General features: G+C 59.2%; 44 protein-coding genes and 3 pseudogenes. 37 read left to right on the top strand and 10 right to left on the bottom strand.

The window, feature by feature from the left end; translation table 11 throughout:
* A partial coding sequence (locus IVA91_RS12080) for a hypothetical protein (RefSeq protein ID WP_247276181.1) occupies window positions 1-217 on the top strand: 217 nt, incomplete at its 5' end.
* Window positions 218-672: 455 nt separating this feature from the next.
* Here the strand turns inward: IVA91_RS12080 and IVA91_RS12075 are convergent.
* Both IVA91_RS12075 and IVA91_RS12070 read right to left on the bottom strand, forming a co-directional pair.
* Window positions 673-1,179, bottom strand: coding sequence for a cupin domain-containing protein (locus IVA91_RS12075; protein WP_247276185.1), 507 nt, complete (start codon window positions 1,177-1,179; stop codon window positions 673-675).
* A 38-nt stretch (window positions 1,180-1,217) separates the two neighbouring features.
* Window positions 1,218-2,096 carry an SDR family NAD(P)-dependent oxidoreductase gene (locus IVA91_RS12070; protein WP_247276180.1) on the bottom strand — a complete coding sequence of 293 codons (879 nt, stop codon included), beginning with the start codon at window positions 2,094-2,096 and terminating at the stop codon, window positions 1,218-1,220.
* Here IVA91_RS12070 and IVA91_RS12065 point away from each other — a divergent pair.
* The 3 genes from IVA91_RS12065 to IVA91_RS36535 all read left to right on the top strand — a co-directional run bounded on the left by IVA91_RS12065 (window position 2,082) and on the right by IVA91_RS36535 (window position 5,056).
* A complete protein-coding gene (locus IVA91_RS12065; RefSeq protein ID WP_247276179.1) occupies window positions 2,082-3,422 on the top strand; it encodes a Rieske 2Fe-2S domain-containing protein in 1,341 nt (446 codons plus the stop codon). The genes IVA91_RS12070 and IVA91_RS12065 overlap by 15 nt on opposite strands.
* A gap of 66 nt (window positions 3,423-3,488) precedes the next feature.
* The gene (locus IVA91_RS12060) at window positions 3,489-3,845 is read left to right on the top strand and encodes a non-heme iron oxygenase ferredoxin subunit (RefSeq protein ID WP_247276178.1); all 357 of its coding nucleotides are present in this window, start codon (window positions 3,489-3,491) and stop codon (window positions 3,843-3,845) included.
* A complete protein-coding gene (locus tag IVA91_RS36535; protein ID WP_247458774.1) occupies window positions 3,842-5,056 on the top strand; it encodes an FAD-dependent oxidoreductase in 1,215 nt (404 codons plus the stop codon). Before IVA91_RS12060 ends, IVA91_RS36535 begins: the two co-directional genes overlap by 4 nt.
* 41 nt (window positions 5,057-5,097) lie before the next feature.
* Here the strand turns inward: IVA91_RS36535 and IVA91_RS12050 are convergent, their stop codons facing one another.
* Complete coding sequence (locus tag IVA91_RS12050; protein ID WP_247458773.1) at window positions 5,098-5,673, bottom strand: MarR family transcriptional regulator; 576 nt, start codon at window positions 5,671-5,673, stop codon at window positions 5,098-5,100.
* A gap of 237 nt (window positions 5,674-5,910) precedes the next feature.
* Between IVA91_RS12050 and IVA91_RS12045 the strand changes: the two genes are divergently transcribed.
* Entirely contained in the window at window positions 5,911-7,095 is a 1,185-nt protein-coding gene (locus IVA91_RS12045; RefSeq protein WP_247276175.1) for an ABC transporter substrate-binding protein, read from the top strand.
* 16 nt (window positions 7,096-7,111) lie between these two features.
* Here the strand turns inward: IVA91_RS12045 and IVA91_RS12040 are convergent, their stop codons facing one another.
* Window positions 7,112-8,089, bottom strand: coding sequence for a LysR family transcriptional regulator (locus IVA91_RS12040; RefSeq protein ID WP_247276174.1), 978 nt, complete (start codon window positions 8,087-8,089; stop codon window positions 7,112-7,114).
* A gap of 218 nt (window positions 8,090-8,307) precedes the next feature.
* Between IVA91_RS12040 and IVA91_RS12035 the strand changes: the two genes are divergently transcribed.
* The 11 genes and pseudogenes from IVA91_RS12035 to IVA91_RS11985 all read left to right on the top strand — a co-directional run bounded on the left by IVA91_RS12035 (window position 8,308) and on the right by IVA91_RS11985 (window position 18,866).
* Complete coding sequence (locus tag IVA91_RS12035) at window positions 8,308-9,531, top strand: ABC transporter substrate-binding protein (RefSeq protein ID WP_247458772.1); 1,224 nt, start codon at window positions 8,308-8,310, stop codon at window positions 9,529-9,531.
* Window positions 9,507-10,232: a nitroreductase gene (locus IVA91_RS12030; protein ID WP_247276172.1), complete on the top strand. Its 726-nt coding sequence runs from the start codon at window positions 9,507-9,509 to the stop codon at window positions 10,230-10,232. Before IVA91_RS12035 ends, IVA91_RS12030 begins: the two co-directional genes overlap by 25 nt.
* A 27-nt stretch (window positions 10,233-10,259) precedes the next feature.
* Window positions 10,260-10,799, top strand: coding sequence for a DUF4863 family protein (locus tag IVA91_RS12025; protein ID WP_247276171.1), 540 nt, complete (start codon window positions 10,260-10,262; stop codon window positions 10,797-10,799).
* A gap of 431 nt (window positions 10,800-11,230) precedes the next feature.
* Entirely contained in the window at window positions 11,231-12,166 is a 936-nt protein-coding gene (locus IVA91_RS12020) for an NADP-dependent oxidoreductase (protein WP_247276184.1), read from the top strand.
* A gap of 72 nt (window positions 12,167-12,238) precedes the next feature.
* Window positions 12,239-12,889, top strand: a complete 651-nt coding sequence (locus tag IVA91_RS12015) for an HD domain-containing protein (protein ID WP_247276170.1) — start codon at window positions 12,239-12,241, stop codon at window positions 12,887-12,889.
* Between the two features lie 168 nt (window positions 12,890-13,057).
* Window positions 13,058-13,480 (top strand): cupin domain-containing protein, encoded by a 423-nt coding sequence (locus tag IVA91_RS12010; RefSeq protein ID WP_247276183.1) that lies wholly within the window; start codon window positions 13,058-13,060, stop codon window positions 13,478-13,480.
* A gap of 96 nt (window positions 13,481-13,576) precedes the next feature.
* Entirely contained in the window at window positions 13,577-14,551 is a 975-nt protein-coding gene (locus IVA91_RS12005; RefSeq protein ID WP_247276169.1) for a GlxA family transcriptional regulator, read from the top strand.
* Window positions 14,552-14,753: 202 nt separating this feature from the next.
* Window positions 14,754-16,220: a catalase gene (locus IVA91_RS12000; RefSeq protein WP_247276168.1), complete on the top strand. Its 1,467-nt coding sequence runs from the start codon at window positions 14,754-14,756 to the stop codon at window positions 16,218-16,220.
* Window positions 16,221-16,300: 80 nt separating this feature from the next.
* Complete coding sequence (locus IVA91_RS11995; protein WP_247276167.1) at window positions 16,301-16,942, top strand: HD domain-containing protein; 642 nt, start codon at window positions 16,301-16,303, stop codon at window positions 16,940-16,942.
* A 693-nt stretch (window positions 16,943-17,635) separates the two neighbouring features.
* Window positions 17,636-17,894 (top strand): annotated as a pseudogene (locus IVA91_RS11990) (carboxymuconolactone decarboxylase family protein); the annotation flags it as partial.
* A 52-nt stretch (window positions 17,895-17,946) separates the two neighbouring features.
* A pseudogene (locus IVA91_RS11985) lies at window positions 17,947-18,866 on the top strand (NADP-dependent oxidoreductase).
* Window positions 18,867-19,638: 772 nt separating this feature from the next.
* Here IVA91_RS11985 and IVA91_RS37100 read toward each other — a convergent pair.
* Entirely contained in the window at window positions 19,639-20,496 is an 858-nt protein-coding gene (locus tag IVA91_RS37100) for an AraC family transcriptional regulator (RefSeq protein ID WP_247276166.1), read from the bottom strand.
* A gap of 216 nt (window positions 20,497-20,712) precedes the next feature.
* Entirely contained in the window at window positions 20,713-21,243 is a 531-nt protein-coding gene (locus IVA91_RS11975) for a hypothetical protein (protein WP_247276165.1), read from the bottom strand.
* A 642-nt stretch (window positions 21,244-21,885) separates the two neighbouring features.
* Here IVA91_RS11975 and IVA91_RS11970 point away from each other — a divergent pair.
* Both IVA91_RS11970 and IVA91_RS11965 read left to right on the top strand, forming a co-directional pair.
* A complete protein-coding gene (locus IVA91_RS11970; protein WP_247276164.1) occupies window positions 21,886-22,566 on the top strand; it encodes an isochorismatase family protein in 681 nt (226 codons plus the stop codon).
* Window positions 22,567-22,886: 320 nt separating this feature from the next.
* A complete protein-coding gene (locus tag IVA91_RS11965) occupies window positions 22,887-23,930 on the top strand; it encodes a LysR family transcriptional regulator (protein WP_247276163.1) in 1,044 nt (347 codons plus the stop codon).
* 650 nt (window positions 23,931-24,580) lie between these two features.
* Here the strand turns inward: IVA91_RS11965 and IVA91_RS11960 are convergent.
* The gene (locus IVA91_RS11960) at window positions 24,581-24,997 is read right to left on the bottom strand and encodes a helix-turn-helix domain-containing protein (RefSeq protein WP_247458771.1); all 417 of its coding nucleotides are present in this window, start codon (window positions 24,995-24,997) and stop codon (window positions 24,581-24,583) included.
* A 727-nt stretch (window positions 24,998-25,724) separates the two neighbouring features.
* On the opposite strand from IVA91_RS11960, the gene IVA91_RS11955 reads away from it, so the two are divergent.
* Window positions 25,725-25,964, top strand: a complete 240-nt coding sequence (locus tag IVA91_RS11955; RefSeq protein WP_247276162.1) for a hypothetical protein — start codon at window positions 25,725-25,727, stop codon at window positions 25,962-25,964.
* Window positions 25,965-26,541: 577 nt separating this feature from the next.
* On the top strand, window positions 26,542-28,098 hold the full coding sequence (locus tag IVA91_RS11950; RefSeq protein WP_346015480.1) for a PAS domain-containing protein: 1,557 nt from the start codon (window positions 26,542-26,544) through the stop codon (window positions 28,096-28,098).
* A 97-nt stretch (window positions 28,099-28,195) separates the two neighbouring features.
* Here IVA91_RS11950 and IVA91_RS11945 read toward each other — a convergent pair whose 3' ends face one another.
* A complete protein-coding gene (locus IVA91_RS11945) occupies window positions 28,196-28,852 on the bottom strand; it encodes a response regulator transcription factor (RefSeq protein WP_247276160.1) in 657 nt (218 codons plus the stop codon).
* 181 nt (window positions 28,853-29,033) lie between these two features.
* Complete coding sequence (locus IVA91_RS11940) at window positions 29,034-29,411, bottom strand: response regulator (RefSeq protein WP_247276159.1); 378 nt, start codon at window positions 29,409-29,411, stop codon at window positions 29,034-29,036.
* A 547-nt stretch (window positions 29,412-29,958) separates the two neighbouring features.
* Here IVA91_RS11940 and IVA91_RS11935 point away from each other — a divergent pair.
* The 11 genes from IVA91_RS11935 to IVA91_RS11885 all read left to right on the top strand — a co-directional run bounded on the left by IVA91_RS11935 (window position 29,959) and on the right by IVA91_RS11885 (window position 40,396).
* The gene (locus tag IVA91_RS11935) at window positions 29,959-30,603 is read left to right on the top strand and encodes a hydrolase (RefSeq protein WP_247276158.1); all 645 of its coding nucleotides are present in this window, start codon (window positions 29,959-29,961) and stop codon (window positions 30,601-30,603) included.
* 29 nt (window positions 30,604-30,632) lie between these two features.
* A complete protein-coding gene (locus IVA91_RS11930; RefSeq protein WP_247276157.1) occupies window positions 30,633-30,917 on the top strand; it encodes a XapX domain-containing protein in 285 nt (94 codons plus the stop codon).
* Window positions 30,914-32,797 carry an amidohydrolase gene (locus tag IVA91_RS11925; RefSeq protein WP_247276156.1) on the top strand — a complete coding sequence of 628 codons (1,884 nt, stop codon included), beginning with the start codon at window positions 30,914-30,916 and terminating at the stop codon, window positions 32,795-32,797. The genes IVA91_RS11930 and IVA91_RS11925 overlap by 4 nt, the downstream gene beginning before the upstream one ends.
* A 1-nt stretch (window position 32,798) precedes the next feature.
* Window positions 32,799-33,218, top strand: a complete 420-nt coding sequence (locus IVA91_RS11920) for a DoxX family protein (RefSeq protein ID WP_247276155.1) — start codon at window positions 32,799-32,801, stop codon at window positions 33,216-33,218.
* A 28-nt stretch (window positions 33,219-33,246) separates the two neighbouring features.
* The gene (locus tag IVA91_RS11915; RefSeq protein WP_247458770.1) at window positions 33,247-34,155 is read left to right on the top strand and encodes a glyoxalase; all 909 of its coding nucleotides are present in this window, start codon (window positions 33,247-33,249) and stop codon (window positions 34,153-34,155) included.
* A gap of 84 nt (window positions 34,156-34,239) precedes the next feature.
* The gene (locus IVA91_RS11910; protein WP_247276153.1) at window positions 34,240-35,595 is read left to right on the top strand and encodes an alginate export family protein; all 1,356 of its coding nucleotides are present in this window, start codon (window positions 34,240-34,242) and stop codon (window positions 35,593-35,595) included.
* An 8-nt stretch (window positions 35,596-35,603) separates the two neighbouring features.
* Window positions 35,604-36,308 (top strand): DUF1275 family protein, encoded by a 705-nt coding sequence (locus IVA91_RS11905; protein ID WP_247276152.1) that lies wholly within the window; start codon window positions 35,604-35,606, stop codon window positions 36,306-36,308.
* 39 nt (window positions 36,309-36,347) lie between these two features.
* Window positions 36,348-37,850, top strand: a complete 1,503-nt coding sequence (locus IVA91_RS11900) for an alginate export family protein (protein WP_247276151.1) — start codon at window positions 36,348-36,350, stop codon at window positions 37,848-37,850.
* 52 nt (window positions 37,851-37,902) lie between these two features.
* The gene (locus IVA91_RS11895; protein ID WP_247276150.1) at window positions 37,903-39,123 is read left to right on the top strand and encodes an ABC transporter substrate-binding protein; all 1,221 of its coding nucleotides are present in this window, start codon (window positions 37,903-37,905) and stop codon (window positions 39,121-39,123) included.
* 394 nt (window positions 39,124-39,517) lie between these two features.
* A complete protein-coding gene (locus tag IVA91_RS11890; RefSeq protein ID WP_247276149.1) occupies window positions 39,518-40,003 on the top strand; it encodes a heme-binding protein in 486 nt (161 codons plus the stop codon).
* Between the two features lie 60 nt (window positions 40,004-40,063).
* Window positions 40,064-40,396 carry a hypothetical protein gene (locus IVA91_RS11885; protein ID WP_247276148.1) on the top strand — a complete coding sequence of 111 codons (333 nt, stop codon included), beginning with the start codon at window positions 40,064-40,066 and terminating at the stop codon, window positions 40,394-40,396.
* Window positions 40,397-40,674: 278 nt separating this feature from the next.
* Here IVA91_RS11885 and IVA91_RS11880 read toward each other — a convergent pair whose 3' ends face one another.
* The gene (locus IVA91_RS11880; RefSeq protein ID WP_346015481.1) at window positions 40,675-41,127 is read right to left on the bottom strand and encodes an acyl-CoA thioesterase domain-containing protein; all 453 of its coding nucleotides are present in this window, start codon (window positions 41,125-41,127) and stop codon (window positions 40,675-40,677) included.
* Between the two features lie 354 nt (window positions 41,128-41,481).
* Here IVA91_RS11880 and IVA91_RS11875 point away from each other — a divergent pair.
* From IVA91_RS11875 to IVA91_RS11850, 6 genes and pseudogenes are all read left to right on the top strand, one after another.
* A pseudogene (locus IVA91_RS11875) lies at window positions 41,482-41,808 on the top strand (transposase); the annotation flags it as partial.
* Between the two features lie 239 nt (window positions 41,809-42,047).
* Window positions 42,048-42,620, top strand: coding sequence for an ABC transporter substrate-binding protein (locus IVA91_RS11870; RefSeq protein ID WP_247276147.1), 573 nt, complete (start codon window positions 42,048-42,050; stop codon window positions 42,618-42,620).
* Window positions 42,617-43,369: a gluconate 2-dehydrogenase subunit 3 family protein gene (locus IVA91_RS11865; protein ID WP_247276146.1), complete on the top strand. Its 753-nt coding sequence runs from the start codon at window positions 42,617-42,619 to the stop codon at window positions 43,367-43,369. The genes IVA91_RS11870 and IVA91_RS11865 overlap by 4 nt, the downstream gene beginning before the upstream one ends.
* A 23-nt stretch (window positions 43,370-43,392) precedes the next feature.
* Window positions 43,393-45,159 carry a GMC family oxidoreductase gene (locus IVA91_RS11860; RefSeq protein WP_247276145.1) on the top strand — a complete coding sequence of 589 codons (1,767 nt, stop codon included), beginning with the start codon at window positions 43,393-43,395 and terminating at the stop codon, window positions 45,157-45,159.
* Between the two features lie 270 nt (window positions 45,160-45,429).
* Window positions 45,430-45,735: a hypothetical protein gene (locus IVA91_RS11855; RefSeq protein WP_247276144.1), complete on the top strand. Its 306-nt coding sequence runs from the start codon at window positions 45,430-45,432 to the stop codon at window positions 45,733-45,735.
* Between the two features lie 194 nt (window positions 45,736-45,929).
* Window positions 45,930-46,604 (top strand): porin (locus IVA91_RS11850; RefSeq protein WP_247276143.1); only part of this gene is annotated, 675 nt, incomplete at its 3' end.

Here is a 46,604-nt window from a genome sequence, read left to right as displayed (position 1 = left end):
ATCACCGCGCGCCGGCGGCGTCAATCATCCCGACCGCGCTATCCAGAGCATTCCGCGCAAGTCAAGCCCGGGCACCGGTGATCCTATCGTGACGCTCACGACGCGGATCGCGCCGTCGCGATCGAAGCGTCGCGACAGCATGTCCGCGATCTCAATTTGCGGGGATGGCTTATTGCGGCCAATCATCGGCTATGGCTCGCGATATCACATGTGCTAAACATTCGTGACGGTACTTCGCTGAAGCTGCTTGAGCGCCGTGCATTTCGAGCGCGATCGAGTTTTTCGCCTGATCGATTTCGATAGTTCTCGATACTATACAGAAAAATTTTCGAGCGATTTTTCTTTTAAAATCAGCACCGTAGCTTTTTGACGGCTCGAGTGTCGGCTTCTCGCTCTACGCGAAGGAAAAACATCAGCCAGATCAGCTCTCTAACCTGATCTAGAACAATTGAGTGGGAGCAGTGCGACCGACTGCAGTGGCGCAGTTTGGCGTAGTTTTGGTGAGGTTGTCGCGCTTACTTTCATTTGCAGGAGGCCGACACAAACTTATGGCCTCCACTTAACGCGATCGAGGTCGGCATTCCACCGCGTTTTCGCGAGCGGAGTATTGCTGCGCATCTCGTCGCGTAAAAGGGCCCCTGGGGTGGTCCAAAGCCTCAGTGGAAGGAGCCGTTATTGGCGCAAAGGGGCCTGCCCGAGGAGAGTGGTCAATTCCGCCCCCTCGTCAGCTACGAAAACGGCGATCAGTTCGGCCGGCTCCGTGTTGCTTTCATTGGCGGAAACCAAATGCGTCGCGCCCGGCGGTTCAAAGAACGATTGGCCAACCGCGAATGTTTCCAGCGGGCCGCCCTGGAGCTGCGAGCGGACCTGGCCCTTGGTGATGTAGGCCGTGACCGAGCCGCCATGGCGGTGCGGCGGCGTGAATCCTCCGGGACCGTAACTCACACGGACCACAGTTAGTCTCTTGCCTGGGACATTCGGCAAAGCGCGCGAATCGATCACTTCGACCTTATTGAGCGATGAGCCCGAGGCATTGTCGGCGCATAGCGGCGCCGGGATTGCCGATATCGCGTCCGTTGCAATCGGCAGCGTTCGCGTGATCGCCACCGCGCAGGCCAAACCGGTCACGACGACGAAGGACAGGCGCCGCCAATTCTGCTCTGCGAGCGGTGATATCATTTCCAATTTAGCGGTCATCCAGCATCTCCTGTTCGATCTCAAGTAGCTGCGGCGGGGCTGAACACCGAAAGCGGCGCGGGATCGCGGCTCGGCGGAGGGGGGATTTTCCCGTCGACATCGGTGAAGCCATATTCCGTGGCAAGTTCCGAGGCGAGCAGGATCTGTCCAGTCTTGGTGATCACGCCGGGATCGGCGGCCAGCGCCGCAATCGCGCGCCCGACAAAAAGCGGCGTTTCGCCTCGTTCGGCAATCAGCTTGGCGAGCGCCGCCGGCACCCGATCGGGCTGCGCCGCAAGCTTCTCGCTCTTGATGTAACCGGGCCAGATCGAGACGGCGGAAATGCCGAACGGCTTCAGTTCATGCGCCATATCGCGGGCCATCCGGTCGACGCCGGATTTCTGCACGCCGAACGGAACGTTGAAGGTGTAGCGGACGCCCCCGCCTGACGACGTATTGACGATCAGGCCGCGTCGCTGCGGCAGCATCAATGGGACTGCTAATTGGCTGGCGACGAAGTGCGAGCGCAGGCCGACGCGGTGCAGCGTATCCCACAGTGAGGTCGGCACCTGCCAAAAGGGCACGTTGACCGGCATGGTGTTGGGGGCCGCAAAGACGTTGTTCACGAGCACGTCGAGGCGTCCGTAGTTGCGCCGGATCAGGTCGAAGACGTCCCTGACTGAACGGTCGTCGGAATGGTCGCAGAGAAGACCAACACCCTGGCCGCCGGCCTCGTCGATCGCGGCCACTGTCTCGTCGAGAGAGCCGGGCCATTCGGCGCCGCTGCCACTGTTGCGTGTGCGCGCGGTCACGATCACGGTCGTTCCGCACTCGCCGAGGCCGATCGCCACGCCCTTGCCGACCCCGCGGCTTCCTCCCGTCACCAACGCAATAGAATCCTTCAGATGTCTCCCGGACATACAACCATCCCAGTTATCTTCTGTGGAAGCTATGTTGACAACAATCTTCCAAGGAAGATAATGCGCGGATATTGCGAAACGGTCAACCAGGGATGGATCGCTATGATCACGAGGGAAGAGAATGAACTGTTGTGCCGCGTCACAGGGGACGCGCCGATGGGACGAATGCTGCGTCAGCACTACTGGCTGCCGGCCATCCTCTCGGTTCGAGTGCGCAAAGGTGAAGCGCCTGTGCGCGTCAAGCTGTTCGGCCGCAATTTCGTGGCCTTCCGCGGCAGGGACGGGACTGTCGGCTTCCTTGATGAAGCCTGTCCGCACCGGGGCGCCTCGCTCGCACTTGCGCGGGTCGACGATTGCTCGGTGACCTGCCTGTTTCATGGTTGGAAAATCAACGCCGGTGGCGAGGTGCTCGATGTTCCCAATGAGCCGAACAATCCGAGCGAGTTCGCCAAGACCGTCAGGGCGAAGGGCTACCCGACGCGTGAAGGCGCAGGCCTGATCTGGGTCTGGCTTGGCGAAGGCAAGGCGCCTCCCGCGCCGGACTTCGAATGGATGGATTTACCGCCGGACCAGGTCTACGCAGCCGGGATTGAGCTCAATGCGAACTGGTTGCAGGGGGTCGAGGCAACCATCGACTCTTCCCACGTCGCCCTGCTGCACCAGAGCTGGACCACGAGCTCAGCAACGGATTTTGGGGCAACTCGGGTCAACACCGAGGTCAGTTACCAGCTCGACAAGAAGCCGTATGGATTCCGCGCAGCCGCGCTTCGCTCCGCCGCAGATGGATCTTGTCTCGCCCGTGTGACGGAGTTCGTGATGCCTTATTATGGATTGATCGCACCAATTTACTCCGGACCGCAGCAGGATCGTACCGCTATCATCGCCGTCCCGATCGACGATGAGAACCTGATCCAGTGGTACATCTATTACAATCCCGAGAAGCCGGTGGATTCCTGGCGCAAGGTGCAGCGGGCCAATCAGTGGCCGATGGCCGGCGGCCTACCGGGTGATCAAACCAATAGTTGGGGACAGAACCGCCAGATCATGGACGCCGGCAACAGCACCGGATTCCACGAGATCGTCATCGAGGACTTCGTTGTGATGGTCAGCATGGGCCCTATTGTCGACCGTACGCAGGAATATCTCTGTTCTGCGGACCAGGCGATCGTCAGGGTACGGCGCCAATTGCTTGAGGAAGTGCGCGGCTTCATGGAAGGCAAACCGCCGAGGAGCGGCCAGAGCGAGTCCATGTCATACAAGGACATCCGTGCGGTCGGTGGTCGGCTGGCGTCCGCCGCCGAGGACTGGCGGCAAATTCCCCGCTGATAGGAAGTGAAGCATCGGCGCGGATATGGTCCGCGCCCATTTCCCGATTCAGGAGATATCGTGGCCATGACCTGGAAGCATCTGTGTGCCGCCTCGAAACTGCCCGACGGGGAGCCGTTAGGCTTCGAGGTTGGCGACCAGAGGGTCGCACTCTACAAGGTCGACAACCACATCCATGCAACCGACGACGTCTGCTCGCATGCGTTCGCGTTGCTCTCGACAGGCTTTCTCGAAGGCCATGTCGTTGAATGTCCGCTGCATGGTGCGATGTTCGATGTGCGCGACGGCAAGTGTCAGTCCGGCGCCTATAAAGACATCAGGTCGTTCGAGGTCGAGATCCGCGATGGCGAGGTTTACGTGGATATCGACGAGGGCGCTGCGAATGAGAAAGGTCCCGATCACACGCTGGGTGCTGAAGCGTGAGCGGGCTCGTCGTCATCGGAGCCTCCTATGCCGGTGTTCAGGCGGCGCTAGGTGCCCGCGGGGTCGGTTATTCCGAGCCGGTCACTATTGTCGCCGACGAGCAATCGCTCCCTTATGAGCGGCCGCCGCTATCCAAGGAGTTTTTGCTCGGAGAAGCCGGCGAGCAGAAGCTCGTCCTGCGCGATGACGCGTTCTTTGCGCGCGAGCGAATCGACATGCTGCTCGGCCAACGCGTGACCGAGGTTGATCTGGCGGCCAGGCAGCTCGCAGTGCAGGGCGGTGGGCGGCTGAATTTCGACAAGCTCGTGATTGCCACGGGATCGCGGGCGCGGCGGATTGCAATCCCAGGTGCCGAGCTCGACGGCGTCTGCTATCTCAGAACAGTTGCCGATGCCGTCGATCTCAGGGCACGTCTGCCGCTGGCGGCCGAGATCGTCATTGTCGGTGGCGGGTTCGTTGGACTCGAGGTCGCATCATCGGCGGCGAAGCTTGGCAAGAAGGTCACGGTCATCGAAGCAGCCTCGCGGCTGCTTGAGCGGGCGGTGTCGCCCGCAGTCTCGCGCTTCCTGTTCGATGCCCATGCGCAAGCGGGTGTCGATGTGAGGCTCGGCGAGACGGTCGTTGCGATCTCCGGCAGCGCCGGGCGAGTCGCTGGAGTCGAGCTTCGCAGCGGCGGCCGGTTGCGCACGGATCTCGTCGTCGTCGGCGTCGGCGGAATCGCAAATGATGAGCTCGCCAATGCCGCCGGGCTCCGGTGCTCGAATGGAATCGTTGTCGATGAACATGGCCGTACAGCGGTGCCCGAGGTCTGCGCCGCCGGCGATTGCGCTAAGCACTACAATCGATTTGCGGACGACTGGATCAGGCTGGAATCGGTCCAGAACGCCCAGGACCAGGGCAAGGCGGCCGGGTTGGCGATCGCGGATCGTCATGCGCCCTACGATAGCGTCCCCAGATTCTGGTCGGACCAGTATGACCTGAAGATCCAGATTGTAGGGCTCTCCGGACGTTCCGACCAGATGGTGACCCGCGGCTCGATCGAGGAGGGCAGGTTCTCAGTATTCCACTACAGGCAGGGGAGAATGGTCGCGGTCGACAGCATCAACAGGCCGGGTGACCAGATGGTGGCGCGGCGCCTGATCGCTGCGGGGATTTCGCTGACGCCGGCGCAGGCCGCAGATGACCTGTTCGATATCAAAGCGCCCCTGTAGGCGATCGAGAGGGTGGTTGGCCAGTCGCGCGACATCGCGTCTTAGCCCGCCACCGGACGGCCGGCTTTCTTCGTCGTCTTCACAGCCTTCACGGTCAAGAGCTTGCGCAAGCACTTGTCGAGCGTTGCGAGCTCGGCCTTCGTCAGTCCGCTTGCCTCGATCACGCTTTCGACGCCCCCGGCGATCTCTGTGATGCCGCGGTCGGCAGTGGCAAGGCCCTTCGCGGTCAGGCGAACCAGCTCCGACCGGCCATCGTCATTCGCCGAGACACGAAGAACGAATCCGCCTTCCTGCAGCCGTGCCACGCGCTTGGTCATAGCTCCGGACGTCACCAGCAGGGCACGGAACAGGTCGGTCGGGCGCAGTTCGTACGGCTTTCCGGACCGGCGCAGTGCCAACAGGACGTACAGTTCGCCCGTCTGCAGGCCTACAGTCTTCGATATTTCCTGCAGCCGAATTTCGTGAAGCAGGCTGACGCGTTCCAGCCGCAGCAAGGTGCAGGCCGCGGCGAGATCGAGATCGGGGCGCTGCTCGAGCCAGGCGGCTTCGATATCGTCGTACAGGCCGCTTTCGGTGTTGGATGCCGGTTTGCCGACGGACATTGTCACACGCGACATTCTCTGCTTCCGCATTCCTTCTCACCCTGGTTCTGCCCGCCTTGGTCCTGCGCCGAAGGCACCTGCATCACACATTCGTGCAATCTAACACCCCCGTCGCCGCGTGTCGCGCGGCAGGTTCCGGCGATTGGTCGAGTCGGTGGTAAAATCCGGTGGGTGGTCATTGCCCCGAAGTCCGATATTGACAATTATCTTCCTAGGAAGAATAATTCCGATAAGAGATATATGGGAGGTTACATGCGGGGACTTGGCGCAGCATTCCTGTTCGCGGCATCATTGGTTACCTCGGGAGCGGTCATGGCGGGCGAGGGCGAACTGATCCTCGGGCAGACGATGCCCTATAGCGGTCCGGCCTCGGCGCTGAGCTCCGTCGGCAAGGTGCAGGCCCGCTACTTCCAGATGATCAACGAGCGCGGCGGAATCAACGGCCGCAAGATCAAGCTGATCTCGCTCGATGATGGCTACAGCCCGCCAAAGGCGGTGGAGCAAACCCGCAGGCTGGTCGAGAGCGACGAGGCCGTTGCGATCTTCGGCAGCATGGGGACTGCACAGAACGCGGCGGTCCAGAGGTACCTCAATAGCCGGAAAGTGCCGCAGCTTTTCGTCTTTGCTGCGAGCGATCGTTTTGCTGATCCGAAGACCAGCCCCTACACCATCTCGGGAATGACGCTGTTCAGTACCGAGGCCGCGATCTACGCGCGGCTTGTGTCCGAGAGCATTCCGCAGGCTCGTGTCGCGGTGCTGTACCAGAACGACGATTATGGACGCGAATATCTCCGCAGCTTCAAGGCCGAGCTGGCGCGGCTCGATCCGCAGGCGGGGGTCGTTGCCGTCTCGCCCTATGAGGTGACATCTCCGACAGTCGAGTCCCAGGTCGTCACGTTAGCCAGCAGCGATGCCAACGTGTTTCTGAACGCGTCAACTGGCAAGTTCACTTCTCAGGCGATCCGGAAGGCCGGTGAACTTGGCTGGCACGCGCAACAGTTTCTGCCGATCGGAAGCAATTTTGTCTCGACGATCCTCAAGCCGGCGGGGCTCGCAAACGCCAAGGGTGCGATTTCGGCTACGCCCACCAAGACGGTGGGCGACCCCGAGTGGATCAATGATCCATCCTATCTGGAATGGCTGGCCTTCATGAAGAAGTATTATCCGGAAGGCGACATTGAGGACCAGCTCAACTTCACCGGATGGAACGTGGCGGTCCTCATGACGCTGGTGATCGAAGCCTGCGACAACGACCTCTCACCGCAGAATCTGATGAAGCAAGCCACGACGCTGAAGAATGTGACGCTTCCGGGCCTGATTCCCGGTATCACCGTCAGCTCAAGCCCTGACGACTATCGGCTGATCAAGGCGCTGCGGCCGCAACGTTTCGACGGGGAGCGCTGGGTTCCGATATCAGGTACGATGGCCGCTCGATAGGGAAGCCGCAATCCGCCTAACGCCCGCGTCTGAGGTCCTCGGCCGCGCGTCGGAGGATCTCATGAAGCCAGTCGTGCGATGGTTCGCCCTCGATACGTTCATGCCATAACAGGCGGACTTCGACGGCCGTAGTGGTGTAGGGCAGCTCGTAGGTCGCAATCGCATGATGTTGCGCGAGCGCCCTCGCCAGCGGACGCGGGACAATGGCCGCCAGTTCGGAATCCTGGAGCAGCGCGGGCAGGGCAAGAAAATGCGGCAAAGAAACCGCGATCCGCGGCGGTCGGTCGCTTTCGGAGAGCGCCCGCTCGAGCGCCGCGCGGTCATACATCTCAGAGCGCCGGGCGAGACCTCTCTCCGAAATGAAGCCGTCGATGGCGCCCTCCTGCTCGCCGCCAAAGGAGACGACGACCAGCGACAGGCGCGCAAGTCTTGGTTTGTCCAGCCGCCCGAGTTTACGATTTCCGCCGACAATCAGCACGTCGTCATATTCGAATAACGGCGACGTGCGGAAGCGGCTCGGCGGGGCCGAGAAGACCCCGATAGCGACGTCGATGCGACCGAGATCGATCTGCTCGGCAAGGTCGATCCGGGTCACGGGCTTGATGGTCAGGTCAATGGAGGGCGCCTCCCGGCCGAGTAGTTTCAGGAGCGGAGATGCCAGGACCATCGTCGTGAAGTCGTTGGCGGCGAGCGTGAACTGCTTGGTGGACGTTGCCGGGACGAAGGTCGGCAGTTCAACCGCGGCCTCCAGGGTTCGCAGAGCCTCACGAACCTGCGGCGCCATCGTCAGCGCGCGCGCCGTGGGTTGCATGCCCGTGGCCGTGCGCACGAACAGTTCGTCCTCCAGCATCTCGCGAAGCCGGGCAAGCGAATGACTCACGGCGGACTGGGTCAGCGCAACCTTCTGGCTGGCGCGCAGCACGCTACGTTCGTCCATAACGGCGTCGAACACCTTGAGCAGATTCAAGTCCAATGTCTTGAAGGAAACGGGCACGACGAGGATCCTGTTGGCAGCCAGCCGCGTGCGCACAAATTGCCGCGATGGAATCCAGTTAAAACCAGGCTCGCGCTGGACGCAACCGCGGGATATGGGGACATGCTGCCGCCGGTGCGCCAATCTGAAGGCGGTTCAGGACAGATCTGCGAAGGTTTCACTTCCGTCGCTCTCCGATCCCGTCATTATTCCCGTCGCCTGTCTAGAGGAGGGTCGCAATGAGATCCAGCGAGATATCGGGTGTCAAACGCAAGATGGTCGTTGCGATGGTGGCGTCGGCGCTACTTGGGACATCGGCAGTTGCGCAGGATGCTCCTGTCAAGCTGGGTGTCCTGACCGACATGTCCTCCCTTTACGCCGACAACGGGGGCCAGGGGTCGGCGGTCGCGGCGCAGATGGCTGTTGACGATTTTGGGGGCAAGGTGCTCGGGCGATCGATCCAGATCGTCGCCAGCGACCACCAGAACAAGGCAGACGTCGGTGCGGCGATCGCACGGCGCTGGCTCGACAACGAGGGCGTCGAGGCGATCCTTGACGTGCCGAATTCCGCTGTTGCGCTCGCGGTCCAGGGCATTGCGCGTGACAAGAAGAAGCTGTTTCTCGCCACAGGCGCGGCAACGTCGCGCCTGACAGGTGACGAGTGCTCGCTGACGGGTATTCACTGGACCTACGATACCTATGCTCTGTCGCAGGGCACAGCCAAGGCGATCTCACGTCTTGGCGCAAAGAGCTGGTTCTTTCTCTCTGCAGACTATTCGCTCGGCGCGCAGCTCGAGGCCGACAGCCGCAAGGTGATCGAGGCGACCGGCGGCAAGGTCGTCGGCGCGGTCAAGCATCCGGTCAACACGCCCGATTTCTCTTCCTTCCTGCTGCAGGCGCAGTCCTCAAAAGCGGACGTGATCGCACTCGCCGATGCTGGGGGTGATTTCATCAACGCAGTCAAGCAGGCCGGAGAGTTCGGAATCACGCGTCAACAAAAGCTTGCCGGCCTCATCGTTTTTATTGCCGATATCCATAGTCTTGGATTGCCGAGTGCCAAGGGCCTGATGCTCAGTTCGGCATTCTATTGGGATCTCAATAATGAAACGCGTGAATGGTCGAAGCGCTTTGTCGACAAGACGCAGAAGGTCCCGACAATGATCCATGCCGGCACCTATGGAGCGGTGGCACACTATCTGCGGGCAGTCGAAGCGGCAGGCACGCTGGATGGACCGACGGTGGCCGCCAGGATGCGCGAAATGCCGGTGAACGATTTCATGACGAAGAACGGCCGCATCCGCCAGGACGGACGGCTGATCCGCGACATGTATCTTTTTCGCGTCAAGTCGCCTGAAGAGTCGAAATACAGGTTCGACTACTACGAGCTACTCGCGAACATTCCCGGGGAAGAAGCGTTCAGGCCGATGGAGGAAGGGGGATGCCCGCTCCTGAGGAAGCCGTGACCGGCGAAAGCTTGGCGCCCCTTGCCCCTGGAGGCATCGACGAGATCATGACCGGCCGAACGGCGTGCCGCGAATTCTGCGACGATCCGGTCCCGCGGCGGACCGTCGAGCAGATTCTCAGCGCAGCGCGGTTCGCACCAAGTGGAGCGAACATTCAGCCCTGGCACGTCTATGTGCTCGCGGGCGCGGTCAAGGACAAGGTGTCGGCGGCGCTGCTGGAGGCGCACCAGACGTCGCGCGACGAGCACGTGTCCGAATACAAATACTACGCCAGCGACTTGCCCGAGCCGTACCTAAGGCGGCGACAGCAGTTCGGTCAACTGTTCTACGGCGCGCTCGGGATCGCGCAGGCCGATTCCGAGGCGCGGGCACGGCAGACCGCGAAAAACTATACGTTCTTTGGCGCCCCGGTCGGACTGATCGTAACCATCGACCGCCGCCTGGAAGTCGGAAGCTGGCTCGACCTCGGAATGTTCGTGCAGAACGTGATGCTGGCAGCGGCAGGGCGCGGACTTCAGTCCTGTCCGCAGGAGACGTTCGCGAAATATCACCGGATCCTCCGTCCGCTGCTGTCGATCCCGACGGAGCAAATGGTGGTGTGCGGCATTTCCATCGGCCGTGCCACGGTTGTGGGAGCGGAAAGATTGATGCCGCGGGCGGACGTCAATGAGTTCGCCACGTTCGCGGGCTTTGAAGCGTGAGATCCAATCGAGAAAGAGGAGAGGGCCATGGGAAGCCGGGAAGAACTAATTCAACGCAGTATTCCGTTCTTGCGGGAGGTCAAGGATATGACGCCCGGCGCCGAGATGGAGCGCTGGCTCAACGAGAAATATGGTGAGCAAAGCTCGCTCTACCAGGATCTGAGCCGCCTCATCAAGATCGGAGTTGAGGAGGGCTGGGCGGCGAACCAGGAGGTCGAGGGCCCGAATTACCGGCGCAGCCGTATTCTGGAGCCAACTCCCGAGACGTTCCAGTTCAGCATCACCGCCGTGTACATGAATAGCGCCGATCCGCGTCGCTTCAAGGACGAGGATGATAGCGACGTGCTACGCGGCCAGTATCACGGCCATCCCTATGGCGAGCTTAACCTCGTGGTGCCCCTGAACAAAGGCGCGGAGTTGAAGGGACTGCAGGGTTGGCAAGGACCCGGCTGGACGGCGCCCGATCCTGGCAGTCGGCACTATCCGGAGGTGAGGGGTGGCGCTGTCATTGCTCTGTTCTATCTGCCGGCCGGGCGCATCTCGTACGAATTCAAGGCTCCGGCCTGACGGACGAGCCATCGTGCGTTGCCAAATGCCCGACAAGGATGGCCGCAGTGCCGACACGCTCGGCTAGATTTGCCGGGCGAATGTCCATGGACGCTACATTGATGTCTGGCGACCGGCATCCGAAACCGCTAGATCCGAATTGTGCCGCGAGAAGGCGGCCGGGGATTGTCGGGCAGAGCCGAGCCGATCGACCGCCGTTGTCAGGAAACGACGTACGCCTGTCCTGATCCAAAGGATGCTGTTTGTTGTCCAAGCAGGATCGATTGCGACATATGGGGCAGAGCCATCCGCCAATTCGATTGGCGATAGGCTCCGCCCATTGCACCCTTCAGGAGAGCGCGGGCGGTAGTCATGGCGAACGGAAGGGAGCGAGTGAGATGACCCCCGGCAGCGTCAATCCTAAGGCCAGTCACGAGCGAGCTCGTTCAACAATGATGGCTTGGCGTGTCCACGAGTTTGGGCCACCTGAGGTCATGAAACTGGAGCGCGTCCCGCGGCCGGAACCCGGCCCTGGCGAGGTGCTGGTTAAGGTCGAAGCCGCAGGGGTCGGGCCCTGGGATGGATGGATCAGGGCCGGAAAGAGCGCTCTGCCGCAACCGCTGCCTCTGACGTTGGGCTCCGATCTTTCGGGTGAAGTCGTCGGCGTCGGCCCAGGCGTTTCCGATCTGCGCGTGGGAGATCAGGTTTATGGCGTCACGAATTCGAGGTTTGTCGGGGCCTACGCCGAATACGCTTTGGCTTCTGCCGGAATGGTTTCGAACAAGCCCGTTTCGCTGACCCACGTTGAAGCCGCTTCTGTTCCTGTCATTGCGGTCACCGCATGGCAGGCGCTGTTTGATCAGGCCCAGCTCAAGGAGGGCCAAAAGGTGGTCATCCATGGAGCGGCAGGGAACGTCGGGTCCTATGCGGTTCAATTGGCGCGGCGCGCGGGTCTGCAGACCATGGCGACCGCCGCGGCTCATGATATTCCATTGGTGCGCGGGCTCGGCGCGGATGCCGTGATCGACTACCGCGCTCAACGGTTTGAGGAGCAGGTTCGCGAGGCGGACGCCATCATCGATCTGGTCGGCGGTGAAACGCAAAGCCGTTCGTTCGAGGTACTCCGCCGCGGCGGCAAGCTGATCTCTGCGGTTTCCAACCCGGATCAGGATCTGGCAAAGCGCCACGGTGTTCAAGCCGGCTTCTTCCTCGTCAACATTACCAGCCGGTATCTGATGCAGATCGCCCGTCTTGTCGATGATGGAAAGTTGCGAGCAACGGTAGGCGCTGTCCTGCCCCTCGCGGACGCGCGTGAAGCTCATTTGATGCTGGAGCGCTTGCGGCCCCAGCCGAAAGGAAAAATCGTGCTCGCGGTTACTTCGAGTTGATGACACCAGGCGTTTGGCTCGCGAGCCATTGTGTGTCGCCTGCACATCGGCCGCTCTTGAAGGAAACATCAAATGACCACGCGAAATCTCGTCCGTGCTCCCCTCATTCCCGATTCCGTTCTCGCGAAAGAGGCGACAGATATCCTACGTGAGAATTCAACCGATCTGCTGTTTAATCACTCGATCCGCGTCTACCTGTTCGCGGCTGAGCAGGGGCATCAGAGAAAGCTCCGGTTTGACCCTGAGCTCCTTTACATCGCCGCAGCATTTCACGATCTCGGCCTGATCAAGAAGTTCTCGAGCCCGGACGAGCGCTTCGAAGTCGATGGTGCAAATGCCGCCCGTCAGTTCCTCAGCACCCACAACATCCCGGAAGATCAGGTGCAGACGGTCTGGGAGGCAATCGCGCTGCACACCACGCCCGGCATCCCGAAGTATATGCGTCCCGAAGTCGCGCTCCTCAATTCAGGTGTTCTTCTCGACGTCATCGGGGTGGGGTTCGATCAGTTTCCCGCGGATGTCCTACAAGAAATCATCGCCAGGTACCCGCGAACGAACTTTAAAAATGGCTTCATTCAGGAGTATTTCGCGGGCTTTGCGCATAAGCCGGCGACCACGTACGGCACGGTCAACGCCGCCGTCTGCGAGCGTTTCATGCCGGGGTTCAAGAGCCCAAACGCGTGCGATCTGATTGCTGCATCTCCCTTGCCGGATTCTCCATGACGACGCCCAACATCATAAAGAGGAAGTGCCATGCTCCTAGAACTCAAATACGCGTACGGGCGAATTGCCAGCCGCGAGGCACTTGCCATTCTTCGCGGGCTAATTCTGAACGCGCTTTCTATCGACACAAAGGGTCACAAGATCGCCGGGCTACTGGCCAGAAGCGCAGTGCGAGCCGCCGCCGTTCCGTTGCTAGCATCAGCGATCGCTTTGGCAGCCTCTCCCGCGATCGCTCAGGACCGGGAGCAAGTGAAGGTTGTCTTCGAGCACGCACTGCCAAATGTCGAAGGAAAGCGCTTGGTTTCCGTCCTTGTGAGTTATCCTCCCGGAGCTAAATCGCTGCCTCATCACCACGCGGCGTCGGCATTCATCTACGCTTACGTACTGTCGGGGACGATCTGCAGTCAGGTCGATAATGGCCCGCCGAAGGTCTACCATCAAGGCGAAGCGTTTTACGAGATGCCGGGCTCACATCACCGGATGAGTGAGAACGCGAGCGAAACGGAGCCTTCCAGTTTACTCGCGGTCTTTGTCGTCGATGCCAAGGACGATGTCTTGACGACGCCAGACAGCGCGCCAGGATCGCGATAGGGCGCCTCAGGCGGGGCTGTCCCGGATCGCGCCAGACCCTTTGCAGTGTGCGGACGGCATGCATAATGAGGCTCCAGACTGGAGGGGCAGCAAGGAGTGCCGATACAAGCTGTTGCGATCGTCATCTACGAGGGGGTCCAGGCCTTGGATGTGGCCGGCCCTCTTGATGTGTTCAGTGAGGCGAACACGTTTATTGACAATGCCGACCGCTATGAAACAGTGTTGATCGGGGCTCACCGCAAGCCGTTGCGAGCCTCGAACGGTCTGCGCTTAATGGCGGACCTGACCTTTGACGAAGCGACGGGCGGTTTCGACATCATCCTGGTGGCGGGTGCGCCGACGCCACCAGAAGCGCAACCCGACCCCTCCTTGGTCGAATGGGTCAGCCAGTTGCCGTGGCGCTCGAGCGTGTATGGATCGATCTGCACCGGCGCATTCGTGCTTGGCTATGCCGGCCTGCTCGATGATCGGCGTGTCACGACCCACTGGCAGGATGCGCAGGCGCTGGCGGCGAGATTCCCGAAGGCAAAGGTCGAGCCTGACTTGATCTATGTGCGGGACGGACGGTTGATTACCGCGGCCGGTGTGACTGCCGGGATAGATCTGGGCTTGGCGCTCGTGTTGCAGCGGCATGGCGCGGAGACGGCGCTCAAGGTTGCCAAACGGCTGGTTGTGGTGGCCCAGCGCCAGGGTGGACAATCGCAGTTCAGTCCTTACCTGACAGCACCTGCCGATCCGGAATCGCCGATCGCACGCATCCAGGACCACGTCATGGCCCGGTTGAGCGATCGCCACACGCTGGAGTCGCTTGCCGCTGTGGTCGGCATGAGCCCCCGGAACCTAGCCCGGCATTTCGTGCAGGTGACCGGTATCACGCCGCACGAGTTCATCGAGCGCGCCCGCGTCGATGCGGCTCGCATGATGCTGGAAGGAAGCGACCGGCCGCTGAAGGCGGTCGCCTTCGATTGCGGCTTCGGATCGGCGGACCGGATGAGGATCGTCTTCAGCACCCGTCTTGGCGTCACCCCGGTGCAATATCGCGCCAGCTTCCGGCGAACAGATCCGGAATAGGCTGCGACCTCTCCGAGCAAACCGCGACCGCTGCAAATGATCTGCCCACGTTTTGGCAGCAAACGACGTGCGGCTGTCCTGATCCATTGGATCATGTGTGTGGTCGGCTGCGAGAATACTCTGCAAAATACGCACAACCAGATCAGGTCTCGCATTGAGGCCGGCAGCAGTTCGATGCCGTCGTGAGAACAGGAGGCAGATCATGACAGAGTCCCGTCCACCCATGACACACGCAACCGGGGCGCCGGTGGCTGACAATCTCAACATCATGACTGCAGGGCCGCGTGGTCCGGCGCTGCTCCAGGACATCTGGCTCATCGAAAAGATGGCGCATTTCGACCGCGAGGTGATCCCCGAGCGGCGGATGCACGCGAAAGGGTGGGGCGCCTACGGCACCTTCACGGTCACTCACGACATAAGCCATTACACCAAGGCGAAGATATTCGCGCAGGTCGGCAAGACGACACCGATGTTCGCACGCTTCTCCACGGTGGCTGGCGAGCGGGGTGCGGCCGATGCGGAGCGCGACATCCGCGGCTTTGCGCTGAAGTTCTACACGGAGGAAGGCAACTGGGACATCGTCGGCAACAACACGCCCGTCTTCTTCTTCCGCGATCCGCTGCGCTTTCCCGATCTCAATCACGCCATCAAGCGCGATCCGCGTACCGGCCTGCGTTCGGCCGATAACAATTGGGATTTCTGGTCGCTGCTGCCCGAAGCGCTGCACCAGGTGACGATCGTCATGTCCGACCGGGGTATCCCGAAGAGCTTCCGGTACATGCACGGCTTCGGCAGCCACACCTTTTCAATGGTCAACGCTGCCAACGAACGTGTCTGGGTCAAGTTCCACTTTCGCACGCAGCAGGGCATCCAGAACCTCACCGATTACGAGGCGGCCGCACTCGTGGCCAACGATCGCGAGAGTCACGGGCGCGATCTGCTCAATGCGATTGAGCGCGGCGACTTCCCGCGCTGGACGATGTTCATCCAGGTGATGACCGACGAGCAGGCGAGGGCGCACAAGCATAATCCGTTCGACCTCACGAAGGTGTGGCCGAAGTCAGATTATCCGCTGATCGAGGTCGGCGTGATCGAGCTCAATCGCTGGCCGGACAATTATTTTGCCGAGGTCGAGCAGGCCGCCTTTTCGCCGGCCAATGTCGTGCCGGGCATCGGCTTCTCGCCCGATAAGATGCTGCAGGCACGCCTGTTCTCCTATGGAGACACGCAACGTTACCGGCTGGGCGTGAACTTCAATCACATTCCGGTCAACGCGCCGAAGTGCCCATTCCACAGCTATCACCGTGACGGCGCCATGCGCACCGACGGCAACCTGGGTGCGACACCGACCTATTGGCCGAACAGCAAGGGCGCCTGGATCGACCACGATCCGCAGCGCGCGGAGCCCCCGCTCGAATGGTCGGGCGCAGCGGCCCATTGGGATCATCGCGCTGACGACGATCATTACGAGCAGCCGGGTAATCTCTTCCGCAAAATGACACCGGCGCAGCGCCAGGCGCTCTTCGAGAACACGGCGCGGGCAATGGGCGATGCGCGGCTCGAGGTCAAGCAGCGCCACATAGCCAATTGCATGAGGGCCGATCCTGCCTATGGCGCCGGTGTGGCGCAAGCACTCGGGCTTGCATCGACCGAGATCGCCGCCGAATAGCGGCGGCGTCCGTCCACGATCCCTAATGATCGTGTGGCGATTTGTGCCACCCCATTCCGACCCAACGAAGGAGACGATCAATGTCCGAGATGATTGCCGGCATCCGCGTACCCGACAGCGCCATCGCACGCGCCGCGACCCAGCTCGTGCGCGATACCGAAGACGATCTGCTCTACAATCACAGCCGCCGCGTCTTCTTTTGGGGGGCGCTCACCGGCGAGCGCCGCAGCCTGAAATACGATCCGGAGCTGCTCTACCTGGGCGCCATGTTCCACGACATGGGACTGACCGAGAAGTATTCGAGCGCCGACCTGCGCTTCGAAGTGGACGGCGCCAACGCCGCACGCGACTTCATGAAGAGTTACGGCGTGCCCGAACGCGACGTCGAGGATGTCTGGACCGCGATCGCGCTGCATACGACCCCCGGCATCCCCGAGCACATGCGTCCCACCATTGCGCTGGTGACCGCCGGCGTGGAAATGGACGTGCTCGGTATCGCCTACCACGACTTCACGCACGAGCAGCGGGACCATGTTTGTGCCCATCATCCGCGGGAGGCCAACTTCAAGGAGAACATCATCGATCACTTCGCCAACGGCATTATGAGGAAGCCTCTGACGACGTTCGGAAACGTCAAGGCCGACGTACTGGCGCTGAAGGACATGAACTATGTGCGCGGAAACTTCTGCTCGATCATCCTCGGCTCAGCCTGGCCGAATTGAAGGTCGTTGCTGGAGCGCAGCGAGGTTGCAGATCGCAACTCTCGGCTCCGGCGCCGACAGAATCGACGGCAACCGCCGCCCGAGCCAGCTTCGCGCGCGGCAGAATCCGAGGCGCGGGTCTCGATTCAAAGACGGCGGCCTCTGCCGCAGCCGGGTATTCGGGTTGAGTGTCATTTCCAACGTGCCGGGCGCAGGAGTCGAGGCAGCTCTGGGTGCAAAACGGGACTATCGATACTCAGGTCGACTGGCTACTGACGGTGTCTGGCAAGTAGCGACGGGCCCGGGAGAGGGCGTGCCGACTTACCATACGTCAATCGCGCCGAACGATCTCGAGGGCGTTCAAGCAGCTTGAACATCGGCAGGGGAAGTTGCTGCCGGTGGGAAGGAACCCGGTCGTCATGCAGCGCGCCACCGGACCTCCTGCACGTGTCCTGAGCCCCCATCTCCAAAGTGGGTATTGATGATGACTGAACTCACGGCGATATGGAGACAATCAGCAAGTGAGCGTCCCGGCCTTCATCGCCGCGATCAATGAGGACGGAAAGCCAAGCCTTTCGCCGAATTCGTCGCTAAATTGATAATCCTGCGCTGACGATTCACGTTCTCGAGGTCCCATGTCTCAGGCCGACTGGTTGAGTCATCTCCTGCAAATCATTACCGTTACCGGCCAACTCGAGGTCCGCTGCGCTTACGGCCGATTCGAAACCGACCCTCGATACGTTCACTAGGAACATCGGGTTCACGCCAAACATGATGGCTACCTTCGCGCAAAGCCCGATCGCGTTCAACGCATGGGCCGCTCTGCTCGGGTCCTTGAGCAAGGCGCTCGACGTGAAGACCCGCGATGGAGATCGTCGCGCTTGTGGCCGTGTACTCGCTGATGAACTTCTTCAATAACGTCTTCCATCCCGATCAGGACTTTCCCGCGGTGGCACCCGCCGGCTCGATCTGAGCAAATGGGCCTAGTGATTCAGAAAGACTAAGCACATGAAGGAGAATTCAAGATGAAAGCGATCATCGTGACGGACCAGGCTGCCGGACTTGCCGGCATGAAGTTGGCGGAACGGCCCGAACCTCGCGCGGCCATAAACGACGTCGTCGTGGAGGTTCACGCATCGGGCTTCGTTCCGACGGAATTGGAGTGGCCCTCGACGTAGACCGATCGTCGCGAACAGGACAGAACTCCGGCGGTCCTCGGGCACGAATTTGCCGGCATCGTCGCGGCTGTTGGCTACGGCACGACGGGACTGTCGGTGGGACAGCGCGTGTTCGGCCTTGCCGACTGGTATCGGGACGGCACGCTCGCGGAGTACATTGCCATCGAGGCCCGCAATCTCGCGGCGTTGCCGGGTGACGTCGATTTCACGGTTGGCGCGAGCCTGCCGATCTCCGGCTTGACGGCATGGCAGGGGCTTTTCCAGCACGGCCGTCTTCAGGCAGGCCAGAGCGTGCTTGCGCATGGTGCGGCGGGCGCGGTCGGCTCCATTGTGGTTCAACTCGCACGCGCGACCGGCGCCTATGTCATCGGAATAGGACGCGCGGCCGACCGGCAGAAAGCCCTCGACTTCGGCGCGAATGAATTCGTCGACCTGGAGAACGATTCGCTCAAGGACGTCCGTGGCGTCGATCTCGCCTTCGACGTCATCGGCGGCGACATCCAGAAGCAGTCTGCAGCCCTCGTCAGGGCCGGAGGGACGCTGGTGACTGTCGTCGGCCCGGCGGAGGCCGAGCCGCTGGAGGGTTTGGCACCATCGACTTCGTCGTGGAGGTCGATCGTGGTCAATTGAACGAGATCGTCCAGAGGGTGCGGGACGGCAGGCTGCGGACGAACATCGGAAAGGTATCGTCCCTCGACGATGCTGTCGGCACCTTCAACTCGACCGAGCGACGCCAAGGCAAGACGATCATTCAGGTCCGGTCGTAAGAGCTTGGGTAGGAGGAGGGTTCAGCTCTCTCCAACGACTATCGTTCCGCTTCCGGATCGTGCCGAGTGTCTTGGCACGATCCGCGCGAAGTATGCGATGCGGTAGTCAGTCCGCTCCGGGTCAAACTGCGACGTAGCGTAGAGGCAGACCATTCTGAGTCGCGCACAGGCGAGCGAAGAGGAAGTACCAGCGTGTTGCTGATCTACGACCGTTTTGAAGGGACATCGCATCGGAGCGGCTTTAGCAGTCTTGTCTACGCAGGCAACGGTAATCAGTCGATTGATTTCGATTGTTGGCGGAGCCGCCAACACTGCCGGCGGCTGAAATTTTCCTGTAGATTCCTGACCGACAAAATGGGGCGGGCATGCCGGCGGGATTTGTCCGTCAGACAGGGAGATTTGTTTTTTAAAATCAAGGAGGAAACAGCGTTCGAAATGATCTCCGAAGGTTATCGGCTAGATTCGCGCAGGGTCGATACGTGCTCCCCGACGGATCTGATCTGTTGCCCATTCGATTAAACTGGGTGGAGCGGATATCCGACAGATGTTAAACCGATAGAGCAGGGCGGCGTACCAAAGCGCGCGAAAAGGCGGAAGCCGGATTTGGGCTAAGCCGGCGGCTGCTTTAGCCACTGAAGATCACAAACCCCGGGGTCAGGGGAGCGCTCCCGCGCTACGCCGCGCCACGACCTCGTGCGCCAAACTAAATTTGGTGGTGTTCAGTGCCTTAACGAAAGGCGAGACCTGGTGTAAATCGGTGGTTATTGCGTGATCAAATTTCGCTCTGGCGCCTATATTCCGTCGGGGTCGTTCCGACCATGCGGCGGAACGCGGTAGCTAGGTGCTGCGACGACGCAAAGCCACAAGCGTGCGCGACCTGTGTAACGCTAAGGCGGCCTGCTACCAGAAATTCCTTTGCGAGTTCTATTCGAAGCATCATTACATACCGATGGGGCGGAACTCCCGTGCTGGTCTTGAAGGCACGAGCGAAATGATATGGAGAGCGAGAAACAAGTGCAGCAAGCTCGGCGAGCGACAAGTCACTCGCGAGTTGACCCTTCATGTACTCAATGAGGAGCGTCAATTCTTTCGGTGCTAGTCCGCCTTTCGCCGGTTTCACCCCAAGCGCGGGTTGCGAGGCTCGCGCGAGCAAAGTTGCTAGCGCCATGCCAAAGCTGTCCGCCTCCAATTGCGTCAATCCATGCGCGCTTAGTTCCCAAAGTTGCTCGGCGAGTTGCAGCGGCAACGTGTCATAGCGTGCTCCATGATGCAGGGGGCCGCAGTCTTGGAGGCGCCAGGGATCGTCCCAAAACACCTTGGACGAAAATTCAATGACGAGAAGATCGATGTTGGAGTTAAGGTCGTACGTGCAAGGATGATCGGGAGGCGCGACGAAATAGTTTGGTGCGGACAGATCCGCTTTGAAACGGCCCGCGCCGAGATCGACGACAGACCGACCCGCGCGAGGCGTGCGGCTAATCTGAAGAGATACTCCGTGGGCGGACTCGACGTACTCACCGGCTTGGTGCCGCGGTGAACGAAACAAGTTAAGTCCGCCAACAGATCGGTGCTGTTGTTCGAACGGATATATTGAGCGGTAGTAGTCGGCGTAGCTCAGGGGGTGACTCACGGGGCGGGCATCCACGATGCCGCCTTCTACTAGGACAGTGGGAGAGGTGTCGATTACTTTATGGGTGTTTGTTGCGATCGCGGCAAAGCCGTTGGCGTACTCGTCTTCGATGCAGATCAGGTCGTTCTTTGCAAGTGGCTCCTTCGTAAGCCCGATGCTGAGTCTGGGTTGGTATTGTTACGTCAGCTGTTCAGCATTGTGGCGGATCAGCCATACTCACGGCCTGCGGCCTCGTCTCAGGATGCCGCGGATCTCGTCCGGCGTAGCGCAGAAGGTTTCATGGAAGGCCAATCTGGCTTCCGTCCAACTCCTGTCCAGCTCGCGGGCGAGTTGGTCGAGGCCGGGGTCATGAGCGTCGCCAAGAAGCGACAACAGGCGCTGGCCCTCTTGTCTGGAAAGCGATCGGGGCCGCGGGCGGCGAGGGGGCTTTGTCGTTGCGTAGGTGCGAATGAGATGGCATCCGACGTTCAAAGAAATATCGTCTAGCTCAAGGCGGCTAGGCACATCGCCGCGCCGCAGTCGCTGCTCGAGCCTGCGTCCGATCCGACCAAGCACGGGCTCTCGGGCAAAATCGGGTAGGGTGAAGGTTAGCCCCAGCGCGTCTATCGCCGAGAGTCCAAGGTCCTCGCCGAGTTGCCAGAGGTCGCTGGATGGAAAGTAAATGTGGATGACGCGCCAGTCGCCCGTCAGCATGGCCGCAGGTGCTTGACCTGCCTGAACCAATTGAACCGCGCCAGCCTCAAACATTCCCTCATGTACTTCGCGGCCATCCACGGCATAGGTGGCATGGTGGCCGCAAGTCGATACCGCGAGAATGTGTGTTGTCGGATCTGAAGGCGATGCAACTTCGAGTCTCTGAGCGTTCTGGCCCGCGAACACACCGGCCGATAGGCCAGCTGTCCGCCCCGGCCATGCAATTGCAATTAGATCGATGCCCCAATCAGCCGATACACTCTCAGGGGTTGTCGATCCTCGTTCGCCCACAGCGGTACCCACCGGTCAATTATCGCTTCGCATCGTGGCGTACGCGTGCCCGGGATAGATCTTCTTTTTCGCCAACGAAGCACCGGGTTACATTTCTACCATAGGCGTTGATCAAGTGCTGCCAGTTTCAACCTGTGTTCGACACCAAAGACGGTGGTTTTGCGCAAGAACGTGAACATTCACCAATTCCGTGAACGACGACTGTCGCTTTGTGCTCCACATCCATCCTCGAGATCGCTGGCGAGATCTGCACAGCGTTCTTTTTGCATGAAGGGCTAAAGGCGTGCGCCATCTCGGGTTGCACTGGCATTCCGCGAGACGGCCCTCAATCGAACCTATGAGTAGACCCCGGCGAGCCAGGATGCTTGTCCGGTGGGACACCATTGCCGCAGCTAAGGAGAAGTTATGGCGAATACATCGAAGAGCAAGTCAAGCGTTCTGCCGACTGGTGGCGGGCAAGCCTTGATCGACCCGGCCGACACAGTGATCCTATTGTTGGATCACCAGTCCGGTCTGTTCCAAACAGTAAAGGATATCGCCGTCGCCGACCTCCGGCGGAACGTCGAAATGATTGCGAAATTGGCGTCGTTGCTAAAGATCCCGGTCATTACGACGGCATCTGAGCCGAAGGGACCGAACGGCCCGCTTATGCCGGAAATCCATAAGCACGCGCCGCATGCCGTGTTTGTGCCTCGTAAGGGTGAAGTGAATGCCTGGGATAACGCGGACTTCGTCGAAGAGGTGCGCTCGACCGGCCGAAAGACGTTGGTGATGGCGGGTGTCTGGACGAACGTTTGCGTGATGTTCCCGGCGCTGGACGCCCGGGCAGCTGGGTTCGACGTGTATGTGGTTATTGACGCCTCCGGCGACCCGAGCGAACTGGCGTCACGCACGACCCTTGCCCGCTTCGTGCAAGGCCATGTTATCCCGACGTCGACGAATGCACTTTTGTCCGAGCTTCACCGCACGTGGGCCCGCCCTGAAGCGGCAGAGCTCGCGAAGTTGTACGGCCTGGTGGCGCCCAACTACGCCGCGGTAGCGGAGAGCTACGAGAAGGCTCAGGAGGTCGCGAAGCAGGCGAGGTGACGTCGAGCTTTGTTCGGGACGCCGCACACGCGGCATGAAGGCGTCAGCGCACGCGGCGGGCCGGACTGCGGTAACGGACGCCCGATCGCTCAACGAGCATTTCTGCGACCTAGCTCCTTCCGGAGCGCGGTACCACAAGACGGTACTAGGAGACATGTGAGCTCATGCTGGCGCAGGTCGCAGCCGACCGCACCGGGAGCTGCGCGACGATTCATCTGAAGGGATTCAGTTCTGCCAGCGTGCACAAGGATTGTTCACACGAAGGTGCAATTGAGCCGACCTAAGTTTCGCAACGAGTAATGATCTCTCGCAGTTTGGCCATGACCATGTCCCTCAATAGATTTGATCTGAATCTTCTGCGCGTGTTCGACGCAGTCATGGAGGAACGAAGTGTGCTGCGCGCCAGCAAGAGAATATGTGTCAGCCCTACAGCCGTTAGTCACGCTCTTGCCCGGTTGAGGGAATTGCTCGACGACGAATTGTTCGTTCGCACCTCCGCGGGGATGCTACCGACCGCGCGCTCGGTTGCGATGGCCCCTTTGATACAACAAGCGTGGAAATCACTGACGAGGGCGATCGATCCACCCAAATTCGAGCCAAGTAGTTCGACAAGGCGGTTCACTATTGCCATGAGCGATTTTGCCACCATGGTGATGCTGCCATATCTCCTCACCGTCTTAAGGCGGGAGGCGCCGCTGATTAATCTCGCAATTCGGCCGGATAGTTGGATCGATCTGGCGGAGGAGATGGATCTCGGACAGATTGATGCAGCAATCGGTACTTTCTCAGATGTGCCTGCGCGTTTCGAGTCAAGCCCGCTCTTTGCATACGATGATGTCCTCATCACGAGGCCTTCAAGGGAACTAGGCAAGCCGTCGCTCGAGGCGTTCTCTACCCTTGCCATAGCCGTGGTCTCGTTGAATGGAGAGCTTGAGGGAGCTGTCGATGGCTATGTATCTGAACGTGGGCTGGCCCGGCGATCGGAAATGTTCGATAGGGCAGCCTTCGAACGGGCCTTTTCTGGGGCAAAGCGGAGCCCGCGTATAGCTGTCTCATTGCCTCACTTCCTTGCGCTTCCCTCATTACTGGAGGAGGCGGACTTGTCGGCTATCGTGCCACGGCCGCTCGCCAAGTTGTTAGTCGGCAGGCACCCACTGTCGATGCACGAGTTGCCATACAAAACGACTTTGCAGGACGTTAGCGTTCTCTGGCATGAGCGTAACGAGAGTGATGCACCGCAAGAGTGGCTACGCGCCACATTGAGCCGAGCTACCGAGCCGCTACGGGCTCGCTTGTTTGAGTTTGCGTACCCCGCGCTACCCGTACTAAGCTCATCGGTGCAGCGGCTCGCCGCGGAAGCGTGAGGGAGCCGAAGACACCTGTGCTCCGGAAGCCAACACTAAGGTACGATTGACCTTCGCCGGAGAGGCGCTCTATTCTAGCGGGCGATCTGCTCCCGTGAAACGCCCGTTCGGCGAGCGCACATGCTTGACGAATTCCACGTGTTTGGACAAGTATCGTTCTACGATCCGATGAAATAAGTCCTCTTTACTGCCGAACGTCGCGTACCGGCTTGATTTCGTAAGCCGCGTCGCGTCAAGAAGATCATTCAACGAAGGCTGTCGCGATCGAGACCTTTTTTCGATCCTGAACCAAAAATGCATTATTTTGGATCAATCGATCCATTATCCAAATCGATGTTATCGATTCGATAGCTCGATGTGGCGCCGGCCGGGAGCTCTACCAGTTCAAGAGGCCGGCGAAATCAAATGATTTCACCGGGAAGATGAATCCGGTGCAGTTTGGCGTCCGCCATTCGATCTCGGCTTTGTCCAGAGTCTAAACATTGTCCGGCGTGGAAGCTAGAGCGTTCGGTGAGGCACGCGAAGTGCCGCGCTTGCGAACTAATGGACTATTGGGGGTCCAGATTTCGGGGGCAGCAAGCACATTGGACGCACTTACGAGTGCATCTGGCTTCGCACCGCGGTTGCGTTCCGCGCAAGCGACGATTTCGTTATTTGCGGGCGTTTCCCCGTTGCGTGTCGAATTGCTGTCGGGCCCCCTCGACCTGGTCTTGGTATGCGACGGCCCACCGGTCTAGAGCGGAAAACGGCCCCGCAAGAGTGCGACCGAGCGGGGTGATGGCGTATTCGACCGCCACAGGAGAGGTATCAACCACCGTTCGAGAAACCATCCCACTTCGCTCAAGGCGACGGAGCGTCTGAGTCAATGACTTCTGAGTAATGGGCTCCAGTGCGCGCTTGAGCTGATTGAAACGCGTCGGACCTCGCGAGAGCGCCGCAATCACCAAGATCGTCCATTTGTCGGCGATCTCTTCGATCAGCACCCGATTTGGGCAATCCGCCGGGAACGGCCAAATTTCCAGCTCTGGCGGATAGATGAGTTCAGGACGATGAGCTTCATTTTGCACGGTGCGGTATCCGATCCGAGACCTAGTAGCGGGTTAGTGCCTAATTTACATGAGCGCCGTGCCGATACTATACCCCTTCCCATGAAGTGACGGGATGTAGGTTGGGATGAACATGCAAAACCACCAACCGTGCACACTTCAGCCGGTGACGGTCCTGTTCGAAGATTCGAAGCCGTTGGCCATTACCGATACAACTATCGTCGCGGCGCACAATAACGGGTCCGGAATACTGGAAGGCGCTCGGCGCCTAAAGCTCGGGGTATCGTCAGCCGTTTTGGAGGTTGCAGCCGCAGGCGGCAGGCCAGTCTCGGCTCTGTCGACACAACGCTTGGAGTAAATGCAGCGGGTTCATCGACTAGATGAAATCCTTTCACTTCCAGCTACGGCACGAAGAGCATCGATTACATGCCGCCTCGAACTGATGCATCTGCCAAACTCAGGAGACCTCAAATGCCCAAGCGTGATATGACCGCAAGACAGCGCCATCGCCCTGATCGACTATCAGCCGGCAATGTACCAGGGCGTGCAGTCTCATGACCGCCTGGTGGTGTTCGCATCGATCAAGCGTGACGAGCAAACGGCTGGACGCGATCCCTGGTGTCGGGCCGGCGCTGGCAATCGCTTTGGTCACCAGCATCGCGGATCCCAAGACCTTCCGATCGGGACGACTTCTCGGCCTGGGTTGGGCTGTTGCCAAAGCAGAACGCAAGCGGAGGCAAGGACAAGCTTGGCAGTATCAGCAAACAAGGTGATCGCTATTTGCGCACTGTTTACGGCTGGTCCGCTCGCCGTGATCCGCTACGCCAAAATCCATGGTACCGGCCATCGGCCCTGGCTTACGGGACTGCTGGTGCGACGACCGACCAAGGTCGCCGCAATCGCGCTTGCCAACAAGCTCGCCAGGATGACGTGGGCGATGATGGCCAGGAGCGAACGCTACAAGGAACCGGTCGCGCGCACGGCGTAAACGAGATCGCGCCGGACACCGCCGGCGTGACGTAACGGTTGGGAGGACGAACAGCACGTAATGCAGTGCCGGTTGATCCGGCGATCAGGACAACCCACCTGGGCCATAGCATCTTTAAATGCGTGCTTTTGATCGGGACCTGATCCGCGGAAGGCATTATGGCCAGCGGTCATGGGTACCGCACTCAGAGGCCGAACACATGGCTGCTCCGACCAATGCTGCAAAATGAAGATTCTTCTTGCCAACCCGGAGCCGTCCACACATGGCCCAACGCGGATGTGCTGCGAGATCCGCTTCGCGCCACTCTTCGGGGCAGCCGCGCAGCAGCGATCTCCTGCTGTTAGCCGGCTGTTCTAGGTGGTCATGCTCGCGTTGATCGGTCCTCGTTATCGCGGCGCCTATACCCAAGCCTTCGGCCTTGGTACGGCATGAAAGCTCAAGGTCTTCATGGCATCTTTTCGTTTGACGCTAGGTGCCGATTTAAAGCCCATCGCCACCGCTACTCGGTTTCTGGTGACGCATGCGCGATGGTTGTGGTATTCGTTCAAAAAAGAAAATGGTAAGTTGAGCCAGCCGAATGATCGAGCGACCTGAACTAAGCCGTCCATCGCAGTTGCCAATGCCGCGGCGCTCCATGTCGAGAGTGGCGGTCGACGAAGGGGCGCATGAACCAGAGCACTCAGCACTGGACAATGAAATGAGCGGTCTAGTCGACGCCGTCCCAATGCTGATCTGGCGGACCTCGGTGGCTGGGTCCGCTGAATTCTTAAATCGACGCTGGTTTGAGTATACCGGCTTGTCAGCGGATCAAGCTCGTGGGCCGATATGGGAGTTGGCGGTCCACCCAGACGATCAGGAACGCCTAAGGGACGTTTGGCGAGGTAGTTGCCAAGCTGGTGAAGTCGACGTTCGACTGAAGGGAGCAGACGGTGCACATCGCTGGTTTCTCGTCCGCTACACGCCCTTGCGGGGCGAAGCCGGACAGATCGTCGGATGGTGCGGAGCTAGTACTGACATCGAAGATCGTAAGCGAATCGAACACGATCTAGTCCGGAGCAAGGCAATTCTGGACGAAACACAGCGGGTAACCCACTGTGGAAGTATGGGCTTGGACTTCTCGACGGGCGAGGTCTTCTGGTCCGAAGAGGGAGCACGAATTTTCGGTTTTGATCCAAAAGACAAGCCGGCGGTCGAACTCATTGGACAACGGATCCACCCGGACGATCGATGGCTAATGCATCGTTCGATTGAGCGGGCGATGGCTGGCGAGCCAGAAGAGGAATTTGACGTCCGTTTAGTCATGGCGGATGGCTCGATCCGATATGTGCGCAGAATTCACCCTCCCGGTGGAACCACAACATCGCCACTCGGTAGCATTTGCGCGGTCATGGATGTGACGCTCGCGAGGGAGGCCGACGCTGCTTTGCAAGAGGCTCAGCGCGAACTTGCGCGCGTCACACGGATGGCGTCCCTGGGAGAATTGGCATCGATCACGCACGAGATCATCCAGCCACTATCTGCGATAAAGACCACTGGTGAGGCTTCTGTTCGCTGGCTCGATCACCGCACACCTAACTTGGAGGAGGCGCGCCAGGGCCTTCGTAGGATGATCAGGTGTGCGGACTCCGCAGCCGAGATCGTGCATCATGTCCGCTCAATGTCAAAGAAAGCGAAGCCGGAACATACGACCTTCGACCTCTTTGAAATGATCCAAGAAGTTCTACTTCTTATTCGAGGCGAACTCGTGGAGCATCATGTACTGCTTCAACTTCAAATGGGGGACGGATTACCCCCCATTCGGGCCGATAGAGTTCAGTTAAAGCAGGTCGTTATCAACCTGCTCACGAACGGCATCCAAGCCATGGCAGCCATTGAATCGACCCGCGTGCTATCTCTCCGGACCAAATGGCGCGTTGAGGACCGACATGTTCTTATTGAGGTCGAAGACCGCGGCAGCGGCATCGATTCCGCAGACGGCGATCGGCTGTTCGAGCCATTTTTCACCACCAAGCCCGAGGGAATGGGGATGGGGCTTGCGATTTGCCGATCCATTATTGCTGCTCATCGGGGAAGACTCTGGTTTTCCCGCGGGGAGGGCACCACCATTTTCCACGTCGAGCTTCCCGTCGAATGAGCAGAAAACGCGCGTCAGTGCTCCAACGCAACGTGGCTGAACAAGCGATCCTGAGATGACTGCCGAGAACTGCACCCCGAAGCTTGGGGGGCTGATTTTATTGAACTCGCCGGAGGCGCACAGGGATTGGTTGGGTTAGTTGTAGCCTGTCCGACATGCGAGCAAGCTCCGGCAGTGACGCAGCACGCATCTTCCGCATCACCTGACCCCGGTGGACCTTCACAGTAATCTCGCTTATGCTGAGATCTGCGGCGATCTGCTTGTTGAGCCGCCCGCTCACCACAAATCCCATCACCTCTTGTTCGCGAGGTGTGAGACTTTCGTAGCGAATTCGGAGTTCTGAAAGCTCCCGTTCACGGTCAAGCCAAATCCGGTCACTCGCGTGACCAACGGCGATGGCATCAAGCAAATCCTGATCCCGAAACGGCTTTGTAAGGAACTCGATAGCACCCGCCTTCATAGCGCGGACAGACATCGGGATATCGCCGTGCGCCGTGATGAAGATAATGGGCAATTGCCTATTTGGGCCGGCGCAAAGCTCCCGTTGCAAGTCCAACCCGCTTTGCCCGGGCATTCGGACATCGAGAACCAGGCAAGTAGGCCCACCCGGCAAAGCGGCGCTGAAGAAATCCGCTGCCGAACAAAATGATACAAAACGAAAACCGACCGACCGAAGGAGCGTACCCAGACTACTTCGCACTTCTGGATTGTCGTCGACCACGATTACAGTCAGCTCGTCTGATCCTTCTTTCATCGCCTCTTGTCCGTAAAATTGGCCAACGGAGAAGCTTAGCGCACTTTGCACGGAGGGAAAACTGGCCTGCGTGCAGCCGGTTTAGGTCGTCCGTCTTGACCTACCCGATACGACCCCAACGAGGGGACCAGGATGAGAAGGCGCTTTTTGTGCGACTTGCAACGCATCTGAAACGGGCGACTTAAGCTGTCCCGTCCAAAGCCATGCGGATCCCGTCAAGCAGATCCTCCTGCGAAAAGGGCTTCACAAGATATGCAATAATACCAGTTGCTTCGGCAAACGAACGAACGTCGTCGTCCGGATAGGCGGTTATCAAAATGGTTGGAATGGCGGCGCCGGCTCCGGAAAGGTGGCGGCAGAGATCGATGCCACTCATCGCCGGCATGTTGACATCCGTGATCAAGCAGGCCGTCTTTGAGAATTGCTTTGAACGCAAGAACTCTTGCGCCGAAGAGAATGCTTCAGCCGCGAACCCCACCGACCGCATCAATCCTCGAATGGCGTCGCGAACGTCCTCATCGTCGTCTATGACCGCAATCAGATGTCGCTTCATTCGCACCTGCAGCCTCTCGCTGTGAGCAAGTGTGGCGGAATAGCAGAGTTGCCCCTCTACGCGTGCTTGAGCAGCTTCACAACTATAGGGGCAGGCTGAAACGTTTTCGACTATACAATGGTGTATCGCTCTGGGCGCAAGTTTCAACTCCTCACGGTCCACTCGAACATATAACGGTGCCCTTTGCTTATGGGCCAGTCAACCGAGCGAATGATCTGCGACTGCTGGTGGAGCATGCGATTTAGTCGACTACCGCAACTCAAGTTGGGCGCACTTGTTATGGAAACACGGAACACCGTGTGCCTAGCACCATCGTATAGTATGGCCGCTCCTATAGTGTAGGAAGTCAAACCGATCGTGCGATAGAGCACTTTAGTGAAGAATCGTACCTTCCCCTTCGTTCGATGATTCGCCGCAAGGCACTTTGACTGGACCTTCGATTTTAGCGCGAGTCGGTGATGCGACCCGTGCTCAGCGCAGGTCAGCGCTCCGCACGCGTTCGTTTGGCCCCGCGCAAAGCGAAATATGCATCCTTCAACCTAGGAGAACCGGAATGCCGAAGCTCGATATGCTCACACCGCAAAGCAGCGCCATCGCCCTGATCGACTATCAGCCAGCAATGTACCAAGGGGTCCAGTCGCACGACCGTTTGGTGCCCTTCAATAATGTGCAGGTGGTAGCAAAGGCCGCCAAGCTGTTCGGCATTCCCACAATCATTTCAACCGTAGCGGAAAAAACGTTCTCCGGTCCGTTCATGCCGGAGATCACGGAGCTCTTCCCGAAGCAACCGGTGATCGACCGTACTTCAATGAACGCGTGGCTTGACGAACCCTTCCGGAAAGCCGTGCGAGAGACCGGACGAAAGAGGTTCGTTGTTGCGGGGCTTTGGACGGAAGCCTGCGTAATGTTCGCGGCTCTAGACATGCTGAAGGAAGGTTTTGAGATATTCGTTCCTGCAGACGCATGCGGGGATCTATCGGCAGAAGCGCATAACCGCGCCATGGATCGGCTAGTGCAGGCAGGAGCCATTCCCATCACGTCGCTGCAGCTTGTTTTCGAGCTCCAACAAGATTGGGCTCGGCAAGAGACATACGAGGGCGTGATGGACATCCTGCGAGCTCACTCGCCTTATGGCATCCAGGTTCGCTTCTCCAAATGGGCGCTTGGTGAGCATGCATCTGAGGCCGGCTCGCGGTAGCCGCGATACACCGAAATGAGGAGGTCTTCATGAAGGTTTACGTACTCTCTTTGGCGGCGGGCCTGCTGGTGGGCGTGATCTATTACCTCCTCAACGTACGCTCACCGGCGCCGCCTTTGGTGGCGCTGGTCGGACTTTTGGGAATTCTGGTTGGCGAGCAGGTCGTCCCCGTCGCCAAGCTCCTCATAGGGGGCGCCAGCTTTTCCCAGGCATTCCATCTTTCGAGCTGCGATTCCCACATTTTCGGCATGCTGCCCGGCCGACGCACGGTCGGTCCGATCGATGGGCTTAAGAATCGCGAGAAGCAAGCATGAGCAACCAGGGACCCGATCTAATCCTGCATCACGGTCTGTTCGCGACGCTTGATCGCTCGAACCCGGCGGCGAGTGCCGTGGCGATAAAAGGCGGGCTGTTTACAGCGGTGGGGCACGTCGGCGATGTGATGAAGCTCGCTGGTTCCTCGACAAAGATCGTCGACCTGAAAGGGCGGCGCGTGCTGCCGGGCCTGATCGACAATCATCTCCACATCATCCGCGGCGGTCTCAACTTCAACATGGAACTGCGCTGGGACGGCGTGTGGTCGCTCGCCGATGCAATGGCGATGCTGAAGAAGCAGGTCGCAATCACGCCGCCGCCACAATGGGTAAGGGTGGTGGGCGGTTTCACGGAGCACCAGTTCGCTGAGAAGCGATTGCCAACCATCGACGAGCTCAACGCAGTCGCACCTGACACACCTGTCTTCATCCTGCACCTTTATGATCGCGCCATGCTGAACGCTGCAGCGCTACGCGCCGTCGGCTACACCAAGCACACGCCAGAGCCGCCGGGTGGCGAAATCGCGCGCGATGCGATGGGCAATCCGACCGGTCTGCTGCTCGCCAAGCCCAACGCCAACATCCTCTACGCCACGCTGGCGAAAGGCCCGAAGCTGCCGTTCGAATATCAGGTCAATTCGACCCGTCACTTCATGCGCGAACTCAATCGCCTGGGCGTGACAGGTGCGATCGACGCTGGAGGCGGCTTCCAGAATTATCCGGAAGACTATGCGGTCATCCAAAAGCTCTCTGACGAAGGGCTGCTCACGATCCGGCTCGCCTACAACCTGTTCACACAAAAGCCGAAGGGGGAGAAGCAGGACTTCCTGAACTGGACCCAGACCTCGAATTATAAGCAGGGCACGGACTACTTCCGCCATAACGGGGCAGGCGAAATGCTGGTGTTCTCGGCGGCCGACTTCGAGGACTTCCGCGTGCCACGTCCTGACATGCCGCCGGAGATGGAGGGCGAGCTCGAGGAGGTCGTTCGTATCCTGGCTCAGAACAACTGGCCCTGGCGGCTTCATGCGACCTATGATGAGACCATCTCGCGTGCGCTCGACGTATTCGAAAAGGTCAACCGGGAGATCCCGCTGGATCGCCTGCATTGGTTCTTCGACCACGCCGAGACAATTTCCGAGGCATCGATCGACCGCATCGCCGCGCTCGGCGGCGGTATCGCCGTGCAGCACCGGATGGCCTACCAGGGCGAATATTTCGTGGAGCGCTACGGCTACGGCGCCGCCGAGGCGACACCGCCGGTCAAGAAGATCATCGACAAGGGAGTGAAGATCTCCGCAGGTACCGACGCGACGAGGGTAGCCTCCTACAATCCCTGGGTCTCGCTGGCCTGGTTGGTGACCGGTATGACGGTCGGTGGGCTCCGGCTATATCCGCAGCGAAACTGCCTCGACCGCGAGACGGCACTCAGGATGTGGACGGAGAACGTCACCTGGTTCTCGAACGAGGAGGGCAAGAAGGGCCGGATTGCAGTCGGACAGCTCGCCGATCTGACCGTCCCCGACCGGGACTTTTTCTCTTGCGCCGAAAGCGAGATCGCCGACACGACGAGCGACCTCACGATAGTGGGCGGACGCATCGTCTACGGTGCCGGAGATTTCAAGTCGCTCGATGACACGCTGCCTCCGCCGGCGATGCCGGACTGGTCGCCCGTACGCAGCTTCGGCGGGTACGGCAATTGGGTCGGTTCGGACGGCAAGGCCACCGCCATCAGAGCTAACGCGATGCAGTCGTGCGGCTGTGCCAATCTGTGCGGTGTGCACGGTCACGACCACGCGCGGGCTTGGTCGGGCGAGCTGCCGGTGTCGGATTTCAAGAGCTTCTGGGGCGCGCTCGGTTGCGCCTGCTGGGCCGTGTGAGATGTTCGCCAAATCGGATACGCCGAGATGGGTCGCTACAATCCTGTCCTGGCCATGGCTTGCGGCGGCAGCCAGAATAGCTCTCGTCTCCGCGTTCTTGATTGGGGGAGGTCAGAAAGCTCTCGATTTTCCGGGGGCAGTTGCCGAGCAGGCGCATTTCGGTCTCCAGCCGGCATGGCTTTGGGCAACAGCGGCCATCATCGTCGAACTCGGCGGCTCCGTACTCGTCATTCTTGGACGCTGGGTGTGGCTGGGAGCCGGAGGCCTCGGCGTGCTGACTGCAGTCGCCATGCTTACCGCAAACGCTTTCTGGACCATGACCGGCCATGACCGCTTCATGGCCCTCAACGCCTTCTTTGAGCATCTGGGCCTGATCGCCGGCCTGGTGCTTGTGTCTATAATGTCCTTGCGCTCGAAATGAGCGCTCAACTCCGTGTTCGAGGTGTGCCATGATCGGCAAACGTCATGCAATTGAAATTCTCCTCGCCTGGTCATTGCTATTCCCATCGCTGGCAATCGCGCGGGATCAGGGAGCGCTTGCCGCGCCACAGGTTGGCGTCGGCGCGCAATACGACACCACACATGTCTATGTCGCTCCGGAAGACGTGGACAAGTTCGTGGCCAGCTTTATCTCTACGTTCGGAGGCCAGAGCACGAAGCAGGTCGTTGCCACCGTAACGCCCACGCCGAGCAGCACCACTTCCCAGCTTCTTCAGACGCCCGTTGGCACCGTGTCCCTGTTCGGATTCAAAACGTCCATTCCTTACCCGTTCGGCGCCGAGCGAACGGGCTATCTCGTTACGGACCTCGACCAGGCGATCGATGCGGCCCGGGACGCTGGCGCGGACGTACTGGTGGCAGCCTTTCCGGATCCCATCGGACGCGATGCGGTGATCCAGTGGCCAGGCGGCGTGAACATGCAGCTGTACTGGCACACCACGAAGCCGTCCTATGCGGCATTCGAGACCATTCCCGAGAACCGCGTTTATGTCTCTCCCGACCGCGCTGACGCCTTCACCCGCAGCTTCTTGCGGTTTTCACATGGAAAGATTGTTTCCGACGATCAGCACGCCGCCGGCGTCGAGATCGGCCGAGCGAAAGATACATTTAGGCGCATCCGCATTGAATCGATATTCGGAAAGATGACGGTGTTCGTCACCGATGGCCACCTGCCTTACCCGTACGGGCGGGAGCTGACCGGTTACGAGGTGAAAGACCTGCAGGGAACTTTGACCAAGGCCAAGGCTTCGGGTGCCACTGTGCTTGTCGAGCCCTATACTTCTGATGGACGGCTCGAAGCCATGGTACAATTTCCCGGCGGATATATTGCGGAGATTCACGCAGCCGTACCAAAATGAGGGGGCGGGATGGCGTTGTCGCTGCGACGATTGTTTCTAGGCAGGGAATGGGCGACATGCGTAGTGTGTCTTGCGGCGTCTCAGATGGCCTGGGCGGATGATCAGAAGTCTCAGCCTTCCGCGCCGCAGCGGCCCGCCATCATGTTCAACCGGTACCAGGAGGACTGGTCGGTGCTGGCGAATCCTCGGGTGACGCGTGAGCCCTTTGATGAGCTCAAATATATTCCGTTGTCCAGCGTCGATCCTTACACGTACCTCTCATTCGGCGCGAGCACCCGCGATCGGTTCGAGTCCAATAGCGCGGCGAATTTCGGCACCGGTGGGAACCGCAGCCAGAATTACGTTATCAGCCGAAACGAATTCAATGCCGATCTCCGCGTAGGCAGTGAACTACAGGCGTTCGTGCAATTTCAGGCCGCCTATGCGCCCTGGAAAACTCAGTTGACGCCGGTCGATCGGGACAAACTCGATCTTGAGCAGGGTTGGGTGGCTCTAACCGAGTCCGTCGGAGGCGGAACGTTGAAGCTGAGGGCCGGACGGCAGCAGTTTGCCTTCGACCTGCAGCGCTTCATAGCCGTTCGCGACGGTCCCAACATCCGGCAATCCTACGACGCCGCTTGGGCAGACTACGAGATTGGAGCTTGGCGGTTCATCACCCTCTACAGCCTGCCGGTTCAGGTTCGCGATAACACGATATTCGATGATTACAGCAGCGTCACTACGCAGACCTTCGGGTTGGCGCGGACGGAGTATAAGTTTTCTGAGTCTCTCTTCATTGCTGGTTACTATGGCAATTTCACCCAGGGTAATGCGCGGTTTGCAAATGCCTCCGGCGCGGAGCGCAGAGACATTTTCGATGTCCATCTGAACGGTAATGCCAATCATTTCGATTTCGACTTCGAAGCAATGGGCCAGACCGGAAGCATCGGTATCGAGCCGATCAAGGCTTGGGCTGTGGGCTCAATTGCTGGCTATACCTTCGCCGACGTGAAATGGAGTCCGAGAGTAGGTATCCAACTCGACGCGGCGTCCGGTGACGGCAACACCAAGCGAACCTTTGGCACATTCAATCCGCTCTTTCCCAATGGTTATTACTTTACGCTTGCTGGTTACACCGGGTACACCAACTTGATCCACATCAAGCCGTCGCTGTCCCTGCAAGTGAGTTCGTCCGTGAAGATCATGCTCGCGGCAGCGGCTTTGTGGCGCCAGACCGCGGCCGATGCGATCTACACTCAACCCAATGTCGCCGTCCCGAACACCGCCGGCCGGCCAGGCGCCTATACTGGAAGCTACGGCCAGCTTCGAGTCGACTGGTCCATAGATCGCGCGACTTCATTTGCAGTTGAGGCGGTGCACTTCAAGATCGGAGATGCATTGCGCAACGCCGGCGGCCACAACTCAACTTACGTAGGCGTAGAGATCAAACGCGGATGGTAGTGCCCCAGATGTCGAGTCGAAACGCCATGATCGTGCCTTTTCTCTTGAGCATCACCGCAGGCTATGTCGACACGGCGGGCTTTCTCGCATTGCAAGGTCTCTTCACAGCCCATGTGACCGGCAATTTTGTGACTCTTGGCGCGTCGCTGGTTCTCGGCACATCGGGAGCCGTTGCGAAACTCCTGGCCCTTCCGGTCTTCTGTGCGGTCGTCATGGCTGTCCGCCTACTCAGCTCGGCATTAACGCCGCGCTCGAGCTTGGTCTTCGAAGCCATGCTCAGCCTCAAGCTTCTCCTGCTAATCATCGGCGCTGTGCTCGCGATCGAGTTTGGACCGTTCCAGGACGGGGACGCTTGGCAGGCGGTAATTACCGGAATGGTGCTCGTTGCGGCGATGGCGGTCCAGAACGCCGTGCATCGGCTTTATCTTGGAAGCGCACCTCCCTCTACCCTGATGACCGGAACGACCACGCAGATCATGATCGACCTTGCGGATATGATCTACGCCAGGGACAACGTTGCAACTACCCAAATCAGGTCGCGCGTCGCAATGATGTCCAAGAACGTCATCGTCTTTGCCGTCGGCTGCGCCGCCGCCGCTCTCTTGTACGCGCACTATAACGTTTGGTGTTTCTTGGTGCCTCCGCTATTGGCCGGAATTTCGCTGCTTGCTCGATTGGCGGAACCGACGCTGAAAGAAGGATCGAAAATCTAACCGTTCCAGTCTGTTTCCAATTTGCGGACAGATTCGAAGATGCAGATCGACGCTATCGAAGACGCTAACTGTTCTGTAGTTTTCGGGGCCGGAAAGTTAGTCGATAGGGCCGCCCCCGTGGGCGCGGTCCTCGCGGCGACGGCCATCTTCGTTGCGGTTGTCGTCGCGCTACCTGCGAAAACGCTGTCAGCAGAAGTCGCTGGAACGGAAAAATCGAATGTCGTACCGCTGAAGACGACGCTCCTGCGCTATGACGAGGACTATTCCTATTTGCGAGATCCGGCAAAGCGAACGGGAGCCTGGTGGGAGCCATACAAGTACATTCCGCTCGACTTCGGCGATGATGCCGACCTCACGCTCGGCCTGGAGCTTCGGTTCAGGGAGGAGGCGTATCGCAACTTCAACTGGGGCGAGAGTCCAGTCAACCAGTATCAGTGGTACCGGATGCTGCCATATGCGGACCTGCATTTGGGCCCAAACCTGCGTCTGTTCAGCCAGGTGATTGGCGCGTGGGTCACGGATAAGGAAATGGTCGGCGGCATCGACGCAACCGGGACAGAACTGCTACAGGGCTTCGCGGATATCAAGCTGCCATTGGCGAGCGGCACTGATCTTACCTTGCGGGGAGGGCGACAACTTCTGTCTTATGGCACTGAGCGGTTGATCAGCTTGCGGTACGGCCCGAACGTGCTTCGTTCCTTTGACACGGCATTGGCGTCGATTCAATCTTCTCCGTGGCGGTTGGACGCTCTATACGCGCGACCGGTCCGAAACCTGGTCGGCAGCTTCAATGACCGCTTCGATCCGGAACGCTCGCTCTGGTCGATCTATGCTACTGGCCAACTGACCGAGATCAGCTCCAAACCGGGGCTTGACCTCTACTACATCGGTTACCGCAATGCCGCCGCAGAATTCAATCAGGGGCGCGGAGACGAAGAGCGACACACTATTGGCAGTCGCATCTTCGGCGCCGCGGAGGGATGGGACTGGAATTTCGAAGGCATGGCTCAGTTTGGCCATTTCGGTCACGGAGATATTCGCGCCTGGTCGATTGCCTCTGATACGGGCTACACGTTCGCCGGCGTCACCTTCAGCCCGCGGCTTGGCCTGCGGGCCAACATCATCAGCGGTGACCGCAATCCAAATGACTCCACCCTTGAGACCTTCAATCCACTGTTCCCCAAGGGAAAATATTTCGGCGAGATCGGCCTGCTCGGGCCATACAACCTGATCAATGCTCACCCGACGCTCACCCTTCAATTGGACCAGCATTGGACCCTCGATCTGGCAACAGTCTTCTATTGGCGTGAAAGTCTTGGTGACGGAATCTACGGTCCCGGCGGTGACCTCGTGCGACCGTCGGATAACAGCCGCTCACGCTACATCGGAACGCAAGCCGATATAATCCTGGGCTGGCAGCCCGTCCCTTGGTTCGGCGCGGCGCTGTCCTACTCGGTATTCGTGCCTGGGCAGTTCATACGGGATACGGGCCCATCCAAGACGGCGCATTTCGTAGGCATTGAGGCCATGCTGAAGTTTTGATTTGAGAGTTGCGACGCCAAATGCAAGTGATCTCGTGAGGGGAGCCTACCAGATGCGCATGATGCTGAAGACCGCGTTGGCAGCATCGCTGCTTATCGTACCAATGCTCTCTTTCGCTGAATCGGAGACGAAAGACGCGGGAGACAGAGAAATCCGCATCGGCAACATCATGCCGTATAGCGGTCCCTTGACGGACTTTTCCTCCATTGGAAAGAGCGAATCTGCGTATTTCAATATGATCAACGATCACGGGGGCATCAATGGTCGGAAGGTGAAGTTCATCACGCGTGACGACGGCTCGAATCCGCGGAAGGCGTTGGAGCAGACTCGCCGGCTGATCGACGAAGACCATGCCCTGCTGATTTTTGGTTCGTTCGGAACACCGGGCAATTTCGCCGTACGATCTTACCTAAACGAGAACAAGATACCGCAACTGTTCGTCGCTTCCGGCGACGAAGAGTGGAATAAACCGGATGAGTTTCCATGGACAATCGGCTGGCAGCCTTCGTTTCACACGGAGGGGCGCATCTATGCGAATTATGTGCAGGCGTTTTATCCGGACCGTAAGCTGGCCGTGCTCTGGCAGAACGATCAGTTCGGCCGCGATCTGTTGATAGGTCTGAAGGAAGGTATGGCGGACTGGGCGCGCATGATCGTAGCCGACAGTACCTTCGACATGTCGGACAAATCGATCGATAGGCAGATTGATCTTCTGAGAGCATCGGGGGCAGGGGTTTTAGTTTTCGCGGGTTCGCCGAAACCGGCTGAACTCGTGATGCGGAGGTTGGTGGACATCAATTGGTACCCAGTCGTCATCCTCACCAACGTCGCCGCGCCCGCCCTGCGCGCTCTCACGCAGGCTGGCGTGCAGAACACGGCGGGAGTCGTCTCTACGTCGTTCCTGAAAGATGTAGCCGATCCGGCATGGAAAGATGACGAGGGACTCAAGCGATTCTCAGCGTTCATGGACAAGTACTATTCCGATGGCGACAGGCAAGATCGCAACGTTGTTTTTGGTTATGCTGCTGCCGAAACGCTGTCCCAAGTGCTGGAACAGTGTGGCGATAATCTCTCACATGAGAACATCATGCGACAGGCCACGTCCTTGAAGGATTTTCAGAGTTCAGTCACGCTCCCGGGAATTGAGATCAGTACCGGTCCAAATGACTTTAGGCCGATCAAGAAAGTGCGACTTGTGCAGTTTGACGGCAGCTTGTGGCAGCCGATAGGTGACGTGATCGATAGCGCGTTTCTCGGTTCGGCTAACCGTTAGATCGTGAGAGAGGGCGACTCCTCTTTGCGCTTTACTCAATCGGTCCCGCAGGGCATGCCGAACCCCAAGTGTGCAACATCAAAGTCATTGCGGCATTACAATGGTGTTTCGACAATCGGATTGGTCCCACTGCGTCGGCAGTCCAGTCGGGCGGGCAGTTTCGTTTCGCTCCCCAAACGTCATAGTGCATAGTGTTCATTCGATGAGTGAAATCGCTGCACTTCTAGAGAGCTTTAAAACTGTCAATACTAGCTGTAGGAGATGACGCATTGCGACCCATATCGCATCGCCCTTGGAATACCACCTCCGATTAAGGATCTAGCCCGCAGAGGCTTTCCGACTCTTAGTATGCATCGCGTTGGATTCGCGCACACGGTCTAAGGAGACTATGTCCATGCAGAAGCTCGGCCGACTTATGTTATTGACCACCCTGGTTGCGCTCGCCCTTCAGCCCCATGCTGCAACGGCTCAATTCGTGGACAAGAAAGTCCTCACTTTAGCTGCCGCGGAGAAGATCGTTGCAGCCGCCAAAGCAGAAGCGGAGCGGAATCGACTGGCCGGCGTAATCGCGGTTGTCGATGATGGCGGCTGGCCTATCCTATTGCTGCGAATGGACAACGCCGCCTACGTTGCTAGCGTGGAATTAGCGCCGGGAAAAGCGCGAACTGCCGCGCTCTTCAAAAAGCCGACCGAAGCGCTCGAGAATGCAATCAATCAGGGTCGTTTTGCGGCAACTACTGCGCGCGATTTCACCGAAATGAAGGGCGGTCTGCCGATCGTCGTCGATGGGCAGGTCGTCGGCGGCATTGGCGCAAGCTTCGATACCCCGGATCATGATGTTCAGATTGCACAGGCGGGACTTGCAGCACTGAAGCATTAGCTGTGATCCATCCACCAGAGGCTGCTGAGGCATATCTCATTGCTTCAGGAAAGGCTCAGCATGATGAAGATCTGGATCATCAGGTGGGGTTCGATCTGGCGGGACATCGCTTCCAATGTCCGAACCATAAGCATCGGTGGCTACGTGCTGATCAGCATCCTGTTGGCCTTGTTGGCTGTTGCGACGGTGCTTGCGTATCTGGGATGGTCGTCAGCAGCAGAAGCAGGTGTTCCTCCCTCAGGATACCTTGCGATGGCAATTGGTGTACTCTTTTCTCTGATCGTCGGGGCTGGATTGATGACTCTTCTCTTTTACAGCAGCCGCTCCGGATACGACGAACCTGCCAAGATCATTCCTTCCGACCGCGACGAAAACCCGGGGTCCCAAAACTAGGTGGTCGTCTCGGCTCAACCAACGGCTCATATGACGGCCGGGCCGAATCTAAACCAACCCAATTGCTTCGTCGTCGCAAGCCGACGCTGCCACGGCTCCACATGTTGGCGCGAACACCAAGCGTTCACGATTCCGCGCGTGTGCCGAACGCGTCGATCAGGATATAGTCGTCCCCTGCTGTTGCCCAGTCTTGCTGAGTAGCATGAAAATAGGTCGACATCGTAATCGTCGAATAAGGCCCGGCCTCCGGTCTTAGGTACCATGTCCGAGGTAGGGAGTTAACAGAATGATAGGCTAGGTGAAGGGCGTCCCGCGGACGGCTGGAGCGATCTCTCAGCCAAACCAATGACCGGGTATCCGGCTGATTGAACGGAGGCCAACCGCGGCAGGGCCGATATGTGTTGAATTGTGCCGGGCACCTGCACCTTCGCCAAGAGTTCTGGAGGCGGCGCCGAGGGCATGTACATGTCCGGGAAGTTGTGGCTTTCGCGACGCTTTGACGAAATCACGGCAGCAATCGCCGCAACGCCTTCGGTTCCAACGACTTGAACTTCGGCCTGCCAAATCGAGAGGGAGCGACTACCGTCGATATTTTCCGTGCGGAGTTTGTTCTCGCGCCCTGATGTGATTGCCTTGATAAAATGAACATTCAGCGTCGAGGGACTACCTTGATCGATTGCATCGCTCAAGACTGCCCTGAGCAAGAAGGCTGCTGTCCAACCACCATACATACCGGCTGTCGCCTCTTGTCTGGAGTCAGCAAGAGCGACCCAAGCGTGGTTTCCATCCGACCCGAGACGAGAGGTCTCCTCAAAAACGGACGTCATCGAAATTCGGCGGCCAGGCGTGACAGCAGGAACGGATATCAAGGACATTCCTCGCCAAATGGAAATAGCCATTGTTCGAGAATAACGTAAGTAAAGTTGCAGTGACGCCGTCCCGCGTTCAACTCCGCCAAGGTCATTTTCGGCGGTTTCAGGGCTGGCCCGGAATCATTGCGTCTGGCGCGAGTCCCGTGACTCAAACTCACAAAATGCGCTCCGAACTCGCCGATTATTAATGGACTGCCCCGGTCCTGCCCACGCATTCGACCTGCCGGAAAACTGCTGTCTCGACTGAAGTCCGGGTCAATGCTGCTTGCTGACCGTGGCAATGACTCAGACTGGATCAGAGAGCTTGCTATGAAGAGGGGCGCATGGGCCAACATCCCGCCGAAAAGCAATCGCAGCGATCCGATCTGCTTTAGCCCGTACCTCTATCGCGCTCGCAACCTCGTCGAACGGTTCTTCAACCGGATCAATCAGTGCCGTCGGGTGGCGACGCCCTACGACAGGCTTGCAGGAAACTACCTTGCGTTCGTCCAACTCGCATCTCTCCGCCGATGGCTGGCCGCGCGTGAGTCCGCGCCCTAACCTAATCTAAGTTGACGACACCAGATCTGAATGCCGGAGCGGCCGGTTGTTCGTTCCGGCAGGGTTATGCCGGTTGATCTCTACGTTCGGCGGAGCAACCCATCTGATCGCCAAAAAGTAGGGCCGTGGCGATAGTGGACGGTCTTACATGAAGGTGGTTCAGGACCACCCTGCAAGACTTTCACTTCCCCGACGCGCCATTCTGGCCAAGATGACAGTACTGGGGTTGGGGGAAAAGGATGCATGTCTCGGTGGGATCGGCCCGAAGCGGCACGCACAAGTCGCTCGGGCTGGCGCTGGCGCTCGTGACGTTCGCAAAGTCTGCCACCGCACAGAACGGACCGATCAGCCTTGGCGTGCTCACTGACATGTCGTCGCTCTATGCCGACAATGGCGGCCGAGGCTGCGTCGTCGCAGCGCGAATGACGGTGGGCGATTTTAAGAGCAAGGTCCTGGGGCGGCCGATCGAGATCGTGGCCAGAGATCACCAGAACAAGGCTGACACCGGTTCGACAACCGTGCGGCGCTGGTTGGAGAACGACAATGTCGAGGCCATTCTGGATGTCCCGATCCGTCGGGCTGACCGTGCAGGGCATCACCCGCGACAAGAAGAAGCTCTTTCTCGCCGTTGGGGCCGCCACGTCCCGTCTGACCGGCGACGAGTGCTCGCACACCGGCAATCCACTGGACCTACGGACACCTATGCTGGCGCAGGGGACGAAGAGGGCGATTTCACGCCGCTGCGCCAAATCATGGTTCTTCCTCTCGGCCGACTCGGGCCGTCACAACTTGAAAGGCGAGGTCAGCCATGACCATTAAACGTCGTGAATTCGTTGTTGGAGCGGGCGTCATTGGAGTCGTCGGCGTAACTGGCGGATCAGTAGCCCCACAACCCGCATCAGCAGAGCATGCGATGCAAATGGGAGGGAAGCAGACTGCTCAAGCATCCTCACCCGCAGAGTCGCCAACTTCGGCACCACCAGAGAAGCGCTCTTATACGTTCCTCAATCCCGACGAGGCCGCCTGGGTGGAGGCAGCAGTCAATCATATGATTCCGGCGGATGACTTGACGGCCCGCGGCGTCGATCTGGGCATTGCCTATTTCATCGATCAGCAATTGGCAGGCGGATTCGGGCAAGGCGGTAAAATGTTTATGCAAGGTCCATGGCATCCCGGGGAGCCCCAACAAGGGTGGCAGGTCCGCCTCTCTCCAGCGGAAGCTTATCGCGCCGCCATCCCCGCGATCAACGCATACTGCACTAAGACATACGGCAAGGACTTTTCATCGATCACAGAAAGTCAGCGTGATGAGGTCTTAAATGATCTCGGCACAGGCAAAGCGGATTCAGGACCGCTCCCCGCTGGCCTCTTCCTCGATCTGCTCTATCAGAACGTGATGGAAGGCTTCTTCAGCGATCCCGCTTACGGCGGCAATCGCGACAAGGCAGCGTGGAAAATGATCGGCTATAGCGGGGCGACCGGTAACTTCATCGACCTGATCGATACGACTTACAACAAGCCCTACACCGAACCAAGTCAAAGCATTTCTGACTTGAGCTGATCTCAGATCGAAGGAGAATTACGATGGCGACGAAGTTGAAACCCGTCGACGCAGTCATTGTGGGCTTTGGCTGGACCGGGGCAGTGCTGGCCAGGGAACTGACAAAAGCAGGACTCAACGTGCTGGCGATCGAGCGCGGCGGGATGCGCGACACAATCCCGAACTTTGCCGCACCGATGATTCATGACGAATTGCGTTTCGCCATTCGTCACGACCTGATGCAGGACGCGTCCCGCGAAACTCTCACGTTCCGCAACAACGTTGACCAGACGGCGCTGCCGATCAGGCGCTGGGGATCGTTCCTGCCGGGAAACGGTGTGGGCGGCGCAGGCGTCCACTGGAATGGCCAGCACTATCGGTTCGCGCCGAGCGAATTCAGGATCCGCAGCCATTATCGCGAGCGATACGGCAAGACATTCATTCCCGACCAGATGACGATACAAGATTGGCCGGTTACGTACGACGAGCTTGAGCCCTACTACGACCGCTTCGAATATCTCTGCGGCACCGCCGGGAAGGCCGGCAACCTCAAAGGCGTGATCCAGGAGGGCGGAAATCCGTTCGAAGGGCCCCGTGCGCGCGAATATCCAAATCCGGCGATGAAGCGCAGCTTTCAAATGAGGATGTTCGAGGATGCTACGCGGGAAATGGGATTTCACCCCTATGTTCAGCCGTCGTCAGACGTGACGCAAGCCTACACGAACCCCGAGGGGGTGGACATGGGCTCCTGCGTATACTGCGGGTTCTGCGAACGCTTCGGTTGCGAAATGTCAGCGAAAGCAAGCCCGCAATCGACGCTTCTGCCACTTCTGCTGAAAGACCCTAGATTCGAGCTACGTACGCTTTCTCATGTCACGAAGGTCAATCTCGACTCCGGCCGCAAAAAGGCAACCGGCGTTACTTATATCGACTCGCAAGGTCGCGAGTTCGAACAGCCCGCCGATATGGTACTGCTCTGCGCATTTGGCCTGCATAACGCACGGCTGATGATGCTCTCGGGAATCGGTCGCATCTACGATCCCAAGACCGGCAAAGGCGGCGTTGGGCGCAATTACGCCTACCAGATGTCCAGCAGCGTCACCGCGCACTTCAACGATAAAGTCTTCAACCCGTTCATGGGCGCCGGTGCGTGCGCCATGATCATAGACGATTTTAACTACGACAACTTCGATCATGGGCCGCTCGGCTTCGTGGGCGGTTCTTACATCTGTGTCGAGAGCAAGGGGCAACGGCCGATCGATTTCCGTAACCTGCCACCCGGCGAGCCTCGCTGGGGTAAAGGCTGGAAGCAATCGGTTGCCCACTGGTATAACCGAACTTTCGTGATCGCGTCTTTCGGCAGCGTCACAGCCCAGCGCAGCAATTATCTTGACCTCGATCCGAACTATAAGGACGGATTCGGTAATCCCCTGCTGCGGATGACGTTCGACTTCAGCAAAAACGATCTGGACATGTCGAAGTACTGCACCGATCGTGCAGCCGATATCGCCAAACACATGAACCCGGACAAAATGGGCATCAATTATCGCAAGGCACCTTATTCGATCGTCCCTTACCAGACGACGCACACGACAGGCGGCACCATTATGGGAGCCGATCCAACAACCAGCGCTGTCAACCGGTATCTGCAAAGCTGGGACGTTCCCAACGTGTTTGTTATGGGCGCGGGCGCCTTTCCGCAAAACCCGTCGCACAATCCAACGGGCACTGTCGGAGCTCTGGCCTATTGGGCGGCCGATGCAATCACAACGAAGTATCTGAAATCGCCGGGGCGCCTGGTCGCGAGCTGAGCACGTCGGATCCGTGCCGATGGCGCCAGCCATCGAGTAGAACGTGTCCCTAGCGATCTGAGTTTATTCCGGAGCGGCCGATGTACGCCAAGGTTTGACTGGTGCAGAATGCCATATGTTCTCAAGGTAAACGGCAAGCGGCATACGGCCGACGCTGCAATTTGCGTTTGGCCGCTATCTGTCCGCAGGTGCCGAAGTCGCGGTCGATGCCAAGGGCAATGTCCGTGTCGAGCGCGTAGTCTGCGCGGTGGACTGCCGGTTCATCCCGGCATGATCGACGCGCAGGTGCAGAGCGGAATCACCTTCGGCCTGACCGCGGCGTTGCGCGGGGCGATCACGATCAAAGACGGCCGGGTCGAGCAGTCCAACTTCGATACTTATCCGCCCATGCGGATTGACGAGGTTCCGCGCATCGAGACCCAGATGGTACCAAGCAGGGAAAATCCCGGAGCCTCGGCGAGGCGGCGGACTGCGATCATCGCACCGGCGGTAACGAATGCGATTTTCACCGCCAGCGGACGTTGCATCCGAAAAGCTGCCGAAGAACAAGCCATCGCGGAGCGCGGGCTCAAATGAATGCCCCGAGCCATTTTGCCTTCGGCGGGTCGAGTTAAGGGGTGCCTTAGTCGACACGCCCCAAGAGGCGATACGAAGCATAAAACGGCGCTTCAGGCTTGTTCGCCTCCGCGCATTCTTGCATGAGCGGCAGCAGCCACCCGAAAGTTCATTGCAATTAGAACAGAGCCCACGATTAAGGAAGAGATTTCAGCATGATCAGGAAACCATACGCAGCCGTTGCTCTAAGTCTCGCCGCCGCATTGGCATCCTCACAGGCCCAGGCCCAATCGGCGAGCAGCAGCGAGCAGGAGATCGCACTGCTGAAGCAGCAATTGAAACTGCTGGAGCAGAAGCTCGACAAGCTCCAGAGTCAGACCGCGGCCAATACGGCGGCCACGGCGAAGGCCAAAGCCGAAGCAAAGGCTGAGGCTAAGGCCGAGGCGCGCTCGGAGGCAAAGGCCGCGGTCGCCAATGCCCACGCGGCGATACCCGTCAAGGGACCGGCGCCGGCATCCGGTGTCGTCGTGACGATGCCAAACAACCGGCCGACCATCTGCACCGCCGACCAGGCCAACTGCGTCGCCATCACCAGCCGTGTGCATTGGGATGTCGGCGGCGACGATTATCGTCCGAACACCGCGGCGACCGTGCCGCAGAAGCTTGACAGCGGCCAGAACGTTCGCCGCGCGCGCATCGGCCTCACCGGCAAGTTCTTCAACGACTGGAACTTCGCGCTGGTCTACGACTTCGGCGGCTCGTCCGATGGATTTGGCGGCGCGGCGCCGGGCTCCCTTCCGGGCGGTGGCGTCTCCGGGGTCGAGAACGCCTATCTCAGCTACACCGGCTTGAAGCCGTTCGGCGGACGGATGGCGATCGAGGCCGGCATC

It is taken from the genome of Bradyrhizobium sp. 153 (assembly GCF_023073835.1).
Lineage (GTDB): Bacteria > Pseudomonadota > Alphaproteobacteria > Rhizobiales > Xanthobacteraceae > Bradyrhizobium.
The sequence above is the reverse complement of the archived record's forward strand: the minus strand, read 5'-3'. Positions and strand labels throughout refer to the sequence as shown.

Excerpts from the sequence above, each read along its gene's own strand:
- IVA91_RS12075 (WP_247276185.1), bottom strand. The coding sequence starts at position 1,179 with ATGATATCACCGCTCGCAGAGCAGAATTGGCGGCGCCTGTCCTTCGTC.
- IVA91_RS12065 (WP_247276179.1), top strand. The coding sequence starts at position 2,082 with ATGTCTCCCGGACATACAACCATCCCAGTTATCTTCTGTGGAAGCTAT.
- IVA91_RS12070 (WP_247276180.1), bottom strand. The coding sequence starts at position 2,096 with ATGTCCGGGAGACATCTGAAGGATTCTATTGCGTTGGTGACGGGAGGA.
- IVA91_RS12060 (WP_247276178.1), top strand. The coding sequence starts at position 3,489 with ATGACCTGGAAGCATCTGTGTGCCGCCTCGAAACTGCCCGACGGGGAG.
- IVA91_RS12050 (WP_247458773.1), bottom strand. The coding sequence starts at position 5,673 with ATGTCGCGTGTGACAATGTCCGTCGGCAAACCGGCATCCAACACCGAA.
- IVA91_RS12045 (WP_247276175.1), top strand. The coding sequence starts at position 5,911 with ATGCGGGGACTTGGCGCAGCATTCCTGTTCGCGGCATCATTGGTTACC.
- IVA91_RS12035 (WP_247458772.1), top strand. The coding sequence starts at position 8,308 with ATGAGATCCAGCGAGATATCGGGTGTCAAACGCAAGATGGTCGTTGCG.
- IVA91_RS12030 (WP_247276172.1), top strand. The coding sequence starts at position 9,507 with ATGCCCGCTCCTGAGGAAGCCGTGACCGGCGAAAGCTTGGCGCCCCTT.
- IVA91_RS12025 (WP_247276171.1), top strand. The coding sequence starts at position 10,260 with ATGGGAAGCCGGGAAGAACTAATTCAACGCAGTATTCCGTTCTTGCGG.
- IVA91_RS12020 (WP_247276184.1), top strand. The coding sequence starts at position 11,231 with ATGATGGCTTGGCGTGTCCACGAGTTTGGGCCACCTGAGGTCATGAAA.
- IVA91_RS12015 (WP_247276170.1), top strand. The coding sequence starts at position 12,239 with ATGACCACGCGAAATCTCGTCCGTGCTCCCCTCATTCCCGATTCCGTT.
- IVA91_RS12000 (WP_247276168.1), top strand. The coding sequence starts at position 14,754 with ATGACAGAGTCCCGTCCACCCATGACACACGCAACCGGGGCGCCGGTG.
- IVA91_RS11995 (WP_247276167.1), top strand. The coding sequence starts at position 16,301 with ATGTCCGAGATGATTGCCGGCATCCGCGTACCCGACAGCGCCATCGCA.
- IVA91_RS11975 (WP_247276165.1), bottom strand. The coding sequence starts at position 21,243 with ATGTTTGAGGCTGGCGCGGTTCAATTGGTTCAGGCAGGTCAAGCACCT.
- IVA91_RS11970 (WP_247276164.1), top strand. The coding sequence starts at position 21,886 with ATGGCGAATACATCGAAGAGCAAGTCAAGCGTTCTGCCGACTGGTGGC.
- IVA91_RS11965 (WP_247276163.1), top strand. The coding sequence starts at position 22,887 with ATGACCATGTCCCTCAATAGATTTGATCTGAATCTTCTGCGCGTGTTC.
- IVA91_RS11950 (WP_346015480.1), top strand. The coding sequence starts at position 26,542 with ATGATCGAGCGACCTGAACTAAGCCGTCCATCGCAGTTGCCAATGCCG.
- IVA91_RS11945 (WP_247276160.1), bottom strand. The coding sequence starts at position 28,852 with ATGAAAGAAGGATCAGACGAGCTGACTGTAATCGTGGTCGACGACAAT.
- IVA91_RS11935 (WP_247276158.1), top strand. The coding sequence starts at position 29,959 with ATGCCGAAGCTCGATATGCTCACACCGCAAAGCAGCGCCATCGCCCTG.
- IVA91_RS11930 (WP_247276157.1), top strand. The coding sequence starts at position 30,633 with ATGAAGGTTTACGTACTCTCTTTGGCGGCGGGCCTGCTGGTGGGCGTG.
- IVA91_RS11925 (WP_247276156.1), top strand. The coding sequence starts at position 30,914 with ATGAGCAACCAGGGACCCGATCTAATCCTGCATCACGGTCTGTTCGCG.
- IVA91_RS11920 (WP_247276155.1), top strand. The coding sequence starts at position 32,799 with ATGTTCGCCAAATCGGATACGCCGAGATGGGTCGCTACAATCCTGTCC.
- IVA91_RS11915 (WP_247458770.1), top strand. The coding sequence starts at position 33,247 with ATGATCGGCAAACGTCATGCAATTGAAATTCTCCTCGCCTGGTCATTG.
- IVA91_RS11910 (WP_247276153.1), top strand. The coding sequence starts at position 34,240 with ATGGCCTGGGCGGATGATCAGAAGTCTCAGCCTTCCGCGCCGCAGCGG.
- IVA91_RS11905 (WP_247276152.1), top strand. The coding sequence starts at position 35,604 with ATGTCGAGTCGAAACGCCATGATCGTGCCTTTTCTCTTGAGCATCACC.
- IVA91_RS11900 (WP_247276151.1), top strand. The coding sequence starts at position 36,348 with ATGCAGATCGACGCTATCGAAGACGCTAACTGTTCTGTAGTTTTCGGG.
- IVA91_RS11895 (WP_247276150.1), top strand. The coding sequence starts at position 37,903 with ATGCGCATGATGCTGAAGACCGCGTTGGCAGCATCGCTGCTTATCGTA.
- IVA91_RS11890 (WP_247276149.1), top strand. The coding sequence starts at position 39,518 with ATGCAGAAGCTCGGCCGACTTATGTTATTGACCACCCTGGTTGCGCTC.
- IVA91_RS11885 (WP_247276148.1), top strand. The coding sequence starts at position 40,064 with ATGATGAAGATCTGGATCATCAGGTGGGGTTCGATCTGGCGGGACATC.
- IVA91_RS11880 (WP_346015481.1), bottom strand. The coding sequence starts at position 41,127 with ATGTATGGTGGTTGGACAGCAGCCTTCTTGCTCAGGGCAGTCTTGAGC.
- IVA91_RS11870 (WP_247276147.1), top strand. The coding sequence starts at position 42,048 with ATGCATGTCTCGGTGGGATCGGCCCGAAGCGGCACGCACAAGTCGCTC.
- IVA91_RS11865 (WP_247276146.1), top strand. The coding sequence starts at position 42,617 with ATGACCATTAAACGTCGTGAATTCGTTGTTGGAGCGGGCGTCATTGGA.
- IVA91_RS11860 (WP_247276145.1), top strand. The coding sequence starts at position 43,393 with ATGGCGACGAAGTTGAAACCCGTCGACGCAGTCATTGTGGGCTTTGGC.
- IVA91_RS11855 (WP_247276144.1), top strand. The coding sequence starts at position 45,430 with ATGATCGACGCGCAGGTGCAGAGCGGAATCACCTTCGGCCTGACCGCG.